Origin of the sequence: Stenotrophomonas sp. SMYL41 (assembly GCF_036319965.1) — a bacterium.
GTDB lineage: Bacteria > Pseudomonadota > Gammaproteobacteria > Xanthomonadales > Xanthomonadaceae > Stenotrophomonas > Stenotrophomonas maltophilia_R.
On the sequence record NZ_JAWIRX010000006.1, the window covers coordinates 1 to 55,016 of the forward strand.

The window sequence follows — 55,016 nt, forward strand, 5'->3', positions numbered from 1 at the left end:
CAGTCCTGCGCACACGGCACGACCGGGGTTGGGCGTCCTGCCCAACCCGCCCGAGGCATGCCTCGGGCCCATGCGGCTGACACCCCGCACTCCGACACCGCCCCACCTCTGACAGATTCCAGAGGCTGTTGGTAGGTGTCGACCTTGGTCGACACCGCAGGTCCACGCCATGCGTGGATGAATCTCTGTCAGATATCGAATCAATTCGGGGTCAGATCCGTTTTCCTACGGAAACGGATCTGACCCCGCGCAATTCCGACAGATCGCGAGAATCTGTCGAAGGCGGGGTGGGTCCGGTTGCGGGAGTGTCCGCGGCATGGATGCCGCGGCCAAGCCCCCATGGGTGAGGGCGCTTTGCTTGCGAAGCACTGCTTCGCGAGCGCCCGAACGCACAGCCGCCAGCGGCTGGGCCGGACCGCGGAGCGGGGTTTACGGCGTCTCCCGCAACCGGACCCACCCCGCCATCCCGCGGAATGCATGCTGTTGCTGTTGCTGTTGCTGTTGCTGTTGCTGTTGCTGTTGCTGTTGCTGTTGCTGTTGCTGTTGCTGTTGCTGTTGCTCTGGCTTCGGCGGGTGCAGGGCCGCAAGCCCTGCCGAACACCCCCTACTTTGCCTGCTCGCAGAATTTCTGCCGGTATTCGAGCGCCTTCGGCATCAGCGCCTGCAGGTTCTGGATACGGGTACCCGGGTTCGGGTGGGTAGAGGCGAACTCCGGCGGCGACTGGCCGCCGCTGGCCTGGCCCATGCGCTGCCACAGGGGCACCGCCTCGCGTGGATCGAAGCACGCCGCAGCAGCCAGCATCAGGCCCACTTCGTCGGCCTGCGTCTCGTGGCTACGCGCATACGGCAGCAGGTAACCGTAGCCCATCGCCGACATCATCATCTGTTGCTGCTGCGCATCCATGCCGCTGGCGGCGCCGGCTACCTGCCCGATCTGGGTCAGCTTCTGCTGGGCCATGCGCTGTGCACCATGGCGCAGCAGCGCATGGGCGATCTCATGGCCCATCACCACCGCCATCGCATCGCGGGTGCGCGCCACCGGCACCAGTCCGGTGTAGACCGCCATCTTGCCGCCCGGCAGGCAGAACGCATTGGCCTGGTCGGACGGGATCACATTCACTTCCCACTGGAAATCCCGGGCGAAATGCGCGGGCTGCACGCCGTGCTCCTGCGCCAGCGCGGTCTCCACCACGTCGACCTTGGCGATCAGGCGCTGCGCGATGTCGCGCACATCGCGCGCGATCGGCGCATTCGGATCCATCGGCCGTTCCTGCGACAGGATCTGCTGGTAGGCCTGCAACCCCAACGCGGTCTCCTGGCGCGCATCCAGGCTGCTGTCGATCATCACCTTCTCGCCGGTGTAAGGGTCGACCGTACGATTGGAGAACCAGTAGAACACCGCATAGCCGGCCGCCAACAGCAGCACCCACCAACGGATGTTGCCGAACAGGCCGCGCCGTTGCGGGCCTTGCGGCGAGCGGGAGAAGGGATCGTTGCGCATCGGGCGGTCTTCCGGCAGGCCCCGCCGGCTGGCGGGCACGGCGCAATCTTAGTGCGCCGGTGCGTGCAGCGGGTGAAGCCGGGGTCGCTCAGATGCCACGCACCAGGCGGAAGCCGATGCGCGCGTTGGTGGTGTCCGAATCCTGGGATTGCCGCCATGCCGCACGTGTCTGCTCGGGCGCGTTCGCCCAGTTGCCACCCCGGATCACCCGTGACCTGCAGCCCGGATTGAACCAGGCCACACCGTCGGACGGCGCACGCCGGTAGCTGGCATGCCAGCAGTCGGCCACCCATTCACTGAGATTGCCGGCCATGTCATGCAGGCCGAAGGCATTGGCCTGGAAACTGGCCGCCGACGCCGGTCCCCACCAGCCATCGCCATAGCCGATGAAAGCGTTGTGCCAGTGCCGTCCCGAGGGGGAAACATCCTTGCTGCCGGTGAAGTTGCCGGTGCCGGGCGGCGGCGTGCCGGCGTCGCCCCACGAATAGCGGCCACTGCTGCCGGCGCGCAGCGCATACTCAAACTCGGCCTCGCTGGGTAGCCGGTAGCTGCGTCCTGTCTGCTCGGACAACCACGCTGCGTAATTTTCGGCATCACGCACGCTGACATGCATCACCGGCGAATTGCCCAGTGCACGCGACCCGTCGTAATCGGAGCGCCAGTCCACCCCGCTGCGGCGGATGAAATTACCACTGCGCTCGTCATAGACCACCGAGTGGCCACGCCGCGTTGCTCGCGGCCGCGCATTGGTCGACTTCACATAGCGCTCGAAATCGCCGACGGTGACCTCGGTGATCGCCATCGCAAAGCCGCGGTCGAAGCGCACGTAATGCGAGGGCCGCTCGGCATCGGTGGCACCAGGCTCGGCATCACCCGCACCCATCTGGAAGCCGCCATGGGGTACGACCACCATCTGCGGGCCGCGCCCGCCATCACGCATGGCGTCGCTGAAGACCTGCCCAGGACGGAAACTGCCGTAGTGGGTGGCCAGGTCGATGCGTTCACGCAACTGGGCCACCACCGCATCGCCGGGCAAGGCGATGCGCAGGGCCTCGCCCAGCTTTTCGCGCGCCGGCTTCAGGCCCTGCGGCGTCGCCAGGTCACGCAAGCCATCGTCGCGCAGCTGCAGCAGTGCGGCCGCGCGGATCTGTTCGATGCGTTCGAAGGCATCGGCAATGGTTGGTGACGAATCGCGCACCTTGCTGGCCTCGGCCAGCCAGGTGCCGGCGCTGGCAAAATCGCGCACGCGCGCTGCGTCCTCGGCACGCCGGATCAGGCCGCTCTCGGCCGCGGCCAGGCCCTGCCGCGCCCGGCTGTTATGTTCATCCAGGGCCAGCGCCTCACGGAAGTTGCCGATCGCACCGTCGCCGTCCTCGCCGATCCGCCCCGAACGCAGGTCTTCCTCGCCAGCGCGGTTGTAGGCCACCACGCGCTGGGCAAGCTCCACCCGGCCCTGCAGCGCACGCACCGTCTCATCCTTCGGCGCCAGGGTCAGCAGTACCAGCGCCTGGCGGCTGGCCTCGGCCAATGCCTCACGCTGCTGCAAGGGCCGCGCCAGCAGGGCATCGGCCTGCTGCTGCAGGCGCTGGCGTGCACGCTGCAGGCCATTGCGGGCCTGGCGGTCATCCGGGTCTTCCTCCTGCACCGCCAGCCACAGCGGAACCGCCGCGTCGGCGTCCTCGTACAGGCGCTCTTCGCTGAATGCCTTCTCGGCCGCGCGGCGCAGCTGGGCCAGGCTGCGCCCCTGCCGATCGACCCGCGGTGGCGTCCACCGCTGCACATCTTCGGCGGCATCTTCACCGGCAATGGTCACGCTGCCCTGCCCCGCCTCCGGCATCGCGGCCGCCGGCGAACCTTCCTGCGGCCGCGCGTCTTCGCCCGCGGCCGGTCCCGGCTCCGGCGCCGCCGAGGGCGACGGCGTGCAGCCAGCCAAGGCCACGGCCAGGGCGGTGCACAGCACGGACGACAGCGGAAAACGCAAGCAGGATCTCCTTCGGCACGGATGCGGACCGACGTTAGGCTATTCTCCCCTGCCTGAGCAAACCCGAGTAGTAGGCCCCGACCCGTGGCAACCTGGATCACCACCCCCGCTGAGCTGGATGCATACTTCCAGCAGCGCCCGGCCCGCATCGGCCTGGACACCGAATTCATCCGTGAACGCACCTTCTGGCCGCAGCTGGCACTGGTGCAGATGGCCATCGGCCACGACATCCTGCTGATCGACCCACTGATCCCGGGCATGACCGAGGCACTGGCGCCGTGGCTGGCCGATGAATCGATCATCAAGGTGATGCACAGCGCCAGCGAAGATCTGGTCGCCTTCAAGTGGGCCTGCGGGGTGCTGCCACGACCGCTGTTCGACACCCAGATCGGCGCCTCGCTGGCCGGCATCGGCGGTGGCATGGGCTACCAGAAGCTGGTGGCGGAAATCACCGGCGTCGCCCTGGTGAAGGGTGAGACCCGATCGGACTGGATGCGCCGACCGCTGTCAGAGTCGCAGCTGCAGTACGCCGCCGATGACGTCGAGCATCTGTTCGCGCTGCATGACGCCATCGATGCCAAGCTGCAGGCGCTGGGCCGCCAGCAGTGGCTGCACGAAGATGGCGAGCGCCTGCTGGCCAGCGTCGCCAACGACGAGGACCGCTGGCCCCACCTGTCAATGCGCTCGGCACAGTTCCTCGACGCCGCCGCGCAACGTCGCCTGCTGCGCCTGCTGCGCTGGCGCGATACGCAGGCACGCAGCAGCGATCGCCCGCGCAGCTGGATCCTGGACAACGAACTGGCCGCCACGCTGGCACGCACGCCCCCGACCGATGCCACCGCGCTGGGCCAGCTGTTCGAGCAGTTCCCGAAGGCGCCGCGCAAGCTCGCCGGCGCCGTGTGGCAGGCGCTGGACACGCCGCTGGCCGATGAGGCCGAGGCACCGCTGGCGCTGCCCGCCAACGACAGCAACAAGCAAGCGGTGAAGAAGCTGCAGGATGCCGTGGCCGAACGCAGCCGCGAGCTGGGCCTGCCGGATGGCATCCTCGCCTCGCGCAAGCATCTGGAAAGCTACCTGGAGCGCCGCCAGTGGCCGGCCGCACTGGCCGGCTGGCGCCAGCAGGAGCTGGAATCGCGATTGCAGGCGCTGCTGCCGGCGCACCAGTAAACCACGTCGGCCGCCTCACGGGACGGCCCCTGCCAGTGCTCGACAAGGACGTTGCTGCATGCCCGCATGGCCCTCTTCCCGCATGTCACGATGGATGATCGGCTCGCTGCTGCTGGCCGGCGGCACCGCCACGGCCACAGCGGCGTACCCGGTCTCCTGTCCATCCCCCTCTGGAGTTCCCGTAATGCAGGCACTCGAGTACATGCGCGATGCGCTGTCGCGTGGCGATCGTGAGGCCGCCATCGAAGTGATGCGGGAGCCACAGCGCTACCGGGCGCTGTTCAAGGATCCAGAAGGCGCAGAACGTTACCTGGCTCTTGCACAGCGGGTCGCCGACGACGCGCAGCAGCACCCCTGCACGGATCGCAACAGCCAGCTCAACGCCTACGCAGCACTGGCCAGCGGACTGGATCTCGCCCGTTCGGTCCACTACCTGGCGTTGTCGGCACGGCTGATCGAACAGGACCCCGCTGCCAGCGAACAGGACAAGCTCGAACCTTGGCTGCATCCGCATGCCCTGATGCACGGCTATTTCCAAGCCGGTGGCCGACTGGCCCTGGACGGCGCCGTGCCTGGCATGGATCGCGCCGGTATCGAGGCGTGGAGACAGGGCCAGCGCACCCTTGCCTACCAGCCTGAGCTGCTGCTCGCATTCCCGCTGCACATGGCTGACCCGCAACGCGAACGCCTGTTCCGGGTGACTGGATTCTCCTTGCTGCCGACCTCCCAATGGCACGACCGCACCGCGCTGCGCGCACTCATCCACAGCGATGCCTATCTTGACTGGCTGGAAGCGCCCCCCCTGTATCTCGCTTCGCGGCTGTCGATGGCACTGGAGGAAATGGCGACGCCTCCCTGGCCGGAACATCTGCGTGCAGCGGGCTATCAGGTCCGCGGAGAGGTCTTGCACGTTGACGAAACCGATCCGGATTGAATCGCTGCCTCAAGCAAGGCGCCTGCTGAATGCCACCGCCACGGCAGCCGCATGTCCTGCTTGCCGCAGGCAACGACCGCGCTTCTAATGTCCAGCCTCATACTCGCTGGACTGCAGCAATGACAAATGGATTTGCAAAAGACGAGCTTTCCCCAGAAGACCTCGCCTGGCGCGTGCAGGCGCGTACCGCGCTGCAGGAGCACCGTTATACCGAACTGGATGCGTTGCTTGCTCCGCATGAGCACGCCTGGCTGCAGGGAAAGAATGCGTTACCCGGCATCCGCTGGCGGTTGCGCAACCTGCACGACGCCACCCTGACGCTGGAAGCGCGTCTGCTACAGGCCCAGCAGTGGGCCTCGGCCGCTCCCGGCAGCTACTACGCCTGGCTGCGCTTGGGCGCCTGCTGGGAGGAAGCGGCCGGCGCCCTGCGCAGCGCCGACGTGGCCGCACTGGTCGAAGACAGCCAGTGGCTGGCCGCACAGCAGGCGCGCGACCACGCCGTGCATGCCTACCTGCAGGCGATCCCGCTGTCGCCGCGCCCGGCGCTGGCGCTGGATGGCATCAAGCGCATTACCAGCTACCTGCGCGAACCGGACTGGCTGCGTGCGTTGCAGGCCGGGGAGCCGGCCGCGTCCAATGAAGCCGCACTGGCCGAGCGCTACCCTCAGGCCTGGCCGCAGGCATTGCAGCTGCTGGCGCGCTTCGGCGCACCGCTGCAGGCGTTGCCTGAAACGCTGCCGCCGTTGCTGCGCGGCCGCAGCCAGGACGATTTCGATGCACCGCTGAGCTACTGGATGCGCCTGGTACTGGAGCAGCGCCCGGACGATCTGGCCACACTGGAAGACACCCTGTACTTCCTGTACCCACGCTGGGGCGGCAGCCATGAGGCGATGGAGGATTTCATCGAGGGAGGCTGGTGCCGCGGCCTGGAGCTGGCGCATAGCAACGCGCTGCGGTGGCACAAGGAACAGGACTGGATGGGCGACCTGCCGCACCGCGAGGATGCCGATGCCGTGGCCGCACACGAGCGCGCGTATGCGCAGATCCTCGACTGGCACCTGGACCGCAACCTGCGCGCGCAGGTTCTGGCCCAGCGTGCCGGGCTGCGCTACCGGCTCGGCCGCATTGAAGACACCGAAGACGTAGTGCAGTGGGATGCGCGCCACATGCAGGCGGTACTTGAAGATCTGCAGCAGGCATGGGTGCTGGACCGTGACGTGGTTCTGCATGAGGGCCTCGGCAACCTGGAGGCCTGCACCTGGTTCGCCCATGTCGACGGTGCCGAAGCCTTGTTCGCACAGGTGGTGGACTATGCCGCGCGCGAGGGCGATTCGGCGATCGGCCTGCTCTGGGCTGCCACCGCCATCGAGCATGGTCTGCTCGGCCAGGCCAGCGATCCGACGCGCGCCAATGCCCTTTTGCAGCGCGCGCTGAAGCTTGCACAACAGGACAACACTTCGGCGGTCACGTTTGCGGCCAACCTGTTCTGTGATGTCTCGCAGGCTGCCGGCCATGCACTGCTGCAGCGCATGGCCGAAGCGGGCGACGCGGGCGCGATGTCGGCGCTGTGCGACCTGTACAAGGGGCGCCTCGGCGGCCGTGACCAGCCGCAGTTCATTGATGCAGAGAAGGCCGCGTACTGGCAGGAGCGCGCGGTGGACGGCGGCGACCTGATCGCCACCTACAACCTGGCCGTGCGCCTCGTCGCTGCAGGCGGCGCGGAGAACGAAGGGCGCGCACGCGACCTGTACCTGCGCTGCCTGCAGCAAGCCGAAGCGGGTGAGCGCGTATGGGGCCCGGCCTGCCGCAACCTGGCCTGCCTGGCACTGGACGGCCAGAACGACGGGCACAAGCGCGAAGCGGTCGAACGCGCATTGATTCCACTGTGGTGGCGCGGCGGCGACGACGACAAGTTGTGGGCCGCCGGCTACCTGGCCGACATCTACCACGCCGGCAATGGCGTGCCGGCCAATGCATTCCTGGCGCTGACATGGCTGCAACGCGCCAGCGAGATCGATCCGGAGTACGTGGACGTGGTGCGCATGGCGCCGCTGATCAATGGCGAAGGCCGCTGGTTCGGCGCCAGCCGCGCACGCAAGCAGCAGGCGCTGGACCGCCAGCAGGTGGACAGCGCGACCTGGGCCCTGACCTTCGGCCAGCGCAGCCAGGACTGCGGCCTCACCGCGGTCTGAAGCAATGAAAAGGGCGGCCCGGATCACACCGGGCCGCCCTCTGCGTTCAAGCCGTGCGGTGGCGGGACAACCCGCCATCGCGACAGCGCATTACCAGTTCATGTTCAGCGAGACACCCACAGTACGCGGCTCGTTGTAAACCGCGGCCATGTAGTTCTCGATCACACCCTTGAGGTTCTTCTCGTTGGTGATGTTGCGCGCGAAGAGCGCAACTTCGTAGGCACCGTAGTTGCCCGAGTAGCCGATCTTCAGGCCGCCCTCGAAGTCACCCTTGGAGTTGAACTCCTTGCTGTCGTACAGCACGAAGCTGGTGTAACCCTGCTTGTTCCAGTCGGTGGAGACGAACATGGTGCCGGCGTCGCTGACCGGGAAGTCGTAGCGGGCGGCCAGGTTGACGTTGTACTTCGGCGCGTTCGGCAGCGGGTTGCCGTCGATCTGGGCGAAGGTGTTGGCACCGACCTTGATGGTCGGGTCATTCACGGTGCACACCACCTGGCCGTTGAGGCCGCAGACCTGCGCGTAGACGCGCTTGTCCTTGATCTCGCTGTGCAGCAGGCTGACGCCGGCGCTCAGGGTCAGGTTCGGGATCGGGCGCAGTTCCATGTCCGCTTCGAAACCGTAGGCCTTGGCCTTGTCGGCGTTGAACAGCACGCCATTGCCGTCCGAATCGTTGCCGTTGAGCTGGATGTCGTTGACGGTGTAGGTGAACGCGGTGGCGTTCAGGCGCAGGCGGTTGTCCCACAGGTTGCTCTTCACGCCCGCTTCCCAGGACAGGATGGTCTCGGAATCGGCGGTGGTGAAGTCGGCATTGAACACCGCCGAACGGCCCTGGATGGTCGGGCCGCGGAAGCCGCGTGCGACCTTGGCGTAGACGCTCACGTCCGGCGTGATCTGGTACATCGCGCTCAGATCCCAGCTCGGGGTGGTGTCGGACATCTTGACGTCGGTGCGGCCCTTGTAGGTGACCACGCCAGCGGCAGTGTCAGCCGTCTTCAGCAGGCGGGTGTGCTTCTCGTCCTTGGTCTGGCGCAGGCCGGCAGTGACGGTGAACTTGTCGGTGAAGGCGTAGCTGATCTGGCCGAAACCGGCCCACGAGGTGTTCTTGTTGCGCAGGCGCACCCAGTTGTTCGGGTTGCGGGCCGCACCCTGCAGGAACCATGCGCGCTGGTAGAAGTCGGTGGTGTCGCTGCCGTTGAAGTAGAACGCACCGGCCTGCCACTGCAGGGCGCTGTCGTCATGGCTGGCCAGGCGGAATTCCTGGGTCCACTGGTCCAGGTCACGGATGCGGCCCATCGACTGGCCGTAGCCGTTCGGCACGCCGTTGACCGGGAAGTTCACCGCAGCGCCGCCGTCTGTGTCGCCACGGCTGTAGCCGGAGGTGGTCTCGTAGGCGGTGATCGAGGTGAAGTCGATCGCACCGAAGTCGTAGCGTGCCTTCACCGAGCCACCGTAGGTCTTGTAGGCCTGCGGGTTGTTGTCGGCTTCGTCGTAGGCGACCTGGTCGCGCGGCACGTCGGTCTTGTTCGAGCCCTTGGTCAGCGCACCGCGCAGGAACAGGGTCGAGGTGCCTTCGTAGTCACGGGCGTGGGCCGAGGCCAGGATCGAGAACTGGTCGCTCGGGGTCAGCAGCAACTGCGCGCGCACGTTGCGGTCATCGAAGCCGCCCATGGCGTTCTTCTTCGGGCTGACCGTGCCGTCGGCGCTCGGCCCCTTGTAGGTGTTGTCGACGTAGTCGTCGCGGTGCTGGTACAGCGCCGACACGCGGAACGAAGCGATATCGTTGATCGGGCCACCGAAGCCACCGTCGATCGACACGCTGTTGTAGGTCGCGTAGCTGGCGCTGACGCGGCCGGTGTAGTCCTGCGTCGGCTTCAGCGTGTCGAACTTGATGATGCCGGCGGTGGTGTTGCGGCCGAACAGCGAGCCCTGCGGGCCGCGCAGCACTTCCACCTGGTCCACGTCATAGACCGGGTTGGACTTCAGCACCACATGTTCCAGCACCACGTCGTCCTGGATGATCGACACCGGCTGCGACGCACCCAGGTAGAAGTCGATGTTGCCCAGGCCGCGGATGTAGAAGCGCGGGAAGATGCGGCCAGTGGTGGTTTCCGCGTACAGGCTCGGCACGCGGCCGGACAGCGCCAGCAGGGTGTCGTCGCCGCCGGCGGTGAAGTCGCGCATGCGCTCGCCCTGCACCACGCCCACCGAGACCGGCACTTCCTGCAGGTTCTGCTCGCGGTGCTCGGCGGTCACGGTGATCGTGTCCAGCCCGGTCGGGGTCGGCGCGCTGTCCTGCGCGGCGGCACCGAAGCTGGCAGCCAGGGCCAGGCCGGCACAGGCCAGGGCCAGCGGGTGGCGGCGGAAGGAAACAAAGGAAGACGACATACCCGACAGGCGGCGGGAATCGGAATGGGAGGGCATGGAATGCTCTGAGGAGGCGTCCGTGCGGCCTGCGCGAGCCGGGCGGTAAATAGGAGGAAAACTGCGCAAGCCGCCATTATCCCCCAAATTGTTACGATTTCGTTGCGTGGCGCCCCCGCCCGGTGAAACAAGCGGTTTCGGCACAGTTGTGCACTTGCGCGCGACGTCTTCCGCCACGAACGCCTGGATCGGCTTGGCAAGGAGCAGCTGCTTGGCTACACTGAACCCCTGCCGTGGGGCCATAGCTCAGCTGGGAGAGCGCGTCGTTCGCAATGACGAGGTCAGGAGTTCGATCCTCCTTGGCTCCACCACTATTCAGAAGAACCCGTAGATCTCCGCGATCTGCGGGTTTTTTCTTTGCAGCACCCACGACTCAAGCGGGATCCTCGTCACCCTCCTTGCGCTGCGGGCTGCGCGAATGCGCATCACGCACCTGTTGATCGCGCTGGCCCGGCCGCTGCTTGGCCACGTCGTCCTGCTTCCTGTCCTGGCGGCTTTCCTGGATGCCCTGCTTCGGGTCCTGATCCTTGTCTCGCTCGTTCATTGAAATTTCCCTCGCTGGCGGCAGGCCAACGCTGGGCTCCACGCTAGAGGCTGGCGGGTAATCCACAGGTCAGTCCCGCGGCAACAATGTGTGTACAAACCGGCTTGCTGCGGCGGTCCACACCCGCCCAGAATCCGATGCGACACGAATTCCGGGTGCATCCATGCCCTCTCCAGCCCAGCGCGCGGCGCACGCCGTGCCCATGAACTTCAATCCGACCGACGGCAGCATCCAGCTCGGCAATCTGCCAAGCCCGATCTGCCCCACGCTCTCGCTGGATGAGGCGCGCATCGCCTTCGCCACACTGATGCATGGCGAGCGCGATGTCGGCACCGGCTACGTCTGGCTCAGCCTGCATCGGCTCAGCCTGGGCGGTGCGCCCGCTGGCATCAGCCTGTGCTTCCACGGGCAACAGCTCGACATGGTGGCGATGGGCGTCGGCCTGCCGGGTGCAGCGCTGGAAGACGGATGGCCGACCCAAGCCGCGATCGATGCCGAAGTCGCCTTCATGCGCCGCACGCTGGGTGCGGCGCTGGGTCGCAAGCTCAGCGGCGGCTACGCCCGGTTCGACTGGGGCGAAGCCTGGGCCCGTTTCGATCCGAAGGGCTTCATGGCCAGCAGCGGCATCCGCTACTCGCCACGCCGCTGACCGCGCTCAGGTCCGCGTGATCGACACCCCGCCTTCAACACGCATCGCGCTGCCGGTAACGAAACTGCTTTCATCGCTGGCCAGGAACAACGCCGCATTGGCGATCTCTTCCGGCTCGGCGAGGCGCTTGAGCGCGTGCAGCGAGCGCACGAAGTCACGCGCATCCCCGCTGGGCGCGGCCTGCCGGCCCATCTCGGTATCGGTGCCCCCGGGCAACAGCACGTTGCTGCGCACGCCGCGCGCCCCGTACTCGGCAGCGATCACCTGGCTCAGGCCGATCAGCCCGGCCTTGCTCGACGCATAGGCCGCCATGCCCGGGAAGCCCACGGTATGGCCGACGAAGGTGCCGACGAACACCAGCGAGCCACCGCCGCGTGCCAGCAATGCCGGCAACTGCGCGCGTGCGGCATGGAAGGCGGCGTCGAGATTGGTGGCCATCACCTCGCGCCAGGCCTCCACCGGAAACTCCGCCGCCGGCACGCCCGGGCCGAGCATGCCGGCATTGTTGAGGGCGATATCCAGGCCGCCGAAGGACTGCTGGGCCAGATCGACCAGCGCCTGCGCCGTGCTCGGGTCGGCCACGTCGGCGGCATGCACCACGGCTTCGCCACCGGCGGCGCGGATCTGCTCGGCCAGTGCCTGCAGCGGTTGCAGTCGCCGCGCGTTGAGCACCAGTTTCGCCCCTTCGGCGGCGAAGCGCAGCGCGCTGGCGCGGCCAATGCCAGCGCTGGCACCGGTGATGAGGGCGATCTTGTTGTTCAGGCGCATGAGGGTGGTACCGGTTGTGGAGTGGCCGCCACGATGCCGCGCCTTCGGCCCGTCAACACTCCGTTTCCGGGCCTCACGGATGAGTGCAGGAAACGGAGTTTTCGCAGCACCGGCACGTGCCAGAATCCGCCCATGGACAGCACCGTCACCACCGCCCTCGATGCCCGTGTCGAACGGGTCTGCCGCCATCTGCAGGCCAGCCTCGACGAGCCCTCGTTGCGGGAACTGGCCGACATCGCCGGCTGCAGCCCGACGCGCCTGCATCGCCTGTTCAAGCAGGCCACCGGGCTGACCCCCAAGCAGTACGCCGCCGCGCTTCGCGCCGACCGCCTTCGCACCGGCCTGGAACACCAGGAGCGCATCACCGATGCCTTCCACGATGCAGGCTTCGGTTCCAGCGGGCGCTTCTACGAGAACGCGCCACGGCTGCTGGGCATGACGCCGAAGCAGTGGCGCGCCGGCGGCCGCGGCGAGGTCATCCACTTCGCCATCGCCGAATGCTCGTTGGGCAGCGTGCTGGTGGCCAGCAGCGGTACCGGTGTGGTCGCCATCCTGCTCGGCGATGATCCCGAGACGCTGCTGCAGTCACTGCAGCAACGCTTCCGCCAGGCCGAACTGGTCGGCGCCGACAGCGGCTATGAACAACTGGTAGCCCAGGTCGTGGGCCTGGTCGAGGATCCCACGCGGGGCACCACGTTGCCGCTGGACATCCGCGGCACCGCGTTCCAGCAGCGGGTATGGCAGGCGCTGCAGCAGATCCCGCGCGGGCAGACTGCCTCCTATGCAGATATCGCCGCGCGTATCGGCGCGCCGCGATCGAGCCGCGCGGTCGCACGCGCCTGTGCAAGCAACCCGCTGGCGGTGGCAGTGCCCTGCCACCGCGTGGTGCGCCGCGACGGCGACCTGTCCGGTTACGCCTGGGGCGTGGCGCGCAAGCGCGAACTGCTGCGCCGGGAAAAGGCCTCGACTGCCTGAAGTGGGTGCCGACCTTGGTCAGCACGCCCTACCGCAGCGACGGGCCCTGCCCGGCGAATGCTCAATCCAGCTTTACCACCAGCTTGCCGAAGTTGCGCCCCTGCAACAGCCCGAAGAACGCCTCCGGCGCTTTCTCCAGCCCTTCAACCACATCCTCGCGGTACTGGATGCGGCCGTCGCGCAGCCACTGCGCCATCTCGCGTTCGAAGTCCGGCCACAGGTGGTTGAAATCGTGCACGATGAAACCACGCACGGTCAGGCGCTGGCGCAGGATCTGGCTGAACAGCGCGGGCAACCGGTCCGGGCCGGGGTGCTCGACGCCCCGCTCGTTGTAGGTGGCGATGGTGCCGCACACCGGAATGCGGGCGAAGTCGTTGAGCAGCGGCAGCACCGCATCCAGCACATGGCCACCGACATTCTCGAAGTACACATCGATGCCGGCAGGCACCGCTGCGCGCAGCTGCGCGGCAAAATCAGCCGCGCGATGATCCAGCGCCACGTCCACCCCCAGCGTCTGCAGATAGGCACGCTTGGTCTCACCACCGGCGATGGCGACCACGCGCGCGCCCTGCAGTTTGGCCAGCTGCGCCACCGTCGCGCCGACCGGCCCGGTGGCGGCGGCCACTACCAGCGTCTCACCCGGCTTCAAACGGGCGATTTCATGCAGGCTCGAATAAGCGGTGAAACCCGGCATGCCATACACCCCCAATGCCGTGCTCAGCGGCAGTCCGGCCGGATCCAGACGGCGCCCCAGTGACGTGGCCGGCAGCACCGCGTGAGTCTGCCAACCGCCCGGCGCCAGCAGCAGGTCTCCCATCGCCACGCCTTCGGCGTTGGACCGCAACACTTCGGCCACGGTCTGGCCTTCCATCACCGCCCCCACCGCCACCGGCGCGGCATACGAGGGGCCCTCGTCCATGCGTCCCCGCATGTACGGGTCCAGCGACAGGTAGCGGTTGCGCAGCAGCACCTCGCCTTCAGCCGGTGCCGGCAACGCAGCCTGTTCCAGACGGAAGTTGGCCGCACTCGGCGCCCCCTGCGGACGCGAGGCGAGCACGATGCGGGTGGTGGTCGAGGAATCGGACATGGCCAGATCTCTGCTGTTGCCAGCATCAGGAAAGGAGTGCCGACACTACGCCGCAGCGATCCCCGATGGCGGCCACGAAAACAGCGTTCCATTGCCCGGACCCGCGCGGGTCCGGCACAGCCCTTGCCCTTCCAGCATTGGCGCTTGCGGCAACCCGCTGATTTCCACCGCAGACGATGATCGATTGGCCACGCCCTGCCCCACAACGGAGGATCAAGCACTTGGGAGCACGCAGACGGCAATGTGAAGGTTTTTTGCCAAAATGCTTGCCGTAGGCGGCTGACCTCCGTATTATGCGCGTCCTTGGCAGCGACCTAGCTGCAACGAAACACGTGGCCGAGTAGCTCAGTTGGTAGAGCAGGGGATTGAAAATCCCCGTGTCGGCGGTTCGATTCCGTCCTCGGCCACCACGTTTTGAGGACCTGCAGAAATGCAGGTCTTTTTTTCCGGGAGCCGCGATTGATTGCGGTTGCCACACAATCTGGCCGAGTAGCTCAGTTGGTAGAGCAGGGGATTGAAAATCCCCGTGTCGGCGGTTCGATTCCGTCTTCGGCCACCATCTTTCGAGACCTGCAGAGATGCAGGTCTTTTTTTGTCCATGCCCCGCGCTCGGGGCAAGTGGGGGGCAACGCACCGGCCGTCTTCGCCCGGTTGACGAAACATTTACACCGGCATGCGCGGCGGCACCTACGCTCCAGACTCCTGCCTGGAGTCTGCCGATGCATCTGCGCCCCGCCCTGCTCGCCTGCCTGCTGCTGGCCACCCTGCCGGTGATCGCCGCCGAGCCGGTGCGCGCGGTCGACCACCTGGACATCGATCGCTACGCCGGCCAATGGCATGAGATCGCGCACCTGCCGGTGTCGTTCCAGAAGCAGTGTGTCGGCGAGATCACCGCCAACTACGGGCTGCGCCGCGACGGCCGCATCAGTGTCACCAATGCCTGCCGCAATGGCGAGGGCGAACGCGTGGTCGCCGAAGGGGTCGCCCGTCCGGTGGCCGGTCACCCGGGGCAACTGCAGGTGCGCTTCGTGCCCGATTGGCTGAGCTGGGTCCCCCTGGTCTGGGCTGACTACTGGGTACTGGCGCTGGACCCGGACTATCAGTGGGCGCTGGTTGGCGAGCCCGACCGCAAGTACCTGTGGATCCTCTCGCGGCTGCCGGAAATGGATCGCGCCCGGTTCGAGCAATTGAAAGAAAAGGCCGAGGCCATGGGCTACGACCTCGGCCCGCTGCGGCTGATGGCACCATTGCGCGATACGCCCGCCGACTGAACCGCTCCGCATCGGTCGCATCCCGCGTGCCCGATCCAGCGTTGCGCACGCCCGGCCGCCATCTTCACGCGCTACCCTCTGCGACGGGTCGCCACAGGCGATCCATAAAACCATACGCCGTAGTATGCTTACGCCAACGCACCCCCTCCAGAGGACTTGCGCCCATGCTCCACCGTTTCCGTACCGCCTTGATCGTCCTGTGCACCCTCGCCCTTGTTGCCTGCAACAACGGCATCGTCAAGCGTGTTTCGGAACCGGCGGCCAGCCTGCAGCAGCTGACCGTGCGTGCCGATGGCAACTGGACCGTGGCCCTGCGCCTGCAGAACTTCAGCTCGATGCCGATGACCTTCGATGACGTCTCGCTGGCGCTGACCGTCGGCGACAACGAAGCCGGCACCCTGCTGGCCAAGCCCGGCATCTCCATCGGCGGCACCTCCGCCGACGTCATCAATGTCGACCTCGTGCCCAGCTCGGCCGCGCGCCTGGTGGTGGCCGACGCGCTGGCCAGCAACCGCACCCTGGCCTATGGCCTGAAGGGAACGGTGGCGGCCACGCCGCAGGAAAAGAAACAGCGCAGCTTCGACATCAGCAGCCGCAGCACCCTCAACCAGGCTCCCGGCCTGCCCGGCGTGCTGCGCTGAACCCGCCTTTCGTCGCGGCGCCCGGCGCCGCTCTCCCCTGCCCTGATCAAATCGAGACGTACCGATGAGCAGCTACACCGCCCCGCTTTCCGACCTCCGTTTCGCCCTGCACGACGTGCTCAAGGTCGAACCCCTGTTCGCCCGCCTGGGCTTCACCGACGCCACCGCCGACGTGGTCGATGCCGTGCTGGAAGAAGCCGGCCGCTTCAGCGCCAGCGTGCTGGCCCCGCTCAACAGCGTCGGCGACGAGATCGGCTGCGTGCTCGACCAGGCCACCGGTGAAGTGACCACTCCGCCCGGCTTCAAGCAGGCCTACGACCAGTTCGTCGAAGGCGGCTGGACCGGCCTGACTGCGTCGCCGGAGCTGGGTGGCCAGGGCCTGCCGCACACCCTGGGCGTGCCGCTGAACGAAATGATCAACGCCGCCAACCTGGCGTGGGGCAACTTCCCGCTGCTCTCGCACGGCGCCATCGAAGCGCTGAAGCAGCACGGCGAGGCCTGGCAGCACGAGGCCTTCCTCAAGCCGCTGATCGAGGGCCGCTGGACCGGCACCATGTGCCTGACCGAACCGCACTGCGGCACCGACCTGGGCCTGCTCAAGACCAAGGCCGAACCGAATGCCGATGGCAGCTACTCGATCACCGGCACCAAGATCTTCATCACCGCCGGCGAGCATGATCTGACCGGCAACATCGTGCACCTGGTGCTGGCCAAGCTGCCCGACGCCCCTCCGGGCGCCAAGGGCATCTCGCTGTTCGTCACCCCCAAGTTCAAGGTCGACCGCGACGGCAACATCGGCGAGCGCAACGCACTGCGCTGTGGCTCGATCGAGCACAAGATGGGCATCAAGGGTTCGGTCACCTGCGTGATGAACTTCGATGGTGCGCAGGGCTACCTCGTCGGCCAGCCGCACAAGGGCCTGCAGGCGATGTTCACCATGATGAACACCGCGCGCCTGGGTGTTGGCCTGCAGGGCATCGGCCTGTCCGAGCGCGCTTACCAGAACGCGCTGAAGTACAGCCGTGAGCGCCTGCAGTCGCGCGCCCTGAGCGGCGCCAAGTTCCCGGACAAGCCGGCCGACCCGATCCTGGTCCATCCGGACGTGCGCCGCATGCTGCTGACGGTGAAGTCGCTGGTCGAAGGCAGCCGCCTGCTGGCCCTGCACGCCGCCACCCTGATCGACGTCGCCCACCATGCCGAGGATGCCGCCGAGCGCGAGCGCGCCGACACCCTGGTGAGCTTCCTGACCCCGATCTCCAAGGCCTGCCAGACCGAATGGGGCATCGAGAACACCTACAACGCCCTGCAGTGCTTCGGCGGCCACGGCTACATCCGCGAACACGGCATGGAACAGCTGGCCCGCGATGCCCGCATCACCACGCTGTATGAAGGCACCACCGGCATCCAGGCGCTGGACCTGATCGGCCGCAAGACCGCGTCGAGCCAGGGCGCCGGCCTGAAGCTGATGCTGGCCGAGATCGAGGCCTTCGCCAAGGAACACGAGGGCAACGAAGCGCTCGCCGAATTCATCGGCCCGCTGCGCGCCAAGGCCGCCGAATGGGGCAAGCTGACCCTGGACGTGCTGCAGCGCGCGGCCGCCAACCCTGACGAACTGGGCGCAGCCAGCTACGACTACCTGTTCTATTCGGGTTACGTGGTGCTGGCCTACTGGTGGGCCCGCAGCGTCGCCGCCGCCGATGCCAGCGCACACGGCGCGGCCTTCGCCCAGGGCAAGCGTGAGACCGCACGGTTCTACTTCGCCCGCGTGCTGCCGCGCACGCTCAGCCACGCCGCCGCGATCCAGGCCGGCGCCGCCCCGCTGATGGCCATGGACGACGAGCGCTTCGGCGCCTGAGCCGGGCTGCCGCCCGGCCCCCGCAGAAGCCAAGGCTGGAGCTAAAGCAACAGCAACAGCTGGCTTCCTGCGGGATGGCAGGGCGGGTCCGATTGCGGGGGACGGCGCAAGTACGTCCTTGTAGCCTCGATCGCCGCTTGCTCGTGTGCGCTGTCCTGCGCACACGGCAGGGCCGGGGTTGGGCGTCCTGCCCAACCCGCCCGAGGCATGCCTCGAGCCCATGCGGCTCACGCCCCCGCAACCGGACCCACCCCGCCTTCGACAGATTTCTGCTGCTGGTAGGTGTCGACCTTGGTCGACACGGTGGATCCACGCCATGCGTGGATGAAAACCACCGAAATCCATCTGGAGAAAAGCCCCCCTTTGTTAAGGGGGGCGCGCCGACGGCGCAGGGGATAGGAGAAATGCGCGGGCATCCCAACCCGCCTACGGCGGGCTGGGATGCCGAATGCGCGGACCTGAATGTTGACGATTTGCGTGTCGCCGACAGGCGATACACAAATCGTCAACATTCAGGTATAAGCTGTTCTCCCGATGGAGACAGACACTACACGCTTGGGTCTGATCGAAGCCGGAGCTCCGTTTTCTGCTCCGGGCGCCGAAGCATCGCCCAACGCCACGACGCTGCATCGCCCCGGTTCGGTCCGGCTGCTCTCGCTTGATGCCCACGGACGCGTACTGGACTGGATCACCTGGCAGGATGCGGCCTGCCTCTACGCCCGCGAGGCGGTGGCCTGGACGCTGGGCGATCCCTGCCTTCACATCCACGGCGGCACCAACCGCTTCAGCGGCCTGCAGAGCGGCATGGACCTGCACCCCATCATCGCCGCTCGCGGCCACGCCCGCTCCCGCGCGATCGACCCGACGCCGAACCTGACCAACCAGGCCCTGTTCGCCCGCGACGCCCATCTGTGCATGTACTGCGGCCAGCAGTTCAACCGCCCCACACTCACCCGCGACCATGTCATGCCGCTGTCCAAGGGCGGCCTGGACTGCTGGGAAAACGTGGTCACCGCCTGCTTCCACTGCAACTCGCGCAAGAGCGACCGCACCCCGCAGCAGGCCGGCATGCCCCTGCTGGCGGTGCCCTACCGGCCCAGCTGGATCGAGCACCTGATCCTGTCCAACCGCAACATCCTGGCCGACCAGATGGCCTTCCTGAAGGCGCAATTGCCCAAGCGGTCGAAACTGAGCACCTGAACGCCCGGAAATGCAACCCTCACCGTCCTGTCACGGATGGCGGCGTTTGCTTGCCCCACCCCCGTTTGAGGGCGAAAATGGGCGTTCAGAAAAAGTGCGAACATGATGATCGACTCTGCCCGCTATCCCCGCCTCGCGCGCATCCAGACGCCGGATGACCTGCGCACGTTCGACGAATCCGAATTGAGGGCGGTTGCCGACGAACTGCGCGCCTACCTCATTGAATCGGTGGGCAAGAGCGGCGGACACTTTGCCGCCGGCCTGGGCGTGATCGAACTCACCGTGGCCCTGCACTACCTGTACCAGACGCCGATCGACCAGCTGGTCTGGGACGTCGGTCATCAGACCTACCCGCACAAGATCCTCACCGGTCGCCGCGACGAGATCCACACCGTCAAGCAGAAGGACGGCGTCGCGCCCTTCCCGAAGCGCGAGGAAAGCGAGTACGACACGTTCGGCGTCGGCCACTCCTCGACCTCGATTTCGGCCGCACTCGGCATGGCCATCGCCCGCCAGTCCGAAGGCGACGACCGCAAGGTCGTGGCGGTGATCGGCGACGGCGCGATGACCGCCGGCATGGCGTTCGAAGCGCTGATGCATGCCGGCGGCATGGAGCCGGAGCCGAACCTGCTGGTGATCCTCAACGACAACAACATGTCGATCTCCGAGGCGGTGGGTGGCCTGACCAAGATGCTGGGACGCGCCACCGGCAGCCGCACGCTCAACGCACTGCGCGAAGGCGGCAAGAAGATCCTGGGTGACAAGAAGAACAACCCGGCGCGCTTCGTGAAGCGCTGGGAAGAGCACTGGAAGGGCATGTTCGTGCCCTCCACGATGTTCGAGGAAATGGGCTTCCACTACACCGGCCCGATCGACGGCCACGACATGCCTGCCCTGCTGTCCACGCTGAAGACGCTGCGCGCCTCCAAGGGCCCGAAGCTGCTGCACGTCATGACCACCAAGGGCAAGGGCTACGAGCCGGCCGAAGGCGACCAGATCGGTTACCACGCCGTGGGCCCGTTCGATCCGGACAAGGGCCTGGTGGCCAAGGCCGGGGCCAAGAAGCCGACCTATACCGACGTATTCAGCGACTGGCTGTGCGATGCCGCCGCCGCCGAGCCGCGCCTGTACGGCATCACCCCGGCGATGCGCGAAGGCTCCGGCCTGGTGCGCTTCAGCAAGGAGTACCCGCAGCGTTATTTCGACGTGGCGATTGCCGAGCAGCACGCGGTCACCCTCGCCGCCGGCATGGCCACCCAGGGCGGCAAGCCAGTGGTGGCGATCTATTCCACCTTCCTGCAGCGCGCATACGACCAGCTGGTGCATGACGTGGCGATCCAGGACCTGGACGTGCTGTTTGCGATCGATCGCGCCGGCGTGGTCGGCCCGGACGGCGCAACCCACGCCGGCAACCTCGACCTGAGCTTCCTGCGCTGCGTGCCGAACCTGGTGGTGATGGCGCCGTCCAATGAAGCCGAGTGCCGGCAGATGCTCAGCACGGGCCTGCAGCATCCGGGCCCCGCCGCCGTGCGCTATCCGCGTGGCACCGGCACCGGCGTTGCGGCCGGTACCGATCTGTCGACCCTGCCGATCGGCAAGGGCGAGTTGCGCCTGCAGGGCAGCCGCATCGCCCTGCTCGCCTTTGGCAGCACCGTGGCCGCTGCTGAGCAGGTCGGCCGCGAACTGGGCCTGAGCGTGGTCAACATGCGCTTCATCAAGCCACTGGACCGCGAGCTGGTGCTGGCCATGGCCGACCAGCACGCGGGCCTGGTGACGATCGAAGACAACGTGGTGGCCGGTGGTGCCGGTTCCGGCGTCGGTGAACTGCTCAATGCCGAAGGCGTGCTGCGCCCGATCCTGCACCTGGGCCTGCCCGACAGCTACCAGCACCACGCCAGCCGCGAGGACCTGCTGGCCGAAGCCGGCATCGACGCGGCAGGCATCCGCGCCGCTGTACTCAAGCGCTGGCCGCAGCTGGCGGCAGGTACCCCGCCGCTGAGTGCAGCGGGCTGAGACCGATCAGAGACCCACAAATGAGGGGGAAGGTGCGGGACCGCACCTTCGACGGCGAAAGCGGGTAGATCCCCGCCATGCGTGGATGGCGGAATCCTGGCGGCGTGCCTCGGCAGGCACCCGCGCTCAGCCGTAACTGACCGCTTCGACGAATGCGCCGCTGGCTTCCACGCGCACGGCCGCACGCTGACCGGTGTCGACAAAGTGCAGGCGGGCCAGGGTCTCGGCGAAGTCATAGGCACGGGCGCCATCGCGGAACTCGATCGGCTCCGGCCTGTCCGGATGCAGCACGCGCCACTGGCGCTGTTCGCATTGCAGGCGGATCAACATGCAGCTCACTCCTTGAGGCAGCGTATCGATGACGGTGCGATGCCCATGCCGACTGGGGCACGCGACATCGCCGGGAGTCAGGGCACGCAAGGCACCCTGTTCGCAGACAATACGGCGTTCAAAATGTGAGCTGTATCAGATTATTCTGATTTTCACGGGCTGAACCCGAAAAGCTCAGTTCACCTGGAACTGCGCCCGGCAGCCATCACTGACCCAGATGCCACGGCGATTCCAGCCCCAGCTCTGGCCTTCGATGCAGGCGCTGCGCGAGTCCTGGCGGATCAGGCGTACACCTCGGCGGATACGGGCATCGCAGTACTCCTGGCGATGACCATTGGAATGGCAGGTGACGACATCGCCGCCGCCCCACCCATTGCCATTCCCCCAGCCGCCGCCATTGCCGCCCCAGCCGCCACCGCGGCGGTACTCACCCACGAATTCGGCACGGCACCCCTGCGTGACCCAGACGCCATTGCGCGACTGGCCCCAGGTTTCGCCCTCCACACAGGGCGAACCGGACAGCTGGCGGATCAACCGCGCGCGTCCGTCCAGGCGGCACTCATTGCTGCGGTTCTTGATCGACTCGCAGCGCACGATGCCATTGCCATCGCGGCCACCATAGCGGTCGTCGTCATAGCCGTAGCCATAGCTCTGCGCCTGAGCGCCACCGGCAGCCGCCAGCATCGGCAACAGGGTGCAGGCCAGGGTGCGCCAGGTGAGTGCCTTGCCCATCGAGATCTCCAGATGAATACGATGGCGCAAGCATCCGGGATTCACGGCCCGGCGCACAGAGGGGGGGCGCAACGGCAGTTTTTCGCCATTCAAACAACGCAACCGTGGCTGACTGCACCACGGCCGGTGGCGTCACTCTCCGACGTGGAGCGCGTCTACCGTGTTGCCAAGCGCCTCGACCCGCACCGTGCTGCGCTGGCCAGTGCGGCGGTGATGCTCCAGGGCGAGCGCGGCGGCGGCGTCAAAGGCGTCGGCACCGCGGGCATAGCCGGCGGCGTCGCCCGCCTGCGGATGCAGCACGCACCAGCGCTGGGCGTTGCATTGGACGGTGATGATCATCAGGAGGCTCCTGCGGATGGAAGGGTGCAATGGCAGGCAGACGGGCCGCTTGCCGGTACACCATCAGGCTAGCGACCGCCTCCGGGTTGGCCCATCAGATTTGTACGAAAATGCCGCGCCGCCGGGTCGGGTGTCCGCTCCCTCACATCCCTGAGTCCGTTTAGCCCGTTCATTCCGTGATCCTTGTCACGGAGTCTGCCTGGCTTCACACTACCGTCATCAACAGGGGCCCCTTCCACATGCGCACCTTCTTCTCACAGCAGCGCTGGACGTTGCTGAAGTTCTATTTCATGGCCAGCTATCTGATCCTGATCGAAGAACTGGTCCGCGCCGCCGTGCATTGAGCGCTTGCCGCTAGGGTATTTGCGACACAAACTGTCGCTTTTAGGCACGGAGCCCGCCCGATGAAAGCGCTACTTCAGATTCCCGCCCTGCTGGTGCTGTCCGCCTGTGCCAGCCCGGACAAGGCGGCGACCGCACGTGCCGATGCCAACGCGACGTCGACGGCCACGCCCGTGGTGGGGGGTGATCGCGATGCGCATGGCTGCATTGGTTCGGCCGGCTACCAGTGGTGCGAGCACAGCCAGCGCTGCGAACGCCCGTGGGAACTGGCGCAGGCGCAGGGCCTGGCCAACACCGCCGAGACAATCGATGCGTACTGCGCCAAGCCGGCCAGCCCGGCGCGCAAGTGAGCACGCTCCGTCGTGGCTGAGTTGAGTCCCCTGCCCGACCTCGCCCGTGGCCGATATCGCCACTTCAAGGGCGGCGAGTACGAAGTAATCGACATCGTCCGCAGCAGCGAGACACTGGAACCGCTCGTGCTGTACCGCGCCCTGTATGGCGAAGGCGGCCTGTGGGTGCGCCCCTACCCGATGTTCATCGAACAGGTGCCCGGCGAGCACGGCCCACAGCCCCGCTTCGCACGCATCGACGGTTGAATCCATGCTGCCGGCCCGGGTCGGCAGCCACGGCGCGGCGGCAGGCCTGCGCTACAATCGTACCGTCCAGTCGGTTTCTTCCCGCCCATGTCCGCATCCCCTTCCCGTTCGCGCCGCAAGGCGCCCGACAGCGTGCGCCAGTCATTGCTGCGGGCCACCATCACAGTGATCGGCCAGCAGGGACTGGCGGCACTGACCGTACAGGATGTCGCGCGCGCGGCCGGGGTCAGCAAAGGCGCGTTGTTCCACCATTTCAGCAGCAAGCAGGTGCTGGTCGATGAAGCCATCGCCACGCTCATCGGCGACTTCGAAGCGCAGGTGCGCAGCCTGATGGAAGGCAGCGAGCGCTACGCCTGCTTCAGCCGCGCCTACGTGCGCGCCAACTTCGATCACCTGCTGCAGCAGGAGCGGGCCAACGACATCGGCCTGACCCTGGGCAACATGCTCGAACCTGCCCTGCTTGCCCAATGGGGTGCATGGCTGCGACGCATGCTGGCCGAATTCCCGGATGAGGCCTCCGATCCCCGCCTGTATGCGGCGCGCTGCGTGGCCGACGGCTATTGGGCAACCGCCTACGGTCGTCCGTTGGATGAAGAAGAACGCCTCAATGCACTGGCCATGGCCGAGCAGGCCCTGAAACTGTGCGACCCGCAGTGAGCTGGAGCCCGCAATGAATCCCTACCTCTACCTTGCCGCCGCCATCGTGCTGGAAGTGATTGCCACGTCCCTGCTGAAGGCGTCCGACGGCATGACCCGGCTGGCGCCGACGCTGGGCGCGCTGGTCGGCTATGGGCTGTGCTTCTACCTGCTGTCGGTCACCATGAAGTCGGTGCCGACCGGCATCGCCTATGCCATCTGGTCCGGCGTCGGCATCGTGCTGATCTCGCTGATCGGGCTGATCGTGTTCAAACAGCGCCTGGATGCACCGGCGTTGATCGGCATCGGCCTGATCTGCGCCGGCGTGCTGGTGATCAACCTGTTCTCGCGCAGCAGCGCACACTGACTACGCTGCTGCGCGATCAGCGCTAGCTGACCTTCTTCGCTACGGTCATGCCGAGCAGGAACAGCACCACGGCGATGATGATGCCGGCCCAGAACAGGAACTTGGCGATGCCGACGGCGGCACCGGCAATGCCGCCGAAGCCGAGCACGCCTGCAATGACGCCGATGATGGCGAAGATGATGGCCCACTTGATCATGTCAAACCTTTCCCCGCAGGGACTGCGTACTGGATGGTCAGGCTAGGCCGCGGCCGATGCGGCAGTCGTGAACAGGCCGCGTGCGCGGCGTGAATCAGCGCGGACGGAAACGCAGCAGGGCAACCGCGAACGCCAGGAACACGCTCCCCACCAGCCGTTCGAACCAGCGTCGCGCAAACGGCTTGGCCAGCCAACGGCGCAGGCCATGGCCTCCGGCGGCATACATCACGTACCAGAACAGTTCGCAGCCAGCGAAGGTGACCACCAGCACGCTGTACTGCAATGCCTGGCCACGCGAGGGGTCCACGAACTGCGGCAGGAACGCCGCCGCGAACAGCAGCAGCTTGGGATTGCTCAAGCCCACCAGGAGACCGCCACGGAACACTGTTCCTGCGCCGAGCACCGGCGCGATTGGCAGAGCTGCGTCCACCACCACCGGCGGCGCCGGCCGGGTGCTGTCACGCCATGCCTTCAGGCCCAACCAGGCCAGATAGGCCACGCCCAGATAGCGCAGCACCTCGAACAGCATCGGCGAGGAATGCAGCAGCGCACTCAGGCCGGCTGCGGAAGCCGCCAGCACCAGCAGCATCGCCAACAGGCAGCCAGCCATCGCCGGCACGCTGCCGCGGAATCCGAGCCCGACGCTGCGGCCAAGGATATGCAGCATGTTCGGCCCCGGCGTGCCACACAGAACGAACACCGTGGCGAGGAACCACCACCAGGTATGCAGGGCCATATCGGACATCCACTTCAGAAGACCGCACCAGCATAGTGGCGGCCTGGCTGGTGCGGCACATACAGCGCAGCATGGATGTGGTGGTTACAGTGGCAGGCTCAGGCCACGAGCGCGTCGCGCCGTGCCAGTACCTGGTCGATCAGGCCCCATTCGCGTGCCTGCTCAGCACTCATGAAACGATCGCGGTCCAGGGTCTGCTCGACCTCCTCGACACTGCGTCCGCAATGCTGCGCATACAGCCGGGTGATGCGCTGCTTTGTGCGCTGCATCTCCTCGGCGTGGATGAAGATGTCGGACGCCTGGCCCTGGACGCCCCCCAGCGGTTGGTGCACGTGCAGGCTCGCGTTGGCCAACGCCGCGCGGTGGCCAGGTTCGCCGGCCATCAGCAGGAACGAGCCCATCGAGCGCGCGGTGCCCATGCACAGGGTATGCACCGGAGCGGAGATGTATTGCATCGTGTCGTACATCGCCAGGCCGCTGGAGATCACCCCGCCCGGTGAGTTGATGTACAGATGGATCGGCTTTTCCGGGTTTTCCGATTCCAGGAACAACAGCTGCGCGCAGACCAGCGCCGACACGGTGTCATCGACTTCGCCGTTGAGGAAGATGATGCGTTCACGCAGGAGCCGCGAGTAGATGTCATAGGAGCGCTCGCCGCGCTCGCTGCGTTCCACCACCATCGGTACCAGCTGCATTCTGTCCCGCATGTGCCTGCTCCCTGTAGTGTTCGATCCAGGCGCCGGCTCAAGCCGCGCGCATCACCGTGCGATGGTCGTCGTTGGAGGCCGGCGGCATCAGCGCGCGCAGGTCGGTGAGCCGATGCACGATGGTCAGCACCGTTCCTCCACCCTCGTCCGCGCGCAGCCGGAAACACACCAGGCTGTGCAGATGTGGGGGATGCGCGTCTCGCAGGTGGAAACCCAGCTCCCGCCCCTGTTCGCACAGGCAGGGCTGCGGATCGGCAAGATCGGCCGCAGGCAACCAGCGCTCACGCAGCGCCGGATCGAACAGTGCGCGCCAGACCCGCTCCGGTGGCGCTGGCAGCCGCTGCTCCATCACCAACGCGGGAACCGCTTCGTTCAGAACATCGTCCATCAGTCCATCTCCTCCAGCAGGTTCTGCAGTGCGGACATCCGCGCCGGCCAATAGGCCCGGTAACGCTGCAACCAGCGGCCGATGTGGGCCAGCCCGCGCGGATCGACCTCGTAGTGGACGAAGCGGCCTTGACGCTGTTCGCTCACGAGCCCGGCATCGCGCAGCACCGCCAGGTGCTGGGACATCGCGGACTGGCTGATCGCCATGCCCTCGCGCAGTGCACTGGCATGCTGCCCGCCATCGGCCAGCTTTTCGAAGATATGGCGGCGGGTGGGGTCGGCCAGCGCCTTGAACAGGGCGTTCTCGATCATGGCCAACACATTAGCAGTCGCTAATGTGTAGTGCAACTCCCGTATCGGCTGTGCTGCAATGAGGGCTCCTGGCATGGAGCTGTGCATGAAGACCCTTGGCCTGATCGGCGGCATGAGCTGGGAAAGCTCGGCCCAGTACTACCGTCTCATCAACGAGGACGTACGGCAGCGCCTGGGAGGCGCGCATTCGGCGCAACTGCTGCTGTGGTCGGTGGATTTCGCCGGCATCAAGCAGCTGCAGCATGACGGCGACTGGGCTGCACTGGGCGACCACATGGTTGACGCCGCACGGCGCCTGCAGGCCGGTGGCGCCGATCTGCTGCTGGTCTGCACCAACACCATGCACAAGCTGGCTGACCGCATCGAGGCGGCCTGCCCACTGCCGCTGCTGCATATCGCCGACCCCACCGCCGCAGCGATCCTCCAGGCCGGCATCCGCAAGGTGGGCCTGCTCGGCACTGCCTTCACCATGGAGCAGGCGTTCTACCGTGATCGGCTGCAGGAGCGTTTCGGGCTGCAGGTACTGGTTCCGGAGGCCGAAGATCGCCGCAGCGTGCACGACATCATCTACCAGGAACTGATCGCCGGCGTGGTCCGCGAGCGCTCACGACAGGTCTACGCCGACGTGATCGCACGCCTGGTCGAACGCGGCGCCGAAGCGATCATTCTCGGCTGCACCGAGATCATGCTGCTGGTACGCCCGGAGGACAGTGCAGTGCCGTTGTTCGATACCACTGCCCTGCATGCGCGGGCCGCGGTCGACGCGGCATTGGCCTGATCCTGCTTGCGACACGGCGCGGAATCAGTCCGCGCCCTGCACTTCCAGCGCGGTGATCAGCCAGTCGACCACCGCCTGCGAATCACACAGGAAGAAGATGGCATCGCCGGAGCGCGCTTCGGTGAGCAGGCGATAGACGGTGATCGCCACCGCCGACTGGTTGGCGATGAACACTTCCGGGCTGCGTGGCCCTTCGCTATGGCCGGCAACCGCGTGCAGCGCCTTGCGTGCGGCCACGGTGGCGGCCGGGTCCGCGCTGCGGGCCAGTTCCGGCCCGCGCAGGCCCCAGGCGATGAACACATGCTTGCCCTTGAACGTGGTGTCCAGGACCCGCACCTCGGCGCCGCCTGCGTCGGCCGAGCGATGAATGACGGTACTGCTGATCAACGCAACCCCCTGTGGTCGTCGTGGTCCGCGCATCCTCCCCCACAGGCCGCCCGCACACCAGTGACGGCAGCCACAGGCTGCGCCGACAGGCGTGGAAGACATGTAAGAAGGTGTAAACCGATGCGATCGGATGTGCAGCGATGATACGGGATGTAAGCCTCTGCATGGGCCCGCGCGTACTACTAAATCCCTACTGAGCCACTTCCGGAACGATCCGTTCCGACGGCCCCGGGCTGGGTCATTCTTGCGGCCCGTTCCCCTACCGAGGCTCTCCATGATCCATTGCCTGCAACTTCCGTTTGCCGCCTCCACCCTCGCCCTGCTGCTGGCCACCAGCACCGTGGCCGCCCAGGCCTACGACACTGACCACATTCCAGCGCTGCGCTGCGAATCCCAGTTCAACAAGACCGAGCAATGCCCCATCGAGGGCCCGATGCGCCTGGCCAGGCAGCTGTCGGTGACCCGCTGCGTGGAAGACCAGAACTGGGGCCAGAGCCGGCGAATGTTGTGGGTGACCGACGGCTGCCGCGCCGAGTTCGTCGCCGACGGATATGGGCGCGGACGCTGGCCAGGGCGCGGCCGGGATCGCGACGATGACGGCGAACGCCTGGTCTGCGAGTCCTACGAAAAGAAGGACAAGGAATGCCGTATCCGTGTGCGCCACGAGGTGCGCCTTGTCAAGCAGAAATCGGTGACGGCCTGCATCGAGGACCAGAACTGGGGCTGGGACCGACGCGGGATCTGGGTCAGCGACGGCTGCCGTGCCGAGTTCCGTGTGTATTGACTGCCGAGCACGCGCTGGCTGCGGCGGATAGACATGCGTGCGGGACAGAGCCGATAGACTGTGGCCTGTACATGGCAGGGAGCGCGACATGGAACGATGGTATCTGGCGACGCTGTTGGCGTTGATCCTGCATCAGATCGACGCTGCGTTCTGGCAGGAATGGGCCATGTTCCATGTGCCCGGTGGCATCCAGGGCTTCCTGCTGTTCAACCTGCTTGCGATCGGCTTCGTGCTTTGGGGGTATCGCCAGACCCTGCTGGGCACATCGTCGGCGCGCGGCCATGCGCTGGTTTGTGGCGCACTCGGTATTGGCACGGCGCTGATCCATCTGGCGTTTGCCCTGTTCGGTCGCGATGAATTCCACCTGCCGCTGTCGATCGCCGTCCTGCTCGCCTGCTTTGTGTCGGGCGGCGGCTTGTTGCTGCAGCTGCGCCCGCGATGAGCCGGACTTCCCACTCCGCACACCTGCGTGACGGCAGCATCCAGGACGCCGATGCCTTGATTGCGCTCGACAGCGTGGCGGCCAACGATCCAGGCCGGGCCCTGCAGATCGGCGACTGGCTGGCACGCGGCGGCGTGCAGGTTGCCGAGCAGAACGGCAGGGCCGTCGGCTACCTGGTCATTCATCACCACTTCTTCGGCGAATCCTTCGTCGAAATGCTGATGGTGGCGCACGCACAGCGCGGCCAGGGCATCGGTACCGCACTGCTGCGCCAGGCCATCGCACTGCACGGCCGGCGCAAACTGTTCACCTCGACCAATGCCTCAAACATCGGCATGCAGCGCCTGCTCGCTGCGTCCGGATTCATCGACAGCGGCATCGTGCACGGATTGGACGAAGGCGACCCGGAGCTGATCTACCGCTTCGCGGGTGCATGATCGGCCTCTGCCGCACGCACAAAAAAACCCACGCATCGCTGCGCAGGCTTCTTGATTCATCACAGTGGTCGGGACGGCCGGATTCGAACCGACGACCCTCTGCCCCCCAGGCAGATGCGCTACCAGGCTGCGCTACGCCCCGACTGATGCTGCGATGTGCCCGCCAGTGCGGCGGGCCGTGAAGTATAGCGGATTATGATGGAAATGGGATCAGCGACGCAGCAACTGCAGCACTTCTTCCAGCTCCATGCGCACCTGCTTGATGATCTGGTTGCTCAGCGCCGATTCCTCGCGGGCATCGGGACCGTCCAGACGCAGGCGTGCACCACCGATGGTGTAGCCCTGTTCGTACAGCAGGCTGCGGATCTGCCGCACCATCAGCACGTCATGGCGCTGGTAATAGCGGCGGTTGCCTCGGCGCTTGGCCGGCTCAAGGCTGGGAAACTCGGTTTCCCAATAGCGCAGGACGTGCGGCTTGACGTCGCACAGCTCGCTGACCTCACCGATGGTGAAGTAGCGCTTGGCCGGGATCGGCGGTAGTTCGCGGTTACTGCCCGGATCCAGCATAAGCTTCCACCCTCTCCTTGAGCTTCTGGCCCGGACGGAAGGTGACCACCGTACGGGCGGAAATCGGAATTTCCTCGCCGGTCTTGGGGTTGCGACCCGGGCGCTGGTTCTTGCGCCGCAGATCGAAATTACCGAAGCCCGACAGCTTCACCTGACGTCCCTGTTCCAATGCTTCACGCAGCACATCGAAAAACGCGTCGACGAATTCCTTGGCTTCCCGCTTGTTCAGACCGACTTCGTCGAACAGCTTTTCCGCCATCTCCGCCTTGGTCAATGCCATTGCCTGCTACCCCCGAGTGCTGCCCGCTCAGCCGCGGATCCGGGCGTGGTGTTCACGCTCGATGGCAGTGACCGCCTCGGCCACCACCGCATCCACGTCGCGGTCCGTCAGAGTGCGCGACTTGTCCTGCAAAATCAAGCCCATAGCGAGACTCTTGAATCCCGGCTCGACGCCCTTGCCGACATAGCGGTCGAACAGGTTCAGGTCGCGCAGCAGCGGGCCAGCGGCCTGGCGGACGGTGGCCGCCAGATCGGTCCAGGCCACCTGTTCAGGCACAAGGAACGCCAGGTCGCGGCGCACCGCCGGGAAGCGCGACAGTTCGCCGGCACGCGGCAGGCGGCGGGCGGTCAGCGGCTCCAGGTCCAGCTCGAAGGCATAGACGTCGGCTTCGATCTCCATCGCCTTGGCCAGGCGCGGGTGGACCTGGCCGATCCAGCCGATCGCCACGCCATCGCGGAACACCTCGGCCGAACGCGCCGGGTGGCCGTAGGCGCGGGCGGACGGACGGAACTCCAGCTGCGCGCCACTGGCGGCCGCCAGCGATTCCAGGTCGCCCTTCAGGTCATGGAAATCGACCTTGCGGGCCGGCAGGCCCCACTGCACCGCCTGCGCGTCACCGCAGACCGCAGCGGCCACGCGCGGGGTTTCCAGCGGTGCAGGTTGACCTTCACCGGCCTGCTGGGCGAACACGCGGCCGATCTCGAACAGGCGCACGCGACCCAGCTGGCGGGCAGCGTTACGGCCCAGCGTGGCGACCAGGCCGGGCAGCAACGACGGGCGCATCACGGCCAGTTCGGCCGACAGCGGATTGGCCAGCGGCACCAGGCCGTCGCGCAGCTGCCACTGGGTCAGCAGCGCATCGTCGACGAAAGCGAAATTGACGGTTTCCTGCTGGTCACGGGCAATCAACTGGCGACGCACGCTCAGCGCGTCCAGTTGGGTCTCGCTCGGCATCGCCACCCGCGAGGCGCCGCCCGGCAGCGTGGTCGGGATCTGCTCGTAACCGTGGATGCGGGCCAGCTCTTCGATCAGGTCTTCTTCGATGGCGATGTCGAAGCGGCGGCTTGGCGCGGCCACCTGCCAGCCATCGGCGGTGGCAACCACCTCCATGCCCAGCGCGCGCAGGATGCGCTCGACTTCGGCGTCTTCGATGGTGATGCCGAGCACGCGAGTGATGCGGGCGCGGCGCAGCACGATGGTTGCCGGCTGCGGCAGATCGGCATCACGCACCGCCTCGGTGACCGGCGCCGGGGTACCCCCGGCCAGGTCCAGCACCAGGCGGGTGGCGTACTCGATCGCGGTGCGCGGCAGCGCCGGGTCGACACCACGCTCGAAGCGGTGGCCGGCATCGGTGTGCAGGCCCAGCTTGCGGCCACGGCCCATGATCGCGGCGGGCGCGAAATGCGCAGCCTCCAGGAACACGGCAGTGGTGGCGTCGGTGACGCGGGTATCGAAGCCCCCCATCAGGCCGGCCAGGCCGACCGCGCGATCGGCGTCGGTAACCACCAGGAAGCTGTCGTCCAGCGCGGCATCACGGCCATCCAGCAGCTTGAGGCTTTCACCGGCGCGCGAGCGGCGCACGGCGATGCTGCCCTGCAGGGTGCCGAGGTCGTAGGCATGCATCGGCTGGCCGAGCTCGAGCATCACGTACTGGGTGATGTCGACCAGCAGCGAGACCGGGCGCACGCCACTGCGGCGCAGGCGCTCGGCCATCCACAACGGCGTCTTGGCAGCGGCGTTGACGCCTTCGATGACACGCCCCAGGTAACGCGGCGCTTCGGCGCCGGCGTCGAGCTGGATGCTCAGCTCACGGCTGCCGACCGCCGGGATGGCGTCGGCGGCGAAGTCCAGCACTTCGCTGCGGGTCGCAGCGGCGACGTCGTAGGCGATGCCGCGCAGACTGAAACAATCGGCGCGGTTCGGGGTCAGCTTGATCTCGATGCTGGCGTCCGGCAGGCCCAGATAGTCGACCAGGGCCTGGCCGACGGGGGCGTCATCCGGCAGTTCCAGCAGGCCGGACGCATCGTTGTCCACGCCCAGCTCCTTGGCCGAGCACAGCATGCCGTTGGACTCGACGCCGCGCAGCTTGGCCGGCTTGATCTTCAGCTCGCCGATCTGCGCACCGACCATGGCCAGCGGCGCGACCAGGCCCGGGCGCGCGTTCGGCGCACCGCAGACGATCTGCAGCAGCTCGCCCTGCCCGGCATCGACATTGCACACCTGCAGGCGGTCGGCTTCAGGATGGCGCACCGCTTCGACGATGCGCGCCACGACCACGTGATCGAGGCCCTCGCCCAGCGCGGTCACGTCTTCCACTTCCAGGCCGATGGCGGTCAGCACCGCACTCAGTTCATCGCGCGAAGCGCTGGTCGGGACGTGGCTGCGCAGCCAGTTTTCGGAGAATTTCATGGTGTCACCCTGGTGGGAGGCGTGCCTCCCGTTGCGGTTTTTTTGTGGTCGCCCAGCGCATGCGCAAGGAGGCGTCCATCCAGAAAGGCAGCCGAGCAGGGCTCGGCGCTGCACGGTTGCGGCTTACGCGAACTGCTTCAGGAAGCGCACGTCGTTCTCGAAGAACGCGCGCAGATCGTTGACGCCGTAACGCAGCATCGCGAAGCGCTCCACGCCCATGCCGAAGGCGAAGCCGGTGTAGCGCTCCGGATCGATGCCGACGTTGCGCAGCACGTTGGGATGGACCATGCCGCAGCCGAGCACTTCCAGCCAGCGGGTGCTGCCATCGGGCTGCTGCCAGGCGATGTCCACTTCCGCACCCGGCTCAACGAACGGGAAGTAGCTGGGACGGAAGCGCATCTCGAAATCGCGCTCGAAGAACGCACGCACGAACTCGGCCAGCGTGCCCTTCAGGTCGGCGAAGGTCGAATGCTCGTCCACCAGCAGGCCTTCCACCTGGTGGAACATCGGCGAATGGGTCTGGTCGCTGTCGCTGCGGTACACCTTGCCGGCGGCGATCATGCGCAGCGGCGGCGCGTGGTCGCCCATGTAGCGCACCTGCACGCCCGAGGTGTGCGTGCGCAGCAGGCGGCCGTCGCCGAAGTAGAAGGTGTCGTGCATGGCACGCGCCGGGTGATGTGGCGGGAAATTCAGCGCCTCGAAGTTGTGCCAGTCATCCTCGATCTCCGGCCCTTCAGAGAGCTCGTAGCCCAGCCGGCCGAAGATGCCGGTGATGCGCTCCAGGGTGCGGGTGATCGGGTGCAGGCCGGCGCGGTCGCCATTGCGGCCCGGCAGGGTAATGTCGATGGCTTCGGCGGCCAGGCGCGCATCCAGTGCCGCGTCCTCCAGCAGCGCCTTGCGCTCGCCCAGCGCGCGGGTCAGCGCGTCGCGGGCCTGGTTGATCGCTTCACCGGCGGCCTTGCGCTCGTCGGCCGGCAGAGCGCCGAGCTGCTTGAGCTGCGAGGTGATGCTGCCACTCTTGCCAAGCAGGGCCACGCGCAGCTGCTCCAGCACGTCGGGGCTCTGTGCGGCGGCCACGTCGGCCAGCGCCTGGGTGGTGAGGGATTGGATGTCGCTCATGGGGGGCCGGAACTCCAGTCGATCTGCCATCGCGATGCGCGAAGGGCCGACCCCTGTCGCCACCGCCGTCCCCGCGCTGCCGATGTGGCCTCGCCGGGACCCAAAAAAGAATGGGGAAGGACTTGCGCCCTTCCCCATGCATTGCCTTGACCTGACACCGTTCCGAGTGAACGGTTACGGCATCGGGAAGGACTTATGCCGCCAGCGCGCCCTTGGCCTTTTCGGCCAGCGCGGCAAAACCGGCTGCGTCGTGCACGGCGATGTCAGCCAGGACCTTGCGATCCAGAGTGATGCCGGCCTTCAGCAGGCCGTTCATGAAGCGGCTGTAGCTCAGGCCGTTGATGCGGGCAGCCGCATTGATACGGGTGATCCACAGCGAACGGAAGTTGCGCTTCTTCTGCTTACGGCCGATGTAGGCGTACTGCTGTGCCTTGATGACCGCCTGCTTGGCGACGCGGAAGACCTTGCGACGGGCATTGTAATAGCCCTTGGCGAGATCCAGGATTTTCTTGTGGCGGCGACGCGCCTGTACGCCACGCTTAACTCGTGCCATTTTTCAGTTCCTCAGAGGTAAGGGAGCATGCGGTCCAGACGGCCTGCGTCTTCTGCACGGACATGGCCCGTCTGACGCAGATTACGCTTACGCTTGGTCGCTTTCTTCGTGAGGATGTGGCTACGGTTGGCGTGGCCGCACTTGTACTTGCCCGAGGCGGTCTTGCGGAAACGCTTGGCCGCTGCCCGGTTGGTCTTGATCTTGGGCATTGCAATGTCCTTGATGGGATATGACCCTGGTTTCTGACTGATCTGGCGGCGGCCTGGGCCGCTCTTTCCATCCTGCCATGATCGGCGTACGACCCGTCCTGGGTGGGTCGAGCCGGGCATGATACAGGCAAAACCACCCTGCCACCAGCCCCTGCAACCCTTTACCGGCAGTTCACCGGCATCCTGCAAAAGCAAAGGGACGCCAACGGCGCCCCTTTACCCTGAACCATTCAGCCAGGCGCCCTGAAAGGCGGCCCGTCAGGCCTCAGGTCTTCTTCTTCGGCGCGATCATCATGACCATCTGACGCCCTTCCAGGCGCGGACGGGATTCAATGACGATGTCCTCGCCCAGATCGGTCTCGATCCGGTTGGCCATTTCGCGACCCAGTTCCTGGTGGCTCATTTCACGGCCACGGAAACGGATGTTGACCTTGATCTTGTCACCATCTTCAAGGAACCCGCGCATCTTGCGCAGCTTGATCTGGTAGTCGCCCTCGTCCGTGACCGGACGGAACTTCACTTCCTTGATCTCGACCTGCTTGGTCTTCTTCTTGGCCTCGCTGGCCTTCTTCTGCGCTTCGAACTTGAACTTGCCGAAGTCCATGATCTTGCAGACCGGCGGATCGGCCTGCGGCTGGATTTCGACCAGGTCCAGGCCTTCATCTTCGGCCATGGACAGCGCTTCGTCGCGCGACAACACGCCGATCATTTCACCGTCACTGCCGATCACGCGGACGCGCGGCACACGGATTTCCTGATTCTTGCGGTTCTGTTTGTTGTCAGGGGTGCTGATATTACGTTCTCCCAAGGGTATCGAACCGGTCCGGGTGCCTGTGCCCCCGGACCGGACCTTTGCTTACGCGCCCTCGGCGTGGAGCCGCTCGATGAAGGCCTGCAGGCTCATGCTGCCCAGGTCTTCGCCAGAACGCGTACGCACCGCCACAGCCCCATTTTCCTTCTCGCGGTCACCAATGACCAGCAGGTAGGGCACGCGCTGCAACGTATGCTCGCGGATTTTATAGCCGATCTTCTCGTTACGCAAATCCGAGCTGACGCGGAAGCCTTGCTCCGCAAGGGTTTTGGTCACGCCCGAGACGTAGTCGGCCTGGGCGTCGGTGATGTTGGCCACCACCACCTGGGTCGGCGCCAGCCAGGCCGGGAACTGGCCGGCATGGTGCTCGATCAGGATGCCCAGGAAGCGCTCCATCGAGCCGACGATGGCGCGGTGCAGCATGACCGGGTGCTTCTTCTGGCTGTTCTCGTCCACGTACTCGGCGCCGAGGCGGCCCGGCATCATGAAGTCGACCTGCATGGTGCCCAGCTGCCAGGTACGGCCGATCGCGTCCTTCAGGTGGTACTCGATCTTTGGGCCGTAGAACGCACCCTCGCCCGGCAGCTCCTGCCATTCCACGCCGCAGCTGGACAACGCCGAGCGCAGCGCGCCTTCGGCCTTGTCCCAGGTGGCGTCATCGCCGAGCCGCGATTCCGGACGCAGCGCGATCTTGATCTGGATCTCGTCGAAGCCGAAGTGCTGGTAGACCGCCAGCGCCTGCTGGTGGAACGCGGTCACTTCCGACTCGATCTGGCTCTCGGTGCAGAACACATGGCCGTCGTCCTGGGTGAAACCGCGCACGCGCAGGATGCCGTGCAGTGCGCCGGACGGCTCGTTGCGGTGGCAGGAACCGAACTCACCGTAGCGGATCGGCAGGTCGCGATAGCTGTGCAGGCCCTGGTTGAACACCTGCACATGACCCGGGCAGTTCATCGGCTTGACCGCGTAGGTGCGCTTCTCCGACTCGGTGAAGAACATGTTGTCCTGGTAGTTGTCCCAGTGGCCGGACTTCTTCCACAGGCTCACGTCCAGGATCTGCGGGCAGCGCACTTCGCCGTAGCCGCTGCTGCGGTAGACCTTGCGCATGTACTGCTCGACCACCTGCCACAGTGCCCAGCCCTTGGGGTGCCAGAACACCAGGCCCGGCGCCTCTTCCTGCAGGTGGAACAGGTCCTGCTGCTTGCCGATGCGGCGGTGATCGCGCATTTCAGCTTCTTCGATGCGCTTGATGTACGCCTCGAGCTGCTTCTTGTCAGCCCAGGCGGTGCCGTAGATGCGCTGCAGCTGCTCGTTCTGCGCGTCGCCGCGCCAGTACGCGCCGGAAATGCGGGTCAGCTTGAAGGCCTTCAGGAAGCGCGTGTTCGGCACGTGCGGGCCGCGGCACATGTCCACGTATTCCTGGTGGTAGTACATGCCCATCGCCTGGATGTCGTCGGACATGTCCTCGATCAGGCGCAGCTTGTAGTCCTCGCCACGGGCCTTGAAGATCTCGATCACTTCGGCGCGCGGCGTCACCTTCTTGATGACGTCGTAGTCCTGGGCGATCAGCTCGCCCATGCGCTTCTCGATCGCGGCCATGTCGTCCGGGGTGAACGGGCGCTCGGAGTAGATGTCGTAGTAGAAGCCCTCGGCAATGACCGGGCCGATCACCATCTTCACGTCCGGGTACAGCTGCTTGACGGCGTGGCCGACCAGGTGGGCGCAGGAGTGGCGGATGATCTCCACGCCCTCCTCGTCCTTGGCGGTGATGATGCGCAGGCTGGCATCGTGGTCGATGACGTCGCTGGCATCGACCAGCACGCCATCGACCGAACCGGCGATGGTGGCCTTGGCCAGGCCGGCACCGATTGACTGGGCGACGTCCATGACGCTGACAGGATTTTCGAATTCGCGGCGGCTGCCGTCGGGAAGAGTAATGTTGATCATCGCAGTGGCTTCGTGCGGGGCCCGCCGAGCGGGCTGGAAAGCGTTCCCGGGGCTGCGCCCGGGCAATAAAAAAGCGCCGCGAGGGCGCCTGGAACACAGGGCCTTCGGGGGCAGGTCAACAGTGGGCGGTGGTAGTGCTCATGTCGCACGCTCGGCCGGCGCTGGGCGCGGGCCACCTTGTTCCAGTCGGGGTTCTGCAATGATCTTAAACCAGCCCGGCGGAAAGCCCAAGGACTACCGTACGGTCCGCTGAATGGGCCTCGCTGGCGGGGGGAAATTGCAATGATTACCATGTCGCCGCAGGTCGCCCCGTGCCAGCCTGCCCCGCTTCCCCCAGGACCCCGTGATGCGCCACCCGCTCCGACCGGCTCCCGCCGGCCCCGCCCGTGTCCCGCGTTCGCCGGCCCGCCGTCGCGCCGGCTGCCCGCGATGATCACCGTCGGCCTTTCCACGCTCGGCTTCTGCAGCCTGGGCATGCTGGCGGCGATGTTCTCGGCGCTGGCCTTCTATGCCGCCTCGCCTCACTGTCGCTGGCCGCGCCTGCGCCGCGCCGGCCGCCTTGGCCGCCAGATCGGCCTGGTCGCTGCCGCTGCCTCGCTGTGGCTGTGGATAGCCGAGCTCGGCTTCGCCGCTGGCCTGGTGGCAATGCTGTGCACCTGGATGCTGGCGGCGATGCTGCTGCCGGCGCTGGCCGCCTGGCATCGCCCGGGCACGGAGTCGCCCTGATGTGGCCGCGCGCCTTCGCTGGCATCGTGGCCGGCTTCTTCCTGGCCGCTGCCGCGACCGGACTTGTCACCTGGCTGCCGCCAGGCCCCTGGCAGAACGCGCTGGTGCCCAGCCTGATCACGTTCATCCCGCTGTGGATGCTGGCCGCCCTGTGGTCGTTCAGCTTCCGCAGCGCGCTGCGCGCCTGGGTGGCCCTGGCCGGCAGCGCTGCGGCCGGCTTCGCCGTGCTGATGCTGCTGCGCCTGACCGGCGCGGTGCAATGAGACCCATGCCATGAAGTTCAGTTCGCAGACCCTGCGTACGTTCACCACCCTGCACACCTGGGTCGGCCTGGTCGCCGGCTTCGGCCTGTTCGTGGCCTTCTACGCAGGCGCGTTGACCCTGTTCCATCACGACCTGCCGCTGTGGCAGACCCCAGGCGCAGCCACCGCGTTGCCGGCGGGCCTGGACGACGCGCAGTACCTGCTGGAAGACGTGCTGGCCACGCATCCGGAAGCCCGCCGCCACGTCGGCATGACCTTCCCCGGCGCCGAGCATCCACAGCCACTGGCCTATTGGCAGGCCGATGACGGCAGCTGGCGTTACGCCTGGCCGGGCCAGATCGCCGGCAGCACCTCGCCCCCACAGACCGGGCTGGCCGAGCTGGTCAACGAACTGCATTACAGCCTCGGCCTGCCGGTGGCCGGCATCTACGTGATGGGCATCGTCAGCCTGCTGTATGGCATGGCGCTGCTCAGCGGCCTGGTGATCCATCTACCGAAGCTGTTCGGTGATCTGTTCGCGCTGCGTCCGGGCCGCAACCTGAAGCAGCTGTGGCAGGACGCGCACAACGTGATCGGCGTGCTCAGCCTGCCCTTCCACCTGATGTTCGCGGTCACCGGCGCCCTGCTCTGCCTGGTGTTCGTGCAGATGGCACTGCTCAACCCGCTGATCTACGACGGCAAGGTGCTGCAGGCGGTGCCGACCGCGATGGACACCGCGCCCGTGCGCGACGCCAGTGGCATTCCGGCGCCGCCGGGCAGCCTGCGCGTGCTGCATGCACGTGCGCTTGAAGTTGCCCGCGCCCAGGGCGTGGCCAATTTCGAGCCGGCCTACCTGAAGCTGGCCAATGGCGGCGACGCCAATGCCACCATCGAGATCACCGGCGAATCCACCGGCACGCTCGGCCCGCTTGGTGCCGTAGCACTGGACGTGGCCACCGGCAACCTGCTGGCCTCGCAGCTGCCGGGCCAGCGCGACGCCAACCACGCTACGCTCAGCGCTGCCTACGCGCTGCACTTCGGCGAGTTCGGCAACGGCGTAGTGGTCTGGCTGTACTTCCTGCTCGGTCTCGGCGGTGCCTTCCTGTTCTACTCCGGCAACCTGTTGTGGATCGAGTCGCGGCGCAAGCGCCGCCAGCCGCAGCAGCCGCGTGCCGGGGTGAACATGGCGCGGGCCACGGTCGGCGTGTGCATCGGCCTGTGCGTGGCGATTTCGATCGCGTTCGTCACCGCACTGGTGCTCGAGCGGCTGGCACCGGCGGCGGTCGACCACGGCATCCGCTGGGCCTGCTTCGGCAGCTGGGCAGCCTGTGCGCTGTGGGCTGCACTGCGCCGCCCCGCGCAGGCCGCGCGCGAACTGCTGTGGGCCGCAGCGATCAGCACCGCGCTGGTGCCGATCCTGCACGGTGCGCTCAGTGGCGACTGGCTGTGGCGCGCGGCCGCGCACGGCCACTGGCCGCTGTTCTGGGTCGATGCCATCGCACTGGCCATGGCCTTCGGCTTCGCCCGCCTGGCCGTGGCCAGCCAACGCCGCGCCCGCAACGGCGATCCCAACAGCGTCTGGGCCAATTGAGCCTTTGCCGGTCATGCCCGGGCGCTGCCGCTACCCGCACCGGCCCGGTGGAGCCGAGCCTGCGTGATTGCCGCTCGCGCCAAGCGCAGTCGGAGCAAGCTCGACACTGCGAAGGACGGACTCAATCGCCGATGCGCGCTTTCTGCCAAGGGCCGAGCATGGCGTTGAGCAGACTGGCCTGCTCGTCGTCGCCGGTCAGCTCCCACATGAACACCCCGGCAAGGCCCTGCTCGCGGGCGAACTGCGCACGCAGCCCGATCGAGCGTGGGTCTTCATAGCTGATGAAAACCTTCTGCCCGGCGTTGTACAGCCACGGGCTCTGCGCCTGCGGCTGCCAGTGCTTCGTCCACCCCGGCTGATCGAGATAGCGCGCCTTGATGACCCGCCAGTCGCCTGCGTCAGCCGGTGCGCTGTAGGCCTGGTACAGGCCGTCCGGTCCATCGCCGGTGACCTTGAAGCCGCGACCGTAGAACGGCACGCCCAGGACCAGCTTGTCGGCCGGCACACCGTGCTCGCGGTAGTACTGCACTGCGCCGGCTACGTTGTTCCAGCGCCGTAGTTCCGGCGCCAACGGATCTGTCGGCACTTCATGCAAGGGGGCGTTGAAGGTCGACACCGCCGAGAAGCCGGTACCCATGTCGTAGCTCATCAGGTTGATGAAATCGAACACTTTGGCCAGCGCCGGCAGGTCGTAGCTCGCTGCCGGATCGTAGGGACCATCGGTCTGCAGGCGACCGGCGGCCAACGCGGCAGTCAGCAGCTTCGGCTGCCCCACCTTGCGACCGCGCGCATCGAGTGCCTGGCGGAATGCCTGCGTGAGCCGGGTCAGGTTGGCGCGGTCCTGCGGGCGGTGCGCCAGCTCCTTCGGCCCGCCACTGACCGGGAACTCCCAGTCGATGTCCACGCCGTCGAAGCTGCCGGCATGACGATCGAAGAACAGCGCCATGCAGGAGTCGACCAGGCGCTTGCGGCTGGCCTCGGTCAATGCCGCATCGGAGAACCCGCCTGCACCCCAGCCACCAATGGAGATCAGCGTGCGCAGATGCGGGTGCGCCTTCTTGAGCTCAGCCAGCGCGGCGAAGTTCTTCGGCGCTTCCGCCCCGACCGTGCATCGCCCGTCCTCGATGGTGGAGAACGCATAGAACAGATGCGTGAGGCGCTCGGCCGGAATGTTCGATACCGGATAGCGCTCGGCCGAGCCACCCGGGTAGTAGGCACCGAAGATCGGCGGCTGCGCCGGCGCGGTATGCGCGGCAATGGGCAAGGCACCGGCAATCAGCACGGCAAGGACGGCCACTGTCTGGCGGAACATGGAATCTCCCGGTTCGAAGGCGCAGCCACGTTAGCAAACCGATGTGCCTGCGGTACGGATGTCGCGGCATGTCGTCCAGCGGACAGGCTTATCCCGCCGGGTGACGACAACTCGGCAGACATGCAACGACCCTCATGCACTGCAGCAGGACACGCGCCGACGCTGCATCCACGGGCTCGCGCCTCGGCCAAGGCAGCTGTGGATCTTCAACCGTGCATGGACGTGGGCACCGACCATGACAACATCGAAGACGGCGACCTGCAGCAGGCGGCGGCACTGTCGCACAAGGCCTTCAGAATTCTTCAGGCCGTTTTCCAGCACTTCAGCCGGGTCGCTGGCTCAATCGGCCTCCCTTTCGATGGAGTCCGCCGATGCGTTCGATCCTGCCCGTCCTCACCCTGCTCTGCGCCATGGGTGCCCAGCCCTTCACCACGCGCGCCGCGCCTCCGGATCCGGCACGCCTGCTGATGCTGCAGCAGGCCATTGCGCACGATGAACTCAAGCAGATCCGCAGCGTGCTGCTGCAGGTCGACGGCAAGGTGGTCTACGAGGGTTACTTCAACGGTGCCGATGCACAGACCCTGCACGACGTGCGTTCGGTCAGCAAGGGCGTGACTGCACTGCTGGTGGGTGCCGCCATCGGCCAGGGACGCTTGCCCGGCGTACAGGCCCGGGTGTACGACTACTTCCCGGCCTTCACCGCGCAGCACGCGATCGACCCGCGCCTGCGCGCCACCACCCTGCAGGATTTGCTGACCATGAGCAGCCTGTGGGAGTGCGATGACGAAAACCCGTTCTCGGCCGGCCACGAAGAGCGCATGTACGTCACCGAGAAGTGGCTGGACTTCGCGCTGTCGTTGCCGGTGAAGGGCTTTGCGCCGTGGATGCAGCGGCCGCAGGACAGCCCGCATGGCCGCGCGTTCGCCTACTGCACCGCCAATCCGTTCGTGCTTGGGGCCGTGCTTGAACAGGCCAGCGGCCGCCCCCTGGCGGACTATGCCACGCACGTGCTGGAGCAGCCGCTGGGCATCACCCACAGCCAGTGGAACCGCTCACCGGACGGCATCGGCATGGGCGGCGGTGGCACTCGCTACCGCACACGCGACCTGGCGCGGTTCGGCCAGCTGGTACTCAACGGTGGCCGCTGGCAGGGGCGCCAGCTCGTGCCGAAGGACTACATCGAGGCGATGGTGCAGGCGCAGGCCACCACGCCCGATGGCAGCAACTACGGATACCAGTGGTGGGGCCTGAAGCTCGATGTGCAGGGTTCGCCCCGCACCGTGTGGGCGATGTCCGGCAATGGCGGAAACTATGTGTTCGTGCTTCCCGATCGGCGCGTGGTGGCGGTGGTCACCAGCCAGGCCTTCAACCGCTCCTTCGCCCATCCGCAGTCGCGGCGCATCCTCACCGAGTTCCTGCTGCCGGCGCTGCGCTGAGGGTGGCGAGATCATCCGGGCGCCACGCGGCGGCCAGCACCTGCGCACGCTGCCGGGCGATGTCGGCATCGATGCGCTCCAGCAGCGCCGGCCAGCCCGGGGCGCCATGCAGGGGCACGAACAGTGGCGTGGCGCGCAGCCACGCCACGTCGCGGAAGCCGTCGTCGACGGCCTGCTGCAATGCCGTGACGGCCTCGTCTTCGCGTCCGCTGGCCTGCAACAGCAGTGCCCGCTCCACAGCTGTGTCGGACCAGCCATCGCTACCGCTTTCGCTGGTGTTGAGCCGCTGCAGCCGCTGCCTGATCCACCCGGCCTGCACCGGCTGCGCGCCGTACAGGGCGGCCAGCGTCTGGCCCAGTGATTGCTGGGGCCGCAACTGGCGACCACGTTCGAACGCCTCAGCTGCCGTCGCAGGATCACCAGCCAGCAGCGCCAACTCCCCCTTCAACCGCAGCAGCTGCGGATGCGGCGTGCCGCGCGCCAGCGCTTCGTCCAGTGCCTGCCTGGCCTGATGCGGCGCGCCGGCCAGATACAGGCTGCGTGGCCAGGCGATATTGGAGAAGAGGTTGTCCGGGTAGAGCTGGAAGTTGCGCGCGTGGCGTTGCGCCGCCGCCCGGGTGAAGCCCAGCAGTTCCAGCTCGCGCGCTACCTGCACGTCACGGAAGCGCACGCGCTCGGGCGCTTTCAGTGACAGGTTCTCGCGCAGCGCCAAGGCCAGCTCGCCGCGCTCCTGCCGCAGGTAGGCCAGCGATGCACGGCTGCGTTCGTCGCCAGGTTCCAGCGCCAGGGCACGCGCGTAACCGGCCATGGCCTGCCGCATGTTGCCGAGGCAATCCTGCGCATAGCCCCACAGGGCCTGCGCAGCGGCATCGCGCGGCGCTCGCCTGCGCTCCTCGCCGGCCAGCGCCAGCGCCTCTTTCATCTGTTCCGGCGTGCCGTTGAACAGGCAGCCCTGCGCCGCCAACGCACGTGACAGGCCACGCCGCGCCAGCGCGGACTCCGGATCGGCCTGCAGTGCCTGCCGGTAGAGGCTGATGGCCCGCTCGTTGTTGCTGGCCTGGCCGATGCCAGCGTAGTAATCGGCACGCTGCAGCAGCGTCTGCGCCGCGCCGGGCGCTGCCGGCCGTGACCACCACCACGCCAGCATTGCGGCGATGCCCAGCACTGCAACGACCGCCAGGCCCCACCCCGCCCCGCGGCCCCACCAGGACCGGGGAGGCAGTGCGGTGATCTGCACCGGCTGCACGCACAGCTGATAGCCGCGCCCACGTACTGAACGGATGTAGCGCGGCCGACGGCTGTCATCGCCCAGCGCCTGGCGCAGAAGTTTGACCCGTTGACTGACCGCATCTTCGCCCACCACCGCCGGTGCCCAGACCTGCGCGGCCAGCGTGTCGAAATCCACCACATCGGTGCCGTGTGCCAGCAGCACGTCGAACAGCGTCCAGCTCAGGCCGGCAACGGGCAGATCTTCACCTGCCCGGCTGACCCGCTGCGCCGGGCGATCGATGTCCAGGTCCAGCAGGCGAAGGGTGTCCATGGGCGAAGCATACCTGCGCGGCGGTGCCGGATCGCAGGCAAAGAAAAAGCGGGCCGAAGCCCGCTTTTTCATTTACGAAAGCGTGAGGACCAACGGTCCTCACCCACCGCACAATCAGCAGTACCGATTATTCGGCGCTGGCGCCTTCGCCTTCTTCCACGGCCTTCATCGACAGGCGGATGCGGCCCTGCTTGTCGACTTCCAGCACCTTGACCTTGACCACATCGCCTTCCTTCAGCTTGTCGCCGACCTTCTCGACGCGCTCGCTGGAGATCTGCGACACGTGGACCAGGCCGTCCTTGCCCGGCAGGATGGTGACGAACGCACCGAAGTCCATGATCTTGGCAACCTTGCCTTCGTAGATGCGGCCCGGCTCGACGTCCGAAGTGATCTGCTCGATGCGGGCCTTGGCGGCCTGGGCAGCGATCGCGTTGACCGAAGCGATGACGATGGTGCCGTCATCCTGGATGTCGATCTGGGTGCCGGTTTCCTTGGTGATGGCCTGGATGGTCGAACCACCCTTGCCGATCACTTCGCGGATCTTGTCCGGGTGGATCTTGATGGTCAGCAGGCGCGGCGCGTAGTCCGACAGCTCTTCACGCGGAGCGGTCAGGCCATGGGCCATTTCACCCAGGATGTGCAGACGGCCAGCCTTGGCCTGCTGCAGAGCCTGCTTCATGATTTCTTCGGTGATGCCTTCGATCTTGATGTCCATCTGCAGGGCGGAGATGCCCTCAGCGGTACCGGCCACCTTGAAGTCCATGTCGCCCAGGTGATCTTCGTCACCCAGGATGTCGGACAGGACGACGAAGCGCTCGCCCTCCTTGACCAGACCCATGGCGATACCGGCAACCGGCGCCTTCACCGGCACACCGGCGTCCATCAGGGCCAGCGACGAACCGCAGACCGACGCCATCGACGAGGAACCGTTCGACTCGGTGATTTCCGAGACAACGCGGATGGTGTACGGGAAGGTTTCCAGCGACGGCATGACAGCCAGTACACCGCGCTTGGCCAGGCGGCCGTGGCCGATTTCGCGGCGCTTCGGGCCCATCATGCGGCCGCACTCACCCACCGAGAACGGAGGGAAGTTGTAGTGGAACAGGAAGTTTTCCTTGTACTCACCGGCAACGGCATCGATGACCTGGCCATCACGGGCGGTGCCCAGGGTGATGGTCACGATGGCCTGGGTTTCACCGCGGGTGAACAGCGAGGAACCGTGGGTACGCGGCAGCACGCCGGTCTTCACGGCGATCGGGCGGACGGTGTCCAGCGCACGGCCGTCGATGCGGACCTTGGTGTCCAGCACGGAGTCACGCATGGTGCGGTATTCCAGCTCGCCGAATTCCTTCGACAGCTCGGCAGGGTTCCAGCCTTCGGCGGCCACGCGGCCGGCCAGGGCTTCGAACACGTCCTTCTTGATCGCCGAGATGGCGTCACGGCGCTGCAGCTTGTCACGCACCTGGAAGGCTTCGCCCAGGCGCGGGCCGATGGCTTCCTTCAGGGCGGAGATCAGCGCGTCGTTCTTGGCCGGGGCTTCCCAGGTCGACGGCTTGGTGCCGGCTTCGACGGTCAGCTCGTTGATCGCGTTGATGACCTTCTGCATTTCGCGGTGACCGAAGGTCACGGCGCCCAGCATCACTTCTTCGGACAGCAGCGCGGCTTCGGATTCAACCATCAGCACGGCGTTGGAGGTACCGGCGACGACCAGCTCCAGCTGCGAGTCAGCCAGTTCGCTGACGGTCGGGTTCAGGATGTACTCGCCGTTCTTGTAACCGACCTTGGCCGCGCCGATCGGACCCATGAACGGGGTGCCAGCCAGGGCCAGGGCAGCCGAAGCACCGATCAGGGCCGGGATGTCACCGTCCACGTCCGGGTTCAGCGACATCACCGTGGCGATGATCTGCACTTCGTTCTTGTAGTCTTCCGGGAACAGCGGGCGGATCGGACGGTCGATCAGACGCGAGATCAGGGTTTCCTTCTCGGTGGCACGGCCTTCGCGCTTGAAGAAACCACCCGGGATGCGGCCGCCGGCGTAGAACTTTTCCTGATAATCGACGGTCAGCGGGAAGAAGTCCTGCCCTTCGCGCGCGCTCTTGGCGGCGACGGCGGTGACCAGCAGTACGGTGTCGTCCATCTTGACGATGACGGCGCCGCTGGCCTGACGGGCGACTTCGCCGGTCTCAAGCGTGACGGTGTGCTTGCCGTACTGGAAGGTTTTGGTGATTTTTGCCACGGAGGGTGTCCTTGGGGATGCTGTCTGCGAATTTGGACCGTCGGCGACCCTTGCCGCCAGCGGGTGGCCGGATCGTTCCGGCCTGAATCGGGGATTGCGGTACTACAAAACAAAACCGCGGCGCATCGCTGCGCCGCGGGGGATTCGTTGCTTAGCGACGCAGGCCAAGCTTCTCGATCAGGGCCTTGTAACGCTCGACGTCCTTCTTCTTCAGGTAGTCGAGCAGGCTGCGACGGCGGTTGACCATCTGCAGCAGGCCGCGGCGGCTGTGGTGGTCCTTCTTGTGGGTCTTGAAGTGGCCGGTCAGCAGTTCGATGCGGGCGGTCAGCAGTGCAACCTGGACTTCCGGGGAGCCGGTGTCAGCCGAGCTGCGCTTGTTGTCTTCAATGACCTTCTGGGTGTCGATCGACATTTCTTTTTTCTCTGTGATGCGTGGCCGGCAGGAACGCGCTTCGCGCACCGCCAGGCTCGCCGTGGACTACGAGGATGAAACCTGCGCGAGGCAGGTTGCCGGAAAACGGCCGCGAAATTGTAACGGTCGGGGGCTCCCGGGACAAGGACCGGGGCTGAACCGGCAGGCCCAGGTCAGAGGTTGAAACGGCGCTGCGGGGCCAGCAGGCCACTCTCGTCGACCTGGCCGAGACCCTGGACAGCATCGTCCGGACCGAACACGGCCACCAGGCCCCGCGGCCAGGACAGGTCGCGCTGGCGCTGGCCGACGCAGAACCGATGGACCTGGTCGGCGTCCAGGTCGACCCGCGGGTATTCAGCCAGGCCGGCCGCCAGCGGCAGCAGCAACGCATCCATGCCGGCCTCGTCACCGGCCTCGACCATCGCCCGCAGCTGCTCCAGCGTGACCATGGCAGGCTCGCGGAACGGCTCGACCCAGAGCCGGCGCAGCGCGCTGATGTGGGCGCCACAGCCCAGGCTTTCGCCGAGGTCGCGGGCCAGGCTGCGGATATAGGTGCCGGAACCACAGGTCACGCGCAGCCGCAGCCGTTCCGGCTGCTGCTCCAGCACCTCGATGGCGTGCACCTGCACCTCGCGTTCGGGCGCTTCGATGACGTCACCGCGGCGGGCCTTCACATACAGCGGTTCACCGCCCTGCTTCAGCGCCGAATAGATAGGGGCACGCTGGCGGATGCGGCCGGTCAGCGGCGCCAGCGCAGCCTGCAGGGCCTCGGCACTGATCGCCGGCACCGGGCGCTGCAGCAGCACCTGGCCTTCGGCATCGTCGGTATCGGTGGTCTGGCCGAGCACGATCTCGGCGTCGTAGGCCTTGGCCGAACCCAGCAGCAGGCCGGCGATCTTGGTCGCCTCGCCGAAACACAGCGGCAGCAGGCCGGTGGCCAGCGGGTCGAGGCTGCCGGTATGGCCCCCCTTCTCGGCGCGGAACAGGCGGCGCGCCACCTGCAGGGCAGCGTTGGAGCTCATGCCGGTCGACTTGTCGAGCAGCAGGATGCCATCCAGGCGGCGGAACTGAATTCGGGTCATGACAGGAGTGTGTAGAGCCGGGCCATGCTCGGCTGCCGCACCGCGGCCCGCAGGGGCTTCGCGTTGCCGGAATGGAAAGACGCCGGGCATCGGCCCGGCGCTAGCTTATTCTTCGTCGCTCTCGCGACGCTTCTCGGCGGCCAGCGTATCGGGCAGGTCGCGCAGGATGTTGTCGATGTGCTCACCACGGTCGACCGAGTCGTCGTAGTGGAAATGCAGCTCCGGCACGTGGCGCAGCTTCATCGCACGGGCCAGGTCCATGCGCAGGCGATAGCCCAGTTCCTTCAGGCCTGCCACGGCTTCAGCCGAACGTTCCGGCATCAGCGCGGTGACGAACACCTTGGCATGGGCCATGTCGCGGGTGATTTCCACGTCGGACACGCTCACCGAGGGCAACCCGTGCTCGCGCACGGCGTTGTGCACCAGGGTACCGAGTTCACGGCGCAGCTGGGCGGAGACACGGTCGGTTCGATGGAAAGTCTTGGGCACGCGGTCGGGCTCTTGATTTGAATGTGACCCGACCAGGGTCGGGCCCTACCAGGAGGAGCGGCCCGACCAAGGTCGGGCCCCACCAGGGGGCGGACCGACCCGTGAGGGCCGGCCCAGTACAGCATTACAGGGTGCGCGGCACTTCGATACGCTCGAAGCACTCGATCTGGTCACCCGGCTTGACGTCGTTGTAGGCCTTCACCGCGATACCGCATTCGGTACCGTTGCGGACTTCCTCGACGTTCTCCTTGAAGCGACGCAGCGATTCCAGCTCGCCCTCGAAGATCACCACGCTGTCGCGCAGCACGCGGATCGGCTTGTTGCGCTTGACCACGCCCTCGATGACCATCGAGCCGGCGACGGCGCCCAGCTTGGAGCTGCGGAAGACGTCGCGGACCTCGGCGATACCGATGATCTCTTCGCGGATCTCCACGCCCAGCAGACCGGAGGCCACCTGCTTCACCTGATCGATCACGTCATAGATGATCGAGAAGTAACGCAGGTCGACGCCGTTGGATTCGATGATGCGACGGGCCGAAGCGTCCGCACGCACGTTGAAGCCGATGACGGTGGCCTTCGAAGCGGCGGCCGAGTTGGCATCCGATTCGGTGATGCCACCCACGCCGGAGTGGATCACGTTGATGCGGATGTCTTCGTTGGACAGCGCGACCAGTGCCTGGCTCAGCGCCTGCACCGAACCCTGCACGTCGGCCTTGATGACCAGGTTGAGGACCTGCTGGCCCTCGCCCTTGCCCAGGGTCGCCATGATGTCTTCCATGCGGCTGCCAGCGGTGGCGACCAGGCGCGATTCACGACGTTTGGTCTCGCGCTGCTGGGCAACGTCCTTGGCCAGGCGCTCGTCCTCGACCACCACGAAGTCGTCACCGGCTTCCGGCACGCCGGACAGGCCCAGGACCTGCACCGGGATGGACGGACCGGCGAACTCCGGCTGCTTGCCGGTCTCGTCGAACAGCGCACGCACGCGGCCGTACTGGATGCCGCACACCAGGTAATCGCCCTTCTTCAGGCGGCCCTGCTGCACCAGCACGGTAGCAACCGGGCCACGACCCTTGTCCAGCGACGATTCGATCACCACGCCCGAGGCGCGGCCTTCATCGACGGCCTTCAGTTCCAGCAGTTCGGCCTGGATCGAGATGGCGTCCAGCAGGTCGTCGATGCCCAGGCCGGTCTTGGCCGAGATCTCCACCATCTGGGTGTCACCACCGAAGTCTTCAGACACGACCTGTTCGGACAGCAGCTCGTTCTTGACCCGCATCGGGTCGGCGTCGGACTTGTCGATCTTGTTGATCGCCACGATCAGCGGCACACCCGCCGAACGGGCGTGCTGGATCGCTTCCTTGGTCTGCGGCATGACGCCGTCATCGGCGGCCACGACCAGCACCACGATGTCGGTCAGCTTGGCACCACGCGCACGCATCGAGGTGAAGGCAGCATGGCCTGGGGTATCCAGGAAGCTGATCACGCCCTTCGGCGTATCCACGTGGTAGGCACCGATGTGCTGGGTGATGCCGCCGGCTTCGCCGGTGGCGACCTTGGTGCGGCGGATGTAATCCAGCAGCGAGGTCTTGCCGTGGTCGACGTGACCCATGATGGTGACCACCGGCGGACGCTGGGTGGCTTCGCCCTGGTTTTCACCGGTCGAGGCCAGCAGCGCGTCTTCGGCGTCGTTGTCGTTGGCGCGGATCGCCTTGTGGCCAAGTTCCTCGGTCACCAGCGCGGCGGTGTCATGGTCGATGGACTGGGTGATGGTGGCCATCACGCCCATCTTGAACAGCGCCTTGACCACCTCGCCGCCCTTCAGCGCGAGCTTCTGCGCCAGGTCGGCCACGGTGATCGTGTCGCCGATCGCCACTTCACGCACCACCGGTGCCGTCGGACGCTCGAAGGCGTGCGGACCGGCGTTGCTACCACCACGCGACATGTCACGACGGCCGCCGGACTGGTTGCGGCCACCCGGGCGCCCACGGGAATTGCTGTTGTTGCTGTTGCCGCGACGCGCACGGTCGGCAGCCGACAGGTGCATCTGGCCGGCAAAGCGATCGCCGGGACCACGCTCATTGCGCGGCGCACTGCGGTTGTTGCGGTCGTCGTTGCGCGGCGGTGCCGGCTGTGCACCACGCGGCGCGGCCGGGGCGGCAGCCGGGGTACGCGGCGGGCGCGGCGCGGTTTCGTCAATGGGAGCGCGCCTGGGCTTGCTGGCAGCCAGCGCCTCGGCGGCCTTGGCGGCAGCCGCAGCTTCCTCGGCAGCCTTCTTCTCGGCCTCGGCGCGTTCCTTGGCGGCAATTTCCTCCTCACGGGCACGGACGATGGCTTCGTCGCGCAGACGATCCTTCTCGGCCAGGGCCTGCTGTTCGGCGAGGTTGCGGGCGCGCGACTCTTCCAGCTTGCGCAGGATGTCGGCGCGCTCTTCGTCCGGGGTCATGGCGCGAGCACCATCCTTGACGTAGGTACGCTTCTGGCGCACCTCGACATTCACGGTCGTCTTGCTGCGACCGGAATTGACCGTCACTTCCTGCTGCTTCCGGCGGTTGAGCGTGATCTTCTTTGCAGACTGATCGGACTCTTCCGGGGCCTGCTCGGGCTTGCCGTGCGAACGACGAAGGAAGCCCAGGAGCTTAACCTTCTCGGAGCTGGTCACGACCTGGTCGGGACCGCTGAACTTCATGCCGGCACCGGCCAGCTGTTCCAGCAGTTTTTCGACCGGCGTGTTGACCAGTTCGGCAAGCTTGCGGATGGTGGTTTGCTGCGACATTCGGATCCTATGATCTTGTGGGCGCCCCCCCGCATCTGGAGGTGGCGCGGATTCTACGCCCTGAGCGGCTCAGGGCCCTGTTCATTGCCGGCTCATTCGCCGCGTTCCAGTCGGGCGATCTCCTCGGCACGGGCAGCCAGGATCAGCGCAGCGGCGCGCGCCTGATCCAGCCCTTCGATGCCGAAGTCCATGACCTCGTCGGCGGCCAGGTCGGACAGGTCCTCGCTGGTACGCACGCCGTGGCCGGCCAGCGCATATGCGGTGGCTTCGTCCATGCCCTTCAGGGACAGCAGGTCCTGCGCCGGCTGGCCGTCTTCAAGGCCTTCCTCGACTGCCAGGGCCTCATTGAGCAGCGCATCGCGGGCACGAGCGCGCAACTCTTCGACGATGTCCTCGTCGAAACCTTCCACGGCCAGCAGTTCGCCGACCGGGACATAGGCGATTTCCTCGACGGTGCCGAAGCCTTCGCTGACCAGGATGCCGGCGATTTCCTCGTCCACTTCCAGCTTGTCCATGAACAGCTGGCGGGCCGAAGCCTGCTCGGCCTCCGACTTGGCGGTGACCTGGTCCTGGGTCATCACGTTGAGCTGCCAGCCGGTCAGGCGGCTGGCCAGGCGCACGTTCTGGCCGCCCTTGCCGATCGCCTGGGCCAGGCGGTCTTCAGCAACAGCCAGGTCCATCGAGTGCTTGTCTTCATCGACGATGATCGACTGCACTTCGGCCGGCGCCATCGCGTTGATGACGAAGTTGGCCGGGTTGTCGTTCCACAGCACGATGTCCACGCGCTCGCCATTGAGCTCGTTGGACACGGCCTGCACGCGCGAACCGCGCATGCCGATGCAGGCACCGATCGGATCGGTACGCTGGTCGTGCGCCAGCACTGCGATCTTGGCGCGGTCGCCCGGATCGCGGGCACAGGCCTTGATTTCCACCAGGCCCTGGCCGACTTCCGGCACTTCCAGCTTGAACAGCTCGATCATGAATTCCGGGGCGGCGCGGCTGATGAACAGCTGCGGGCCACGCGGCTCCGAGCGCACTTCGGCCAGGTAGCCACGCACGCGGTCACCGGCGCGCAGCACGTCACGCGGAATGCCCTTGTCCTTCGGAATGAAGCCTTCGGCGTTGCCACCGAGGTCGACATAGATGTTGCCGCGCTCGGCGCGCTTGACCACGCCGGTGATCAGCTCACCCACGCGATCCTTCCACGCATCCACGACCTGCTGGCGCTCGGCTTCGCGCACGCGCTGGACGATGACCTGCTTGGCGGCCTGGGCAGCAATGCGGCCGAAGTCCGGGTTCTCGATCTGCTCTTCGATGTAGTCGCCGACGTCCACGCCTTCGGCTTCATCGACGGCGTCCATCAGGCGGATCTGGCGGTCCGGCGATTCCATGACAACGTCATCGGCCACCACTTCCCAGCGGCGGAAGGTTTCGTAGCTGCCATCCTTATGGTCGATGACCACGCGGGTCAGCACTTCCTCGTCGGGATAGCGCTTCTTCGCTGCCGAGGCCAGGGCGGCCTCGATGGCATCGAAGATCACTTCACGCGGCACGCCCTTCTCGTTGGCGACCGCGTCGACTACCAGCAACAGTTCCTTGCTCATTGGCTCACTCCGCGCGCGGCTTCTTTGCCGCCGGCTCGTTGGAAGAAGAATTCGTGTTCGGCTTCGGACGCTTCGGTGCCGGACCGGTCGGCTTGCTCGGGGCCAGCCCCAGCGCCACCCAGTCGGGCATGATCCGTGCCTTGTCGATGTTGTCGGCCGACACGACCACTTCGGTCTTGTCGACGATGAAGGTGATGGTGCCCGCAACCTCGTCGGTCGCCTCGATACGGCCCTGCAGGCGACGACGATTGTCCTGCGGCAGCTTCAGCGTGACCTTGGCCGACTCACCCTGGTGGCGAGCGAACTGCTCCAGGTTGAACAGCGGCCGGTCCACGCCCGGCGAGGACACTTCCAGCGTGTAATTGCCGCTGATCGGGTCTTCGACGTCCAGCTGCGCCGACACTTCGCGGCTGACCCGCTCGCAGTCGTCGACATTGATGATGCGCTCGGGCTGTTCAGCCAGCGGCACGTCGATGTAAAGGCGCAGGGTCGCACCGCCGGGGGCCGGCAGATACTCAACGCCCAGCAGCTCCAGGCCCAGCGACACAACGGTCGGGGCGAGCAGATTCGCGATGTCGGTTGCCTTGTCGCTCACAGCCTGCCTTGATCTCTTGGTTGGGTGCCGGCCTTGGCCGGCGTGAAAACATGACGCCCCGGAAACGACAAAGGGCCCGCTGGGCCCCTTTTCCGGAAAGACTCCGGTGACTGGATTCCGGTTGCAACCTGCATTGCCTGCCGGTTGCGGCCCTCCTTCCGGGTCTGGACTCCCGCCGGGAGGCCACCTTCAGGGGTATTGCTAGGCCGCTGATGATAGCGACTGCACCGCGCTGGTGCAAGGTGCGGGCCCGGGGTCAGATCCCTTTTCCACGGGAAAAGGGATCTGACCCCGATCACGCAGAAACGACGCAGGCCCCAAAGAAAAACGCCCTCGAAGCAGAACTTCGAAGGCGATCTCTTTACTTGGTAGCGGGGGCAGGATTTGAACCTGCGACCTTCGGGTTATGAGCCCGACGAGCTGCCAGACTGCTCCACCCCGCATCAGAAGCGGAATTATGAGCGATTGCTTCAGAACATGCAAGCCTTCCCTCATTCATCAAACCAGTTGGCGCCGATCTGACGTTGGTAGCGGGGGCAGGATTTGAACCTGCGACCTTCGGGTTATGAGCCCGACGAGCTGCCAGACTGCTCCACCCCGCACCGGAAGTGTTTGAACTGCTGCCCTGCTCTTTCGAGGAGGGCTACCGCAACGATGTTCTGGCTGAACCGCTGCAGTGACAACTCAGGCTGCGCATATTACACGAATCGCGCAGCTTTGTGTCAACTTTTATGCAAGATGCGCAAATGCCTGCTGGCACCAGACCATGATCGGGTTCCAGGCCAGGCCCAGCGCCAGCAGTGCCAGCGCGTTCACGCCCAGCACCAGGCCCAGCACGCGGTCGTTGCCGCGCGGCATGGCTTCGCCCACCGGCTCATCGAAGTACATGACCTTGATGACGCGCAGGTAGTAGAAGCAACCCACCACGGCGCACAGCACGCCGAGGATGGCCAGCCACAGCAGGCCACCGTTGACGGCCGCGCCCAGCACCGCCAGCTTGGTCCAGAAGCCCAGGAACGGCGGGATGCCGGCCAACGACGCCATGATGCACAGCACCAGGCCGGCCATCCACGGGTTGCGGGCATTCAGGCCCTTGAAGTCTTCGATGTTCTCGGCTTCGAAGCCGGCACGCGACAGCGCGATGATCGCGCCGAAGGCGGCGGTGGACATGATGGCGTAGGCCAGTGCGTAGAACAGTGCGGCGGCATAGCCCTGCGAACCGCCGCCGGCGATGCCCATCAGCAGGAAGCCGATGTGCGAGACGGTGGAGAACGCGAGCATGCGCTTGAGGTTGCTCTGCGCGATGGCCATCAGGTTGCCGATGACCAGCGAGACCGCGGCCAGGCCGGCGATCAGCAGCTGCAGTTCGGTCGACA

General features: G+C 66.4%; 55 protein-coding genes and 6 tRNA genes (1 of these 61 running past the window's edge). 25 read left to right on the forward strand and 36 right to left on the reverse strand.

Features of this window, described 5'->3' with window-relative positions:
* Nucleotides 1-604: 604 nt before the first annotated feature.
* Together V3B30_RS08810 and V3B30_RS08815 are read right to left on the reverse strand one after the other, a co-directional pair.
* The gene (locus V3B30_RS08810) at nt 605-1,501 is read right to left on the reverse strand and encodes a M48 family metallopeptidase (protein WP_006457452.1); all 897 of its coding nucleotides are present in this window, start codon (nt 1,499-1,501) and stop codon (nt 605-607) included.
* An 88-nt stretch (nt 1,502-1,589) separates the two neighbouring features.
* Nucleotides 1,590-3,482: a formylglycine-generating enzyme family protein gene (locus V3B30_RS08815; RefSeq protein ID WP_262082756.1), complete on the reverse strand. Its 1,893-nt coding sequence runs from the start codon at nt 3,480-3,482 to the stop codon at nt 1,590-1,592.
* Between the two features lie 84 nt (nt 3,483-3,566).
* Between V3B30_RS08815 and rnd the strand changes: the two genes are divergently transcribed.
* The 3 genes from rnd to V3B30_RS08830 all read left to right on the forward strand — a co-directional run bounded on the left by rnd (nt 3,567) and on the right by V3B30_RS08830 (nt 7,775).
* On the forward strand, nt 3,567-4,649 hold the full coding sequence (rnd, locus tag V3B30_RS08820; RefSeq protein ID WP_262082757.1) for a ribonuclease D: 1,083 nt from the start codon (nt 3,567-3,569) through the stop codon (nt 4,647-4,649).
* Between the two features lie 184 nt (nt 4,650-4,833).
* On the forward strand, nt 4,834-5,583 hold the full coding sequence (locus V3B30_RS08825) for a hypothetical protein (protein WP_262246084.1): 750 nt from the start codon (nt 4,834-4,836) through the stop codon (nt 5,581-5,583).
* 119 nt (nt 5,584-5,702) lie between these two features.
* Nucleotides 5,703-7,775: a DUF4034 domain-containing protein gene (locus V3B30_RS08830; protein WP_262082758.1), complete on the forward strand. Its 2,073-nt coding sequence runs from the start codon at nt 5,703-5,705 to the stop codon at nt 7,773-7,775.
* A gap of 90 nt (nt 7,776-7,865) precedes the next feature.
* On the opposite strand, the gene V3B30_RS08835 is transcribed toward V3B30_RS08830, so the two are convergent.
* Complete coding sequence (locus V3B30_RS08835; RefSeq protein WP_262082759.1) at nt 7,866-10,196, reverse strand: TonB-dependent receptor; 2,331 nt, start codon at nt 10,194-10,196, stop codon at nt 7,866-7,868.
* Nucleotides 10,197-10,431: 235 nt separating this feature from the next.
* Here V3B30_RS08835 and V3B30_RS08840 point away from each other — a divergent pair.
* Nucleotides 10,432-10,507 (forward strand) — tRNA-Ala (locus tag V3B30_RS08840).
* A gap of 62 nt (nt 10,508-10,569) precedes the next feature.
* Here V3B30_RS08840 and V3B30_RS08845 read toward each other — a convergent pair.
* Complete coding sequence (locus tag V3B30_RS08845; protein ID WP_262082760.1) at nt 10,570-10,740, reverse strand: hypothetical protein; 171 nt, start codon at nt 10,738-10,740, stop codon at nt 10,570-10,572.
* Between the two features lie 163 nt (nt 10,741-10,903).
* Between V3B30_RS08845 and V3B30_RS08850 the strand changes: the two genes are divergently transcribed.
* Nucleotides 10,904-11,389 (forward strand): hypothetical protein, encoded by a 486-nt coding sequence (locus V3B30_RS08850; protein ID WP_100473427.1) that lies wholly within the window; start codon nt 10,904-10,906, stop codon nt 11,387-11,389.
* 6 nt (nt 11,390-11,395) lie between these two features.
* Here V3B30_RS08850 and V3B30_RS08855 read toward each other — a convergent pair whose 3' ends face one another.
* Nucleotides 11,396-12,157 (reverse strand): SDR family oxidoreductase, encoded by a 762-nt coding sequence (locus V3B30_RS08855; RefSeq protein ID WP_262082761.1) that lies wholly within the window; start codon nt 12,155-12,157, stop codon nt 11,396-11,398.
* A 132-nt stretch (nt 12,158-12,289) separates the two neighbouring features.
* Between V3B30_RS08855 and V3B30_RS08860 the strand changes: the two genes are divergently transcribed.
* A complete protein-coding gene (locus V3B30_RS08860; protein ID WP_100473429.1) occupies nt 12,290-13,132 on the forward strand; it encodes a methylated-DNA--[protein]-cysteine S-methyltransferase in 843 nt (280 codons plus the stop codon).
* 61 nt (nt 13,133-13,193) lie between these two features.
* On the opposite strand, the gene V3B30_RS08865 is transcribed toward V3B30_RS08860, so the two are convergent.
* Complete coding sequence (locus V3B30_RS08865) at nt 13,194-14,219, reverse strand: NADP-dependent oxidoreductase (RefSeq protein WP_262082762.1); 1,026 nt, start codon at nt 14,217-14,219, stop codon at nt 13,194-13,196.
* A gap of 334 nt (nt 14,220-14,553) precedes the next feature.
* Between V3B30_RS08865 and V3B30_RS08870 the strand changes: the two genes are divergently transcribed.
* The 7 genes from V3B30_RS08870 to dxs all read left to right on the forward strand — a co-directional run bounded on the left by V3B30_RS08870 (nt 14,554) and on the right by dxs (nt 21,199).
* Nucleotides 14,554-14,629 (forward strand) — tRNA-Phe (locus V3B30_RS08870).
* Nucleotides 14,630-14,702: 73 nt separating this feature from the next.
* Nucleotides 14,703-14,778: transfer RNA gene (locus V3B30_RS08875), tRNA-Phe, on the forward strand.
* Nucleotides 14,779-14,938: 160 nt separating this feature from the next.
* Entirely contained in the window at nt 14,939-15,490 is a 552-nt protein-coding gene (locus V3B30_RS08880; RefSeq protein ID WP_262082763.1) for a lipocalin family protein, read from the forward strand.
* 164 nt (nt 15,491-15,654) lie between these two features.
* Nucleotides 15,655-16,131, forward strand: a complete 477-nt coding sequence (locus V3B30_RS08885) for an LEA type 2 family protein (RefSeq protein WP_100473432.1) — start codon at nt 15,655-15,657, stop codon at nt 16,129-16,131.
* Nucleotides 16,132-16,195: 64 nt separating this feature from the next.
* A complete protein-coding gene (locus tag V3B30_RS08890; protein WP_262082764.1) occupies nt 16,196-17,986 on the forward strand; it encodes an acyl-CoA dehydrogenase C-terminal domain-containing protein in 1,791 nt (596 codons plus the stop codon).
* A gap of 534 nt (nt 17,987-18,520) precedes the next feature.
* A complete protein-coding gene (locus V3B30_RS08895; RefSeq protein WP_014037907.1) occupies nt 18,521-19,186 on the forward strand; it encodes an HNH endonuclease in 666 nt (221 codons plus the stop codon).
* A gap of 105 nt (nt 19,187-19,291) precedes the next feature.
* Nucleotides 19,292-21,199, forward strand: a complete 1,908-nt coding sequence (gene dxs, locus V3B30_RS08900) for a 1-deoxy-D-xylulose-5-phosphate synthase (protein ID WP_262082814.1) — start codon at nt 19,292-19,294, stop codon at nt 21,197-21,199.
* Nucleotides 21,200-21,325: 126 nt separating this feature from the next.
* On the opposite strand, the gene V3B30_RS08905 is transcribed toward dxs, so the two are convergent.
* The 3 genes from V3B30_RS08905 to V3B30_RS08915 all read right to left on the reverse strand — a co-directional run bounded on the left by V3B30_RS08905 (nt 21,326) and on the right by V3B30_RS08915 (nt 22,600).
* Nucleotides 21,326-21,529, reverse strand: coding sequence for a hypothetical protein (locus V3B30_RS08905; protein WP_005417823.1), 204 nt, complete (start codon nt 21,527-21,529; stop codon nt 21,326-21,328).
* A gap of 174 nt (nt 21,530-21,703) precedes the next feature.
* Complete coding sequence (locus V3B30_RS08910; RefSeq protein ID WP_100473435.1) at nt 21,704-22,261, reverse strand: DUF3011 domain-containing protein; 558 nt, start codon at nt 22,259-22,261, stop codon at nt 21,704-21,706.
* 132 nt (nt 22,262-22,393) lie between these two features.
* Nucleotides 22,394-22,600 (reverse strand): hypothetical protein, encoded by a 207-nt coding sequence (locus V3B30_RS08915; RefSeq protein WP_262082765.1) that lies wholly within the window; start codon nt 22,598-22,600, stop codon nt 22,394-22,396.
* Between the two features lie 404 nt (nt 22,601-23,004).
* Between V3B30_RS08915 and V3B30_RS08920 the strand changes: the two genes are divergently transcribed.
* From V3B30_RS08920 to V3B30_RS08935, 4 genes are all read left to right on the forward strand, one after another.
* Nucleotides 23,005-23,292, forward strand: a complete 288-nt coding sequence (locus V3B30_RS08920; RefSeq protein WP_262082766.1) for a hypothetical protein — start codon at nt 23,005-23,007, stop codon at nt 23,290-23,292.
* A gap of 12 nt (nt 23,293-23,304) precedes the next feature.
* On the forward strand, nt 23,305-23,538 hold the full coding sequence (locus V3B30_RS08925; protein WP_262082767.1) for a DUF1653 domain-containing protein: 234 nt from the start codon (nt 23,305-23,307) through the stop codon (nt 23,536-23,538).
* Between the two features lie 87 nt (nt 23,539-23,625).
* Nucleotides 23,626-24,195, forward strand: a complete 570-nt coding sequence (locus V3B30_RS08930; RefSeq protein WP_262082768.1) for a TetR/AcrR family transcriptional regulator — start codon at nt 23,626-23,628, stop codon at nt 24,193-24,195.
* 13 nt (nt 24,196-24,208) lie between these two features.
* On the forward strand, nt 24,209-24,541 hold the full coding sequence (locus V3B30_RS08935; protein ID WP_100473447.1) for an SMR family transporter: 333 nt from the start codon (nt 24,209-24,211) through the stop codon (nt 24,539-24,541).
* Between the two features lie 22 nt (nt 24,542-24,563).
* Here V3B30_RS08935 and V3B30_RS08940 read toward each other — a convergent pair whose 3' ends face one another.
* The 5 genes from V3B30_RS08940 to V3B30_RS08960 form a co-directional block, all read right to left on the reverse strand.
* Nucleotides 24,564-24,737, reverse strand: a complete 174-nt coding sequence (locus tag V3B30_RS08940) for a DUF1328 domain-containing protein (protein WP_006380555.1) — start codon at nt 24,735-24,737, stop codon at nt 24,564-24,566.
* A gap of 94 nt (nt 24,738-24,831) precedes the next feature.
* A complete protein-coding gene (locus V3B30_RS08945; RefSeq protein ID WP_262082769.1) occupies nt 24,832-25,473 on the reverse strand; it encodes a LysE family translocator in 642 nt (213 codons plus the stop codon).
* Between the two features lie 98 nt (nt 25,474-25,571).
* On the reverse strand, nt 25,572-26,180 hold the full coding sequence (locus V3B30_RS08950; protein ID WP_087923173.1) for an ATP-dependent Clp protease proteolytic subunit: 609 nt from the start codon (nt 26,178-26,180) through the stop codon (nt 25,572-25,574).
* A 37-nt stretch (nt 26,181-26,217) separates the two neighbouring features.
* Nucleotides 26,218-26,568 (reverse strand): polyketide cyclase, encoded by a 351-nt coding sequence (locus tag V3B30_RS08955; RefSeq protein WP_087923174.1) that lies wholly within the window; start codon nt 26,566-26,568, stop codon nt 26,218-26,220.
* The gene (locus V3B30_RS08960) at nt 26,568-26,879 is read right to left on the reverse strand and encodes a metalloregulator ArsR/SmtB family transcription factor (protein WP_100473449.1); all 312 of its coding nucleotides are present in this window, start codon (nt 26,877-26,879) and stop codon (nt 26,568-26,570) included. Before V3B30_RS08960 ends, V3B30_RS08955 begins: the two co-directional genes overlap by 1 nt.
* An 85-nt stretch (nt 26,880-26,964) precedes the next feature.
* Here V3B30_RS08960 and V3B30_RS08965 point away from each other — a divergent pair, with 85 nt between their 5' ends.
* On the forward strand, nt 26,965-27,657 hold the full coding sequence (locus tag V3B30_RS08965; protein ID WP_262082770.1) for an aspartate/glutamate racemase family protein: 693 nt from the start codon (nt 26,965-26,967) through the stop codon (nt 27,655-27,657).
* Nucleotides 27,658-27,681: 24 nt separating this feature from the next.
* Here the strand turns inward: V3B30_RS08965 and V3B30_RS08970 are convergent, their stop codons facing one another.
* Nucleotides 27,682-28,077 carry a hypothetical protein gene (locus V3B30_RS08970; protein WP_315973620.1) on the reverse strand — a complete coding sequence of 132 codons (396 nt, stop codon included), beginning with the start codon at nt 28,075-28,077 and terminating at the stop codon, nt 27,682-27,684.
* A 241-nt stretch (nt 28,078-28,318) separates the two neighbouring features.
* Here V3B30_RS08970 and V3B30_RS08975 point away from each other — a divergent pair, with 241 nt between their 5' ends.
* The 3 genes from V3B30_RS08975 to V3B30_RS08985 all read left to right on the forward strand — a co-directional run bounded on the left by V3B30_RS08975 (nt 28,319) and on the right by V3B30_RS08985 (nt 29,707).
* Entirely contained in the window at nt 28,319-28,828 is a 510-nt protein-coding gene (locus V3B30_RS08975) for a DUF3011 domain-containing protein (protein ID WP_262082772.1), read from the forward strand.
* An 88-nt stretch (nt 28,829-28,916) separates the two neighbouring features.
* Nucleotides 28,917-29,270: a DUF6713 family protein gene (locus V3B30_RS08980; protein ID WP_100435045.1), complete on the forward strand. Its 354-nt coding sequence runs from the start codon at nt 28,917-28,919 to the stop codon at nt 29,268-29,270.
* Nucleotides 29,267-29,707, forward strand: coding sequence for a GNAT family N-acetyltransferase (locus V3B30_RS08985; protein WP_100473451.1), 441 nt, complete (start codon nt 29,267-29,269; stop codon nt 29,705-29,707). Before V3B30_RS08980 ends, V3B30_RS08985 begins: the two co-directional genes overlap by 4 nt.
* 65 nt (nt 29,708-29,772) lie before the next feature.
* Here V3B30_RS08985 and V3B30_RS08990 read toward each other — a convergent pair.
* The 9 genes from V3B30_RS08990 to thrS form a co-directional block, all read right to left on the reverse strand.
* Nucleotides 29,773-29,849, reverse strand: a tRNA-Pro gene (locus tag V3B30_RS08990).
* 68 nt (nt 29,850-29,917) lie between these two features.
* Nucleotides 29,918-30,274 (reverse strand): MerR family transcriptional regulator, encoded by a 357-nt coding sequence (locus V3B30_RS08995; protein WP_005410431.1) that lies wholly within the window; start codon nt 30,272-30,274, stop codon nt 29,918-29,920.
* Complete coding sequence (locus V3B30_RS09000; protein WP_005410432.1) at nt 30,255-30,554, reverse strand: integration host factor subunit alpha; 300 nt, start codon at nt 30,552-30,554, stop codon at nt 30,255-30,257. The genes V3B30_RS08995 and V3B30_RS09000 overlap by 20 nt, the downstream gene beginning before the upstream one ends.
* 27 nt (nt 30,555-30,581) lie before the next feature.
* On the reverse strand, nt 30,582-32,963 hold the full coding sequence (gene pheT / locus V3B30_RS09005; protein WP_262082773.1) for a phenylalanine--tRNA ligase subunit beta: 2,382 nt from the start codon (nt 32,961-32,963) through the stop codon (nt 30,582-30,584).
* Nucleotides 32,964-33,086: 123 nt separating this feature from the next.
* Entirely contained in the window at nt 33,087-34,082 is a 996-nt protein-coding gene (locus V3B30_RS09010) for a phenylalanine--tRNA ligase subunit alpha (protein WP_005417865.1), read from the reverse strand.
* Nucleotides 34,083-34,275: 193 nt separating this feature from the next.
* The gene (gene rplT / locus V3B30_RS09015) at nt 34,276-34,635 is read right to left on the reverse strand and encodes a 50S ribosomal protein L20 (protein ID WP_005410435.1); all 360 of its coding nucleotides are present in this window, start codon (nt 34,633-34,635) and stop codon (nt 34,276-34,278) included.
* An 11-nt stretch (nt 34,636-34,646) separates the two neighbouring features.
* Nucleotides 34,647-34,844 (reverse strand): 50S ribosomal protein L35, encoded by a 198-nt coding sequence (gene rpmI, locus V3B30_RS09020; protein ID WP_005410436.1) that lies wholly within the window; start codon nt 34,842-34,844, stop codon nt 34,647-34,649.
* 265 nt (nt 34,845-35,109) lie between these two features.
* Nucleotides 35,110-35,637: a translation initiation factor IF-3 gene (gene infC / locus V3B30_RS09025; RefSeq protein WP_074725076.1), complete on the reverse strand. Its 528-nt coding sequence runs from the start codon at nt 35,635-35,637 to the stop codon at nt 35,110-35,112.
* A gap of 63 nt (nt 35,638-35,700) precedes the next feature.
* Entirely contained in the window at nt 35,701-37,602 is a 1,902-nt protein-coding gene (gene thrS, locus V3B30_RS09030) for a threonine--tRNA ligase (protein ID WP_100473453.1), read from the reverse strand.
* A gap of 429 nt (nt 37,603-38,031) precedes the next feature.
* Here thrS and V3B30_RS09035 point away from each other — a divergent pair, with 429 nt between their 5' ends.
* From V3B30_RS09035 to V3B30_RS09045, 3 genes are read left to right on the forward strand one after another with little or no spacing between them, the layout of a single operon-like run.
* Nucleotides 38,032-38,328: a hypothetical protein gene (locus tag V3B30_RS09035; RefSeq protein WP_262082774.1), complete on the forward strand. Its 297-nt coding sequence runs from the start codon at nt 38,032-38,034 to the stop codon at nt 38,326-38,328.
* On the forward strand, nt 38,328-38,591 hold the full coding sequence (locus tag V3B30_RS09040) for a hypothetical protein (protein ID WP_100473455.1): 264 nt from the start codon (nt 38,328-38,330) through the stop codon (nt 38,589-38,591). The genes V3B30_RS09035 and V3B30_RS09040 overlap by 1 nt, the downstream gene beginning before the upstream one ends.
* Nucleotides 38,592-38,601: 10 nt before the next feature.
* Complete coding sequence (locus V3B30_RS09045) at nt 38,602-40,161, forward strand: PepSY-associated TM helix domain-containing protein (RefSeq protein ID WP_262082775.1); 1,560 nt, start codon at nt 38,602-38,604, stop codon at nt 40,159-40,161.
* 121 nt (nt 40,162-40,282) lie between these two features.
* Here the strand turns inward: V3B30_RS09045 and V3B30_RS09050 are convergent, their stop codons facing one another.
* Nucleotides 40,283-41,473 (reverse strand): glycoside hydrolase family 18 protein, encoded by a 1,191-nt coding sequence (locus tag V3B30_RS09050; RefSeq protein WP_262082776.1) that lies wholly within the window; start codon nt 41,471-41,473, stop codon nt 40,283-40,285.
* Between the two features lie 371 nt (nt 41,474-41,844).
* Between V3B30_RS09050 and V3B30_RS09055 the strand changes: the two genes are divergently transcribed.
* Nucleotides 41,845-42,909: a serine hydrolase gene (locus V3B30_RS09055; protein ID WP_262082777.1), complete on the forward strand. Its 1,065-nt coding sequence runs from the start codon at nt 41,845-41,847 to the stop codon at nt 42,907-42,909.
* On the opposite strand, the gene V3B30_RS09060 is transcribed toward V3B30_RS09055, so the two are convergent.
* From V3B30_RS09060 to nuoN, 11 genes are all read right to left on the reverse strand, one after another.
* Nucleotides 42,878-44,449 carry a winged helix-turn-helix transcriptional regulator gene (locus V3B30_RS09060; RefSeq protein WP_262082778.1) on the reverse strand — a complete coding sequence of 524 codons (1,572 nt, stop codon included), beginning with the start codon at nt 44,447-44,449 and terminating at the stop codon, nt 42,878-42,880. The genes V3B30_RS09055 and V3B30_RS09060 overlap by 32 nt on opposite strands.
* A 127-nt stretch (nt 44,450-44,576) precedes the next feature.
* Complete coding sequence (gene pnp / locus V3B30_RS09065) at nt 44,577-46,685, reverse strand: polyribonucleotide nucleotidyltransferase (RefSeq protein ID WP_262082779.1); 2,109 nt, start codon at nt 46,683-46,685, stop codon at nt 44,577-44,579.
* Between the two features lie 151 nt (nt 46,686-46,836).
* Complete coding sequence (gene rpsO, locus V3B30_RS09070; RefSeq protein WP_005410445.1) at nt 46,837-47,097, reverse strand: 30S ribosomal protein S15; 261 nt, start codon at nt 47,095-47,097, stop codon at nt 46,837-46,839.
* Nucleotides 47,098-47,270: 173 nt separating this feature from the next.
* Complete coding sequence (truB, locus tag V3B30_RS09075) at nt 47,271-48,179, reverse strand: tRNA pseudouridine(55) synthase TruB (RefSeq protein ID WP_262082780.1); 909 nt, start codon at nt 48,177-48,179, stop codon at nt 47,271-47,273.
* Between the two features lie 105 nt (nt 48,180-48,284).
* Nucleotides 48,285-48,668, reverse strand: a complete 384-nt coding sequence (rbfA, locus tag V3B30_RS09080; RefSeq protein WP_005410447.1) for a 30S ribosome-binding factor RbfA — start codon at nt 48,666-48,668, stop codon at nt 48,285-48,287.
* Nucleotides 48,669-48,792: 124 nt separating this feature from the next.
* The gene (infB, locus tag V3B30_RS09085) at nt 48,793-51,441 is read right to left on the reverse strand and encodes a translation initiation factor IF-2 (RefSeq protein WP_262082781.1); all 2,649 of its coding nucleotides are present in this window, start codon (nt 51,439-51,441) and stop codon (nt 48,793-48,795) included.
* 92 nt (nt 51,442-51,533) lie between these two features.
* Nucleotides 51,534-53,045 (reverse strand): transcription termination factor NusA, encoded by a 1,512-nt coding sequence (gene nusA / locus V3B30_RS09090; protein ID WP_005410449.1) that lies wholly within the window; start codon nt 53,043-53,045, stop codon nt 51,534-51,536.
* 4 nt (nt 53,046-53,049) lie between these two features.
* The gene (rimP, locus tag V3B30_RS09095; protein ID WP_100473464.1) at nt 53,050-53,640 is read right to left on the reverse strand and encodes a ribosome maturation factor RimP; all 591 of its coding nucleotides are present in this window, start codon (nt 53,638-53,640) and stop codon (nt 53,050-53,052) included.
* 366 nt (nt 53,641-54,006) lie between these two features.
* Nucleotides 54,007-54,083, reverse strand: a tRNA-Met gene (locus V3B30_RS09100).
* Between the two features lie 82 nt (nt 54,084-54,165).
* Nucleotides 54,166-54,242: transfer RNA gene (locus V3B30_RS09105), tRNA-Met, on the reverse strand.
* Between the two features lie 127 nt (nt 54,243-54,369).
* Nucleotides 54,370-55,016, reverse strand: partial view of an NADH-quinone oxidoreductase subunit NuoN gene (gene nuoN / locus V3B30_RS09110; RefSeq protein ID WP_100473465.1) — the 3' portion only. Its footprint extends 814 nt past the window's final position; only the last 647 of its 1,461 coding nucleotides appear in the window; its start codon lies beyond the right edge, outside the window; it ends in the stop codon at nt 54,370-54,372.

Excerpts from the sequence above, each read along its gene's own strand:
- V3B30_RS08930 (WP_262082768.1), top strand. The coding sequence starts at position 23,626 with ATGTCCGCATCCCCTTCCCGTTCGCGCCGCAAGGCGCCCGACAGCGTG.
- V3B30_RS08985 (WP_100473451.1), top strand. The coding sequence starts at position 29,267 with ATGAGCCGGACTTCCCACTCCGCACACCTGCGTGACGGCAGCATCCAG.
- V3B30_RS08905 (WP_005417823.1), bottom strand. The coding sequence starts at position 21,529 with ATGTTGATCCGCCTGCAATGCGAACAGCGCCAGTGGCGCGTGCTGCAT.
- V3B30_RS08865 (WP_262082762.1), bottom strand. The coding sequence starts at position 14,219 with ATGTCCGATTCCTCGACCACCACCCGCATCGTGCTCGCCTCGCGTCCG.
- thrS (WP_100473453.1), bottom strand. The coding sequence starts at position 37,602 with ATGATCAACATTACTCTTCCCGACGGCAGCCGCCGCGAATTCGAAAAT.
- V3B30_RS08885 (WP_100473432.1), top strand. The coding sequence starts at position 15,655 with ATGCTCCACCGTTTCCGTACCGCCTTGATCGTCCTGTGCACCCTCGCC.
- V3B30_RS08975 (WP_262082772.1), top strand. The coding sequence starts at position 28,319 with ATGATCCATTGCCTGCAACTTCCGTTTGCCGCCTCCACCCTCGCCCTG.
- V3B30_RS08980 (WP_100435045.1), top strand. The coding sequence starts at position 28,917 with ATGGAACGATGGTATCTGGCGACGCTGTTGGCGTTGATCCTGCATCAG.
- nusA (WP_005410449.1), bottom strand. The coding sequence starts at position 53,045 with ATGAGCAAGGAACTGTTGCTGGTAGTCGACGCGGTCGCCAACGAGAAG.
- V3B30_RS08915 (WP_262082765.1), bottom strand. The coding sequence starts at position 22,600 with ATGATCATCACCGTCCAATGCAACGCCCAGCGCTGGTGCGTGCTGCAT.
- V3B30_RS08895 (WP_014037907.1), top strand. The coding sequence starts at position 18,521 with ATGGAGACAGACACTACACGCTTGGGTCTGATCGAAGCCGGAGCTCCG.
- V3B30_RS08995 (WP_005410431.1), bottom strand. The coding sequence starts at position 30,274 with ATGCTGGATCCGGGCAGTAACCGCGAACTACCGCCGATCCCGGCCAAG.
- V3B30_RS08810 (WP_006457452.1), bottom strand. The coding sequence starts at position 1,501 with ATGCGCAACGATCCCTTCTCCCGCTCGCCGCAAGGCCCGCAACGGCGC.
- V3B30_RS08850 (WP_100473427.1), top strand. The coding sequence starts at position 10,904 with ATGCCCTCTCCAGCCCAGCGCGCGGCGCACGCCGTGCCCATGAACTTC.
- V3B30_RS08920 (WP_262082766.1), top strand. The coding sequence starts at position 23,005 with ATGAAAGCGCTACTTCAGATTCCCGCCCTGCTGGTGCTGTCCGCCTGT.
- V3B30_RS08935 (WP_100473447.1), top strand. The coding sequence starts at position 24,209 with ATGAATCCCTACCTCTACCTTGCCGCCGCCATCGTGCTGGAAGTGATT.
- V3B30_RS09035 (WP_262082774.1), top strand. The coding sequence starts at position 38,032 with ATGATCACCGTCGGCCTTTCCACGCTCGGCTTCTGCAGCCTGGGCATG.
- V3B30_RS08965 (WP_262082770.1), top strand. The coding sequence starts at position 26,965 with ATGAAGACCCTTGGCCTGATCGGCGGCATGAGCTGGGAAAGCTCGGCC.
- V3B30_RS09000 (WP_005410432.1), bottom strand. The coding sequence starts at position 30,554 with ATGGCATTGACCAAGGCGGAGATGGCGGAAAAGCTGTTCGACGAAGTC.
- V3B30_RS08835 (WP_262082759.1), bottom strand. The coding sequence starts at position 10,196 with ATGCCCTCCCATTCCGATTCCCGCCGCCTGTCGGGTATGTCGTCTTCC.
- V3B30_RS08940 (WP_006380555.1), bottom strand. The coding sequence starts at position 24,737 with ATGATCAAGTGGGCCATCATCTTCGCCATCATCGGCGTCATTGCAGGC.
- V3B30_RS08950 (WP_087923173.1), bottom strand. The coding sequence starts at position 26,180 with ATGCGGGACAGAATGCAGCTGGTACCGATGGTGGTGGAACGCAGCGAG.
- rpmI (WP_005410436.1), bottom strand. The coding sequence starts at position 34,844 with ATGCCCAAGATCAAGACCAACCGGGCAGCGGCCAAGCGTTTCCGCAAG.
- V3B30_RS08845 (WP_262082760.1), bottom strand. The coding sequence starts at position 10,740 with ATGAACGAGCGAGACAAGGATCAGGACCCGAAGCAGGGCATCCAGGAA.
- V3B30_RS08945 (WP_262082769.1), bottom strand. The coding sequence starts at position 25,473 with ATGGCCCTGCATACCTGGTGGTGGTTCCTCGCCACGGTGTTCGTTCTG.
- V3B30_RS09060 (WP_262082778.1), bottom strand. The coding sequence starts at position 44,449 with ATGGACACCCTTCGCCTGCTGGACCTGGACATCGATCGCCCGGCGCAG.
- V3B30_RS09040 (WP_100473455.1), top strand. The coding sequence starts at position 38,328 with ATGTGGCCGCGCGCCTTCGCTGGCATCGTGGCCGGCTTCTTCCTGGCC.
- dxs (WP_262082814.1), top strand. The coding sequence starts at position 19,292 with ATGATCGACTCTGCCCGCTATCCCCGCCTCGCGCGCATCCAGACGCCG.
- V3B30_RS08830 (WP_262082758.1), top strand. The coding sequence starts at position 5,703 with ATGACAAATGGATTTGCAAAAGACGAGCTTTCCCCAGAAGACCTCGCC.
- rplT (WP_005410435.1), bottom strand. The coding sequence starts at position 34,635 with ATGGCACGAGTTAAGCGTGGCGTACAGGCGCGTCGCCGCCACAAGAAA.
- V3B30_RS08880 (WP_262082763.1), top strand. The coding sequence starts at position 14,939 with ATGCATCTGCGCCCCGCCCTGCTCGCCTGCCTGCTGCTGGCCACCCTG.
- V3B30_RS08855 (WP_262082761.1), bottom strand. The coding sequence starts at position 12,157 with ATGCGCCTGAACAACAAGATCGCCCTCATCACCGGTGCCAGCGCTGGC.
- V3B30_RS08825 (WP_262246084.1), top strand. The coding sequence starts at position 4,834 with ATGCAGGCACTCGAGTACATGCGCGATGCGCTGTCGCGTGGCGATCGT.
- V3B30_RS09055 (WP_262082777.1), top strand. The coding sequence starts at position 41,845 with ATGCGTTCGATCCTGCCCGTCCTCACCCTGCTCTGCGCCATGGGTGCC.
- V3B30_RS09050 (WP_262082776.1), bottom strand. The coding sequence starts at position 41,473 with ATGTTCCGCCAGACAGTGGCCGTCCTTGCCGTGCTGATTGCCGGTGCC.
- V3B30_RS09010 (WP_005417865.1), bottom strand. The coding sequence starts at position 34,082 with ATGAGCGACATCCAATCCCTCACCACCCAGGCGCTGGCCGACGTGGCC.
- V3B30_RS08910 (WP_100473435.1), bottom strand. The coding sequence starts at position 22,261 with ATGGGCAAGGCACTCACCTGGCGCACCCTGGCCTGCACCCTGTTGCCG.
- V3B30_RS09045 (WP_262082775.1), top strand. The coding sequence starts at position 38,602 with ATGAAGTTCAGTTCGCAGACCCTGCGTACGTTCACCACCCTGCACACC.
- V3B30_RS08955 (WP_087923174.1), bottom strand. The coding sequence starts at position 26,568 with ATGGACGATGTTCTGAACGAAGCGGTTCCCGCGTTGGTGATGGAGCAG.
- rpsO (WP_005410445.1), bottom strand. The coding sequence starts at position 47,097 with ATGTCGATCGACACCCAGAAGGTCATTGAAGACAACAAGCGCAGCTCG.
- truB (WP_262082780.1), bottom strand. The coding sequence starts at position 48,179 with ATGACCCGAATTCAGTTCCGCCGCCTGGATGGCATCCTGCTGCTCGAC.
- V3B30_RS08890 (WP_262082764.1), top strand. The coding sequence starts at position 16,196 with ATGAGCAGCTACACCGCCCCGCTTTCCGACCTCCGTTTCGCCCTGCAC.
- V3B30_RS08970 (WP_315973620.1), bottom strand. The coding sequence starts at position 28,077 with ATGCGCGGACCACGACGACCACAGGGGGTTGCGTTGATCAGCAGTACC.
- V3B30_RS08960 (WP_100473449.1), bottom strand. The coding sequence starts at position 26,879 with ATGATCGAGAACGCCCTGTTCAAGGCGCTGGCCGACCCCACCCGCCGC.
- infB (WP_262082781.1), bottom strand. The coding sequence starts at position 51,441 with ATGTCGCAGCAAACCACCATCCGCAAGCTTGCCGAACTGGTCAACACG.
- pheT (WP_262082773.1), bottom strand. The coding sequence starts at position 32,963 with ATGAAATTCTCCGAAAACTGGCTGCGCAGCCACGTCCCGACCAGCGCT.
- V3B30_RS08860 (WP_100473429.1), top strand. The coding sequence starts at position 12,290 with ATGGACAGCACCGTCACCACCGCCCTCGATGCCCGTGTCGAACGGGTC.